We start from the raw sequence: 55,490 nt of genomic DNA on the forward strand, positions 1-55,490 counted from the left end.
GCCTCCTTGAGGTCGAGCGCGGCCGGCAGCTCGTCGTACGACACGTCGACGAGCTCGGCGGCGTCGCGGGCCTCCGCGGCGCTGCGGGCGACCACCACGGCGACGATCTCCCCGGCGAAGGTGACCCGGTCGGCGGGCAGCGGCGGGTGGGCCGGGGTGACCTGGTCGGTCGTGATCGCCCAGGCGTTGATGCACGCGCCCTGGGTCTCCGCGAGGTCGGCACCGGTGAGGACGGCGACCACGTTGGTCGCCTGCGCGGCGGCGCCGGTGTCGATGCTGGTGATCTTCGCGTGCGCGAAGGGGCTGCGCACCATGGCCATGTGCAGCATCCCCGGCAGCGTGATGTTGTCGGTCCAGCGGGTGCGTCCGGTGATCAGGCGCTGGTCCTCCTTGCGCCGGCGCTCCCGACCGATCTCCTTGGCCTCGGTGGGGCGCTCCACGGTGGCGGTCATGCCGTCACCTCCTCGCCCTGCCCGGAGGCGTGCTGCACGGCCCGCACGATGTTGTGGTAGCCGGTGCAGCGGCACAGGTTCCCCTCGAGCCCGAGCCGGATCTCCTCCTCGCTGGGCTTCGGGTTCTCCTGCAGCAGCGCGACGCTCTGCATGATCATCCCCGGCGTGCAGAAGCCGCACTGCAGGCCGTGGCACTCCCGGAAAGCCTCCTGGACCGGGTGCAGCCGGCCGTCGCTGGCCAGGCCCTCGATCGTGGTCACCTCGGCGCCGTCGGCCTGGACGGCGAGCACGTTGCAGGACTTCACGCTGGTGCCGTTGAGGTGGACCGTGCACGCGCCGCAGTTGCTGGTGTCGCAGCCGATGACGGTCCCGGTCTTCCCGAGGCGTTCACGCAGGTACTGCACCAGCAGCATGCGGGGTTCGACGTCGTCGGAGACCGACGCTCCGTCGACTGTGAGGCTGATCCGGGTCATGGACGACTCCCTGGGTCGAGTGGCGCTGTGACGCCGCTCACGCTAGGGCCGCCCGGTTGGCGAATGGTTGGGCCTTTGGTCCCCTCTGTGGCCCGTCAGGCCCGGGCGACGGCGAGCCGGCCCTTGAGGAGGGGTACGGCGGGGTGCGGCCGGTTCCCGAGGGCGGCCAGGCAGACCTCGATCACCTCGGTGTCGTACGGCGCGAGCTCGATGTAGCGGACCACCGCGTCGGGCTGCGGGTCGGCCAGCAGCGCCTCCCGGAGCGCGACCGCGACGTAGTCGGCCAGCTCGCCCAGCGCCGGCGAGTTGGTGCCGGGCAGCAGGTCGCCGCCGTACGCCTCCACCGCGGCCCCGACGTGGCCGCCGCGCAGCAGGCTCAGCACGTGGTCGACGTCGGTGTGGACCGGCATCATCAGCCGGTAGGGGCGCGAGGACAGCTGGCCGCCGAGCGCGGCGCGCAGGTGGCTCACCTCGGCCTTGAGCGTGGACAGGGTGACGGCCTGGTCGCCGTAGACCAGCGCGTGCAGGTGCTCCAGCGACAGGCCCTCGGGGTGCATGGCCAGCAGCGCGAGCACCTCGGTCTGGCGGCGGTTGAGCAGCAGCCGCTGGCCGTCGAGGCGGGTCTCGACGGTGCCGAGGAGGGTCATCACCAGGCCCGGCTCGTCATGGTCGTCGCTGCCGCCGAAGGTCGGGTGGTGCGACGAGCGCGGCATCGCGGTCTCGATCAGCGCCGCCATCACCCGCGCGGTGGCCAGCCCGATCGGGTGGGTGCGGTCCCAGGTCGTGGAGAGGTCGATGACCCCGAGCTTGCGACCGCTGACGGGGTCGTGGACCGGCGCCGCCCAGCACACCCAGTTGTGCACGATCGGCGCATAGTGCTCGGCGCTGAACACCATGGCCGGCGTCGCGAGGCGGTTGGCGAGGTCGAGGGCGTTGGTGCCGACGCTCTGGTCGTCCCAGCGGCCGCCCGGCACGAAGTTGACGGTCTCGGCCTTGCGTCGCATCACCCGGCCCCCGTAGGTCCACAGGATCCGGGTGTCGGCGTCGGTGACGGCCACGACGAGGTCGCCGTCCTCGGCGGTACGCCGCAGCTCGGCCTCCACGCGCTGCACCGCCGTCTGCAGCGGGGAGCCGCGCCAGATCTCCGCGGTCTCGCCCTCGTCGGCGAGCGGCGCCTGGGTGACGTCCGGCGAGATGGCCGCCTCGGACCGGGCCCAGCTGCTCAGGATCTCGGGGCGGACCAGCCGCTCGGCCCCGTCGCCGCGCTCGACGAAGCTGGTCCAGGCGCGCACCGCCTCGACCCTGCGTGAGTGCAGCTCACTGCGCGCCATCGGACCCCCGGTGTCGGACTGTCTCGCCAACCTAACACCGGCGCGGTGACCCCGGTCACAGATGTTCGGGGGGTCAGGCGTCCCGGTGCAGCGAGACCGTGAGCAGGACCGCGCAGTCGGTGAGGGCGGCGAGGTCGTGCCGCTCGGGCGGGATCACCAGGAAGTCGGAGGCGCTCCCCTCCCACGCGTCGTCGGCGGTCGACAGTCGCACCCGGCCCTGGAGCACCTGCAGCGTCGACTCGGCGGGACTCTCGTGCTCGCCGAGGACGTGGCCCTCGGCCAGGGCGACGATCGTCTGCCGCAGGGCGTTCTCCCGGCCCCCGTGCACGGTGACGGCGCTCCGGCCGCTGTGGTGCTCCCTGGCCTCGGCCAGCTTCTCCTCGATGAGCGCGCTCAACGACGTGCCCTGCATGCGTACCTCCTCGGTCCGTCCCGCCAACCTAGCCCGGCCCGGCCGCCCGGGGGAACGGGTCAACCGTCCAGCTGCCGGCGCAGGAACCGCACGGTCCGGACGATCGAGTCCTGCCACCGGGGCACGAAGGCGTGGTGCTCACCCGGATAGACCTCGAGCCGGCTCTCCACGCCGGCCCGGGTCAGCAGCCGCTGCGTCGTCCGCGCCCACCGGAAGGGGCACGACTCGTCGGCGGTCCCGTGGTGCATCAGGACCGGCTCGGTGATCCGGTCGAAGTACGTGCGGGCAGACAGCTCGCGGTAGAACCGCGGCCGCTCCCGCGGCGTACCGAACCGCTCGAAGAGCGCCCGCACCGCCTCGGGCCGGTTCGGCACCGTGAAGTGGCGCAGGTTGTCGAGGTAGCGCGAGCTGACCGACGCGTAGACCACGGCGGCGTCGACCAGCCCGGGCGCCACGACCAGGGCGTTCAGCGTGACCCCGCCGCCCATGGACCGGCCCAGCATGGCCAGCCGGTCGGGGTCGACGTACGGCTCGCGGCGCAACGCGCGGACCGCGTTGATCGCGTCGCGGGTGTACCCGAGCCGGGTCTCCCGGCTGACGTCGCCGGCCGGGTCGGACCCCGCGTGCCCGCGGTAGTCGGTGTGCAGCACGGCGAACCCGGCGCGGGCGAGCCAGTCCTGCTCACGGGCGAGGCCCTGGCCGGTGACGTAGGAGGTCGGGTCGATGTAGCCGTGGTTGAGCACGATCCCGGGGAAGGGTCCCTGCCCGTCGGGCACCAGGAGGATGCCGGAGACGCTCAGCCCATCGCTGCGGTAGGTCACCTCGTGGCGGGTGTAGGCGTCGGTCGTCGCGACCAGTCGCTGCCGCACGATCCGGGTCGGGGCCGGCGTGGCCCGCATCAGCGCGGGCAGGGAGACCGGGTCGTGGACCGGCGGCAGCGCCTGCTCGGGTGGCTGCCCGGTCTGCTGCTCCGGAGCGGTCGTCGGCGCGCGGTCCGGGGAGGCGGGGACGGCGGTGGACGCCCCGGATCCCGGGGCCGCGTCGTCGCTCGCCGGGCCCGAGCAGGCGGCGACCAGGGCCAGGGCGGCGAGCCCCGCCGCCCGGCCGTACGGCGCCCGCCGCATCGCTCAGCCCGTCACCGGTCGCTCGTCGTGGATCCGCCCGGCCGTCTCCGCGAGCGGCCGGCCGGTGCCGCCCCAGCGCCCGGCGATGATCTCCGCGGCGATGCTGATCGCGGTCTCCTCCGGCGTGCGGGCCCCGAGGTCCAGGCCGATCGGGCTGGACAGCCGGGCCACCTCCTTGTCCTCCAGGCCGGCCTCGCGCAGCCGCTCCAGTCGGTCCTCGTGGGTACGCCGCGAGCCCATCGCGCCGACGTAGGCCACCTCCGGCAGCCGCAGCGCCACCTCGAGCAGGGGCACGTCGAACTTGGGGTCGTGGGTGAGCACCGCGAGGACCGTCCGCCCGTCGATCCGGCCGGCGTCGCGCTCGGCCGCGAGGTAGCGGTGCGGCCAGTCGACGACGACCTCGTCGGCCTCCGGGAACCGGCTGTTGGTCGCGAACACGGGCCGGGCGTCGCACACCGTGACGTGGTAGCCGAGGAAGCTGCCGACCCGCGCCACCGCGGCGGCGAAGTCGATCGCGCCGAAGACCAGCATCCGCGGCTTGGGCGCGAACGCCCACACGAAGACCCGCATGCCCTCGCCGCGGCGTTCGCCGTCGGGGCCGTAGGTCAGCGTCGCGTTGTGGCCCGCCGCCAGCAGCCCCAGCGCGTCGTCGTGCACGGCGTCGTCGGCACGCGGCGAGCCCAGGGAACCCGTCCGGGGAGATAGTCCGTCACGTTCTGGCTGGTTTTCGGGCGATTCTCCAGCCAGAACGTGCCGGACTATCTCCTCAGGACGTACGACGAGCCGCCGCCCGAGCCAGGTCGGGTCGGGGTGCTCGATGACGGTGGCGAGCGCGACCGGACGGCCGGCCTCGACGTCGGCGGCGATCTCCTCGAGCTCGGGGAAGGTCTCGCGGTTCACCTTCTCGACGTAGACGTCGAGGATGCCGCCGCAGGTCAGGCCGACCGCGAACGCGGCGTCGTCGGAGACGCCGTACCGCTCCAGGACCGGGGTGCCGGACTCGACCACGGACTGGGCGAGCTCGTAGACCGCGCCCTCCACGCAGCCGCCGGAGACCGAGCCGACGGCAGTCTCGTCGGGGCCGACCAGCATCGAGGCACCCGCCGGCCGCGGCGCGGACTGGAAGGTCGCCACCACGGTGCCGACGCCGATCGTCTCCCCGTTGCGCCACCACTCCATCAGCTCGGACAACACGTCACGCACGGGACACCACCTTCGCCAGCTCTGCATAGGTCGCCAGCGAGTGGCCGGCGATGAAGTCGTCACAGTGCGGCAGGGCCGCGAGCACGCCCTGCTGCACGGGCTCGTAGCCGGCCTTGCCCCGGTGGGGGTTCACCCAGACCACCCGGTGGACGATCCGGTGCAGCCGAGCCATCTGCTCCGCGAGCAGCGAGGGGTCCCCGCGCTCCCAGCCGTCACTGAACACAACGACGACGGCGCCGCGGGCCATTCCGCGCTGGCCCCAGCGGTCGAGGAAGAACCGCAGCGTCTCCCCGAGCCGGGTGCCGCCGGACCAGTCGGGGACGGTCTCCCCCGCCGCGACCAGCGCCCGCTCGGGGTCGCGCAGCCGCATCGCGCGGGTGAGGTGGGTGAGCCGGGTGCCGATCGTGAAGGTCTCCACGACGCCGCCCTTCTCGCGAGCGGCCTGGGTGAAGCGGTGCGCGAGCCGCAGCAACGGGTCGGCGTACCCGCTCATCGAGCCGGACACGTCGACCAGCAGCACCACCCGCCGCGGGCGCACTCCACGCCGGCGCCAGGCGATCTCGGCGGGCTCCCCGAGGCGGCGCAGGCTCGCGCGCAGGGTGCGGGAGGCGTCGACCTCGCCGCGGTGCCAGGACTGGTGCCGGGCGGTACGCCGCATCGGCGGCCGGCAGTGGAGGGTCGCGAACATGCCCGCGAGCCGGGCGCGCTCGGCCGGCGACATGGCCGCGACGTCGCGGTGCCGGAGCACCTCGGCGTCGCTGGCCATCGCGCGGACCACCTCGTCGTCGGACTCCCCCGAGCCCTCGGCGTCGCTCGCCGGCAGCTCGGAGAAGCCCGGGGCCGCGGGCTGCGCGGGCCGGGTCCGGGGCAGCCCGTCGCGCGCGTTGAACCAGGCCTCGAAGACCTGGTCGTAGCGCTCGAGGTCGTCGGGGCCGGCGCACAGGGTCGCCCGGCCCGCCAGGTAGGTCGCCCGCTGGTCGTCGAGGCCGAGCAGCGCCACGGCGGCGAGGAAGCCGTGGGTCCGGTCCTGGGTGACGCCGACCCCGGCCGCTCGCAGCGCCCGGGTGAAGCCGAGAAGGATCTCGTCGCCCGGGTGCCGAAGGCTTCCGGCGGTCGAGCCTGTCGAGACCATCACGCGCGCAGCATCTGATCGAGGGCCTGGCGGACCCGGTCGGCGTCCTCGCGGTACTTGATCAGCGCACCGAGGGTCGCCGACGCGGTCTCGAGGTCGAGCTCGGTGGTGCCGAGGTGGTGCAGCGCCCGGGCCCAGTCCAGGGTCTCCGCGACCCCGGGCGGCTTCTGCAGGTCGTCGCGGGCGCGCAGCTGCTGGACCAGGGTCACGACCTGGCGGCCCAGCGCCTCGGACACCTCCGGCGCGCGGGAGCGCACGATCTCGATCTCCCGCTCGAGGCCGGGGTGCTCGATCCAGTGGTAGAGGCAGCGCCGCTTCAGGGCGTCGTGCAGCTCGCGGGTCCGGTTCGAGGTCAGGATGACGATGGGCGGCTCGGCCGCCTTGACGGTGCCGAGCTCGGGGATCGTCACCTGGTAGGTCGAGAGCACCTCGAGCAGGAACGCCTCGAACTCGTCGTCGGCCCGGTCCACCTCGTCGACCAGCAGGACCGCCGGGCTCTGCTGGAGCGCGGCCAGCACCGGACGCGCCAGCAGGAACCGGGCGTCGTACAGGCTCTTCTCGGCCTCCTCCACGTCGGCGCCCCCGGCGGCCTCGAGGGCCCGCAGGTGCAGGATCTGGCGCGGGAAGTCCCAGTCGTAGAGCGCCTGGGTGGCGTCGATGCCCTCGTAGCACTGCAGCCGCACCAGCGGCAGCTCGAGGCTCTCGGCCAGCGCCTCCGCGAGCGCGGTCTTGCCGGTGCCCGGCTCACCCTCCAGCAGCAGCGGGCGCTGCATCCGCAGCGCGAGGTAGGTGACCGTGGCCAGCGACTCGTCGCACAGGTACCCGGTCTCGCCGAGGTGGGCGGCGACGTCGCGGGTGGACTCCAGCTCCATGCACCGAGGCTACTTCGGGGCGCGTTGGCGACAGGTTGGGCGGTCCGCCTGGGTCGGTCAGGGGGTGTCCCGGTCGTGGCCGGTCGCGAGGTCGCCGCACTCGACGAGGGTGACGGCGCTCCCGGCGAGGTAGTCCCGCGCGCCCCGGTCCCCGGTGGCCGATGCGTTCACGCCGGGCCAGTGCGCCCGCCCGAGCAGGACGGGGTGACCCGGCCTGCCGTCGTACGCCGCTCGCCGCAGCACGCCGTTGTCGACCTCGGCGTCGAGCACCCGCCGCACCACGTCGGCGGAGACGTCGGGGAGGTCGACCAGCGAGACCAGCACCGCCTCGACCCCGGAGCCCAGCGAGCCCAGCCCGGCCCGCAGCGAGGCCCCCATCCCCTCGGCCCAGTCCGGCGCGACGACCACGTCGACGCCGGCCCCGTCGAGCAGCGCCACCGCCTCGTCGGCGGCGGCACCCAGCACCACGGTCACCTGCGGGCAGCCACCCTCGCGCAGCGTCGCGACCCCCCGGAGCAGCCACGGCTCCCCCGACTCGTCACGGACCAGCGCCTTCGGCATGCCCATCCGGCGTCCGGCCCCCGCCGCGAGCAGCAGCCCCTGGATCATCAGGAGGGGAAGGCCTGGGCGTAGAGACCCGCGAGCCGCTGGGACCAGGGGGCGCTGAGCCCGCAGATCGACACCTCGCCGTCGGTGGCCGAGACGAGGTACCGCTTGCCGTCCTCGAACTCCACGGCCTGGATCAGGGCACGCAGGTCAGCCGTCGGGGCCTCGACCTTGACCAGCTCGGTCGCCTCGCCCGCGTAGAAATGCGTCGGCCTCAGCGTGACCAGCCCGCCGGCGATCCCGGTCACGGTGCCGTCGAAGGCGACGGTCTGCCGGGAGATCGTCTCGGCGGTCGGCACCATGCAGCGGGCCTGGTAGGACGCCGGCCCCGGGGCCTGGAGCTCGGTCACGCTCGGCGAGCCACCGGCCGCGGGCACCTTGTCGTTCCCGGAGTCGTGGCGGAGGAGGCCGAACAGCGCGACCCCCGCGATCAGCACGATCGCGGCGGCGGCGACCAGCCACGTGAGCGGGCTCCGGCCGTGGGTGCCGGTCTCGCGGGACTCAGTGGTCAGGACCTCGTCCTCGGTGGAGCTGTTCATCGTGTCCTCCAGGAGTCGCGCGACCCGGGACGGGTCGGCCGGGGGCAGGGAGGCAGCCGGGTCGGCGGCGCGCAGCCGGTCACGGAGCTCGCCATCCTCGTCCCAACCAGCGTCGTCCCGTCCGGCCTCGTGGTCGCTCACGGCTCCCTCCTCTCTCTCGACCCTTCATGTCCGGCGGGCTGCCCGGTCTTTCGCAGCTCGGCGCGCAACTTCTCGCGGGCGCGGTGCAGCCGGATGCCGGCAGCGTTGGGGGTGATGTCCAGGACGGCGGCGATCTCGGCCGGCGTGAGCTGCTCCCAGGCCCACAGGCGCAGCAGCTCGGCGTCGTCGGGCCGCAACGCCGCCATCGCGTCGGTGAGCAGCTCGTCGCCGTGTCCCGGGCCGGCGGTGCTCTCGGCCGGTCGGTCCAGCACCGCGATCTTCGCCGCCACCCGGGCCTGGCGGCGTGCCCCACGCTCGGCGTTCGCCAGGCAGTTGCGCGCCACCCCGTAGGCCCACGGCAGCGGCGCCGCCGGCAGCTCCTCGAGACGCCGCCAGCAGACGAGCAGGGTCTCGGAGAGCACGTCGTCGGCGGTGGCAGGGTCGGTACGCCGCGCCAGGAACCGCCGCAGCGGCTCGATCAGTGCAGGCGCGATCTCCTCGAAGCGGTCCCGGCGGGTGTGCGCGTCCACCGCTCCACCCTCACACATGCCCCCCACCGACCCGTCGCCAGTTCAACCCCCAGAACGCCGGCCCGTCGCTTGTTGTGGCGTGAGGGCATCGACCCGTCGCTCGTTCGGGGCCACGACGTGGCCGTGAGGGCAAGGCCAGAGTTGCCCCGACTGCCCGGTCACCACCCTGGGAGTGCCCCCGACTGCCCGGTCACGGGGCGGCGGACCGGTCCGACAGGAACGTGGGGGTCTCGGCGTGGGCGCGGTCGACCAGCTCCCAGCCGGTCGCGCCCAGGGTGACCACGGAGACCGGGAAGATGCCGAGGTTCTCCCGCTCCACGTGGTCGTCGAGCTCGCGGAACAGCCGCGAGACCCGCGCCTCGAGGTCTGCCGCGTCGACGTCCAGCGCGGCGATCGCGGCGTCGAAGCCGCGGTGCTCCCCCTCCAGCCGGTCCACCTCGTCGACGAACTCGCCGTCGGCGCGCAGCGCGGCGAAGATGCCGTCCTCCTCGCGGCGCACGTGCGCGGCCAGGTGCCGGACCAGGTCGCCGAGCCGGGCGAACGCCCCCTCGCGGTCACTCGCGCCGAGCGCGCGCCGGACCCGGTGGGCCTCGTCGAGCAGGGCGAGGTGCTCGTCCATCAGCTCCGCGATGGGCGGCACGCCCCGGCAGCCGCAGTGCTCACACATGCCGGCGCTCACACATGCCGGCGCTCACACATCGCAGTGCTCGCTCATGTCAGCCGACCCGGTCCCAGCCGCGCCGCGGCCGGTGGCTGCCCAGCTGGACGTCGCGGCTGCGGTAGACGATGTAGGGCCGGGTGAGGTAGCCCAGCGGGGCGCTGAACACGTGCACCAGCCGGGTGAACGGCCACAGCGCGAACAGCGCCATCGCGACCAGCCCGTGCAGCTGGAAGCTCCACGGCGCCTCCGCCATCAGGCCGGGGTGCAGGTCGAAGCGGAAGATCCCGCGGAACCAGATCGAGACGCCCTCGCGGTAGTTGTAGTCGCCGGTGATGTTCGCGGCCACCGTGTTGTAGAGCCCGAGCAGGATGACGGCGGCGAGGAAGACGTACATCGTCTTGTCCATCCGGGTGGTCACCGAGAAGACCGGGCCGACGGTGCGGCGCCGGTAGATCAGGATGGCCATCCCGGCCACCGTCGCGAAGCCGGCCAGGGCCCCGACGGAGACCGCCAGGAAGTGGTACATCCCCTCGGAGACGCCCACCGCCTCGGTCCAGGACTCGGGGATCCCCAGCCCGATCACGTGGCCGAAGAAGACCCCGATGATCCCGAAGTGGAACAGCGGGCTGCCGATCCGCAGCAGCCGGTCCTCGTAGAGCTGCGAGGACCGCGTCGTCCACCCGAACTTGTCGTAGCGGTAGCGCCAGAAGTGCCCGACCACGAAGGCGGTCAGGCAGATGTAGGGGAACACCACCCACAGGAACTGGTCCACGGTCAGGCTCCTCGCACGGTCGGCATCGGGAGGTCGACGGAGGCCCCCCGGTCGGTCAGGGCGGCGTCGAACTGCGGGGTCCCGTAGGGCGTGAGCCCCACTTCCTCCTCGGGTGGGCCCTCCGCGGCCAGGCGGCGTACGGCGTCCCGCTCGTCGCCGCGCAGGGCGGGCAGGGTCGCCGAGACCGACTGGAGCACACCCGCCCACGGGGAGCGCATGTCCACCAGCGACATCCGCAGCAGCTCCAGCCCGGCGCGGTGGTCGAGGAGCAGCTGCCGGCCCTGCTCGGGGTCCACGCACGCGGCGTACTCGAGGACCACGCAGAGGTGGTCCGGGAGCTCTCCCCCGGCCTGCTCGAGGTCGAAGCCGGAGGCGAGGTAGGCCTGCTTGAACCGCAGCAGCGCCACCCCGCGCTTGCGGGTGTCGCCGTGCGCGAAGTAGGTCAGGAAGAGGTTGCACCGGCGGCGCGAGTCGAAGGTGGCGACGTAGTCGGCCTGCAGGTCCGGGAGCGGCGTGGACCCCAGGCGTACGACGACCTGGCGCAGCGGCTCGCCCACCGCGGCCGGGAGCTGGTGCGAGGCCTCCCGCAGCAGGTCCAGGCGCTCCAGCAGCCCCTCGTCGGGGTAGTCGAGCAGCAGCGACGCGGACTGCCAGGCGACCAGCTGCTGCTCCCGCGTCAGCCGGCGGCTCACTGCTCGCCCTCCTGCGGCTCGTCCTTGGGCGGGAACAGCCCGGGCGGGGAGCCCTTGCCGTCCCAGTTGAGCAGGTTGACCCGGGATGCCTTGTCCGTCGGCGAGGCCAGGGTGTCGGCGGTCTGCCGGTCCTGGAGCATCTGGAAGTTCTCCACCGCGAGCGGGGTCTGGCCGCCCGAGCCCTCCCCGAAGATCTCGGGGTTGCCGCCGCCGTACTCGCTGACCGCGCACTCGGTGGCCAGCTCCTCCAGCGAGTGCGCCTGCTCGGCGTGCGCGGGCGGGATCACGTAGCGCTCGTCGTACTTCGCCAGCGCGAGCAGGCGGTACATGTCGTACATGTCCTCCTCGCTCATGCCGACCGCCGCCGGGATCGAGCCGTCGGGCTCCCGGCCGAGGTTGATGTCGCGCATGTAGGAGCGCATCGCCGCCAGCTTCTTCAGCACGCCGTCCACCGGCGCGACGTCGCCGGCGGTGAACAGCTCGGCGAGGTACTCGATGGGGATCCGCAGCGCGTCGATGGCGGCGAACAGGTTGCCGGTGTCCTCGGCGTCCTCGCCGGTCTCCTTGACCACGTCGACCACCGGGGACAGCGGCGGGATGTACCAGACCATCGGCATGGTGCGGTACTCCGGGTGCAGCGGCAGCGCCACCTTGTACTTGTTGATCAGGGCGTGGATCGGCGACCGCTGCGCGGCCACCACCCAGTCCCGCGGGATGCCGGCCCGCTCGGCCTCACGCATCACCTCGGGGTCGTTGGGGTCCAGGAAGACGTCGCGCTGCGCCTCGTAGAGCCCGTGCTCGTCCGGCGTCGACGCGGCGGCGAGCACCTTGTCGGCGTCGTACAGCATCAGGCCGATGTAGCGCAGCCGGCCGACGCAGGTCTCCGAGCAGACCGTGGGCAGCCCGACCTCGATCCGCGGGAAGCAGAACGTGCACTTCTCGGCCTTGCCGGTGCGGTGGTTGAAGTAGACCTTCTTGTAGGGGCAGCCGGACACGCACATCCGCCAGCCCCGGCACCGGTCCTGATCGACGAGGACGATGCCGTCCTCCTCGCGCTTGTAGATCGCGCCGCTCGGGCAGGAGGCCGCGCAGGACGGGTTCAGGCAGTGCTCGCAGATCCGCGGCAGGTAGAACATGAAGGTCTGCTCGAACTCGAACTTCACCTTGTCGGCGATGTTCTTCAGCATCGGGTCGCGGTGGGTGTTGGCCGTGGAGCCGCCGAGGTCGTCGTCCCAGTTGGCCGACCACTCGATCTTCATGTCCTTGCCGGAGATCAGCGACTTCGGCCGGGCGACCGGCGTGTGCTCCTGCGCCGGGGCGTCGGTGAGCGTGGCGTAGTCGTAGGTCCACGGCTCGTAGTACTCGCCGATCGAGGGCAGCTTGGGGTTGGAGAAGATCGTCAGCAGCTTCTTGAACCGGCCACCCGCCTTGAGCTTCAGGCGCCCGCGGCTGTTGAGCTCCCAGCCGCCCTTCCACTTCTCCTGGTCCTCGTAGGTGCGCGGGTAGCCGAGGCCGGGCCGCGTCTCCACGTTGTTGAACCACACGTACTCCGTGCCGGACCGGTTGGTCCACGCCTGCTTGCACGTCACCGAGCAGGTGTGGCAGCCGATGCACTTGTCGAGGTTCATCACCATCGCCATCTGGGCCATGACCTTCACTGGTGACGAACCTCCGACGCCTCGTTGGTCGAGCTTGTCGAGACCATCAGTACTGGACCTCCTGGGAGCGCTTGCGGATGACGGTGACCTCGTCGCGCTGGTTGCCGGTCGGGCCGAGGTAGTTGAACGCGAAGGACAGCTGGGCGTAGCCACCGATCAGGTGGCTGGGCTTGACCAGCAGCCGGGTCAGCGAGTTGTGGATGCCGCCGCGCTTGCCGGACGTCTCCGCGAGCGGTACGTCGATCAGCCGGTCCTGGGCGTGGTACATGTACACCGTCCCCTCGGGCATCCGGTGGGAGACGATCGCGCGGGCGACCACCACGCCGTTGCGGTTCACCGCCTCGATCCAGTCGTTGTCGCGGATCCCGACCTTGGCCGCGTCCCGGTCGCTGATCCAGATGTTCTGGCCGCCGCGCGAGAGCGACAGCATGAACAGGTTGTCCTGGTACTCCGAGTGGATCGACCACTTGTTGTGCGGGGTCAGGTAGCGCACGGTCAGCCCGGCGACCCGCTCCCCGCTGCCGTCTGCCACGTCACCGAGGTCGGGCTCGGCGAACAGCGCGGCCATGTTCAGCGGTGGCCGGTAGACCGGCAGCCCCTCGCCGAGCTCGGTCATCCAGTCGTGGTCGAGGTAGAAGTGCATCCGCCCGGTCAGCGTGTGCCAGGGCTTCTTGCGCTCCACGTTGACCGTGAACGGCGAGTAGCGTCGGCCGCCGGTCTCCGAGCCCGACCACTCCGGCGAGGTGATCACCGGCACCGGCGCCGCCTGGGTGTCGGCGAAGGTGACCTGCTTGCCCTCGTGCTCCTCGGCGAGGTCGGCGAGCTTCGTGCCGGTGCGCTTCTCGAGCGTGCGGAACCCCTGCGCGGCCAGGTGGCCGTTGGTGGTGCCGGACATCGCGAGGATCGCCTCGCAGACGTGCACGTCGCGCCGCAGCGAGGGCCGGCCGTCGGCCACCCCGCCGCGCACGGCGCCGTTCTTGTGCCGGAGGTACTCCACCTGCTTGCCGAGCTCGAAGGTGATGCCCTTGGTGGTGGCGCCGAGGGTGTCCATCAGCGGGCCGAGCGCGTTCATCTTCTCCGACACCGCGGCGTAGTCGCGCTCGACCTCGACCAGCTTCGGCATCGTGACGCCGGGGACCGGCTCGCACTCCCCCGTCTTCCAGTCGCGGACCACGCCGTGCGGGTTGGCCATCGCGTCCGGGGTGTCGTGCATGAGGGGTACGGCGACCACGTCGCGGCGGGTGCCGAGGTGCGTGGCCGCGAGCTCGCTGAACTTCTCCGCGATCGTCTGCCAGGCGTCCCAGTCGGTGCGGGTCTGCCACGGCGGCGCGATCGCGGGGTTGAACGAGTGCACGAACGGATGCATGTCGGTCGTGTTCAGGTCGTGCTTCTCGTACCACGTGGCCGCCGGCAGCACGACGTCGGAGAAGATCGTCGTGCTGGTCTGCCGGAAGTCCAGGGTGAGCAGCAGGTCGAGCTTCCCCTCGGGCGCCTGCTCGTGCCAGGCCACGTCGACCGGCCGCTTGCCCTCGGGGGCCTCGGTCGCGCGCAGCGAGGAGTCGGTCCCGAGCAGGTGCTTGAGGAAGTACTCGTTGCCCTTGGCCGAGGAGCCGAGCAGGTTGGCCCGCCAGATCGAGAGGATCCGCGGGAAGTTCTCCGGGGCGTCCGGGTCCTCGCCCGCGAAGGACAGCGCGCCGGACCTGAGCTGGTCCACGACGTGCTCCCCGACCGGGCGCCCGGCCTCGGCCGCCTCGTCGCACAGCTCGAGCGGGTTGCGGTTGAAGGTCGGGTAGGACGGCATCCAGCCCATCCGTGCGCTCTGGGCGATCACGTCCGCGGTGGACCTGCCCGCGAAATGGCCCTTGCCGGCCCGCTCTCCGTGTCGCAGTGCGGACAGCGTGTCCGCCCCGAACTGGTCGTAGCGGAACTGGTCGGTGTGGAGGTACCAGTAGGCGGTCTGGATCATGTTCCGTGGTGGCCGGTTCCAGTCCAGCGCGTTGGCGATCTGGGTGTAGCCGGTGATCGGCCGGACCTTCTCCTGGCCCACGTAGTGCGCCCAGCCGCCGCCGTTGACGCCCTGGCAGCCGGTCAGCGTGGTGAGGGTCAGGAACGAGCGGTAGATCGTGTCGGAGTGGAACCAGTGGTTGGTGCCCGCACCCATCACGATCATCGAGCGCCCGTGCGAGTCCTCGGCGTTCTGCGCGAACTCCCGCCCGATCCGCGCGGCCGCGGACGCGGGGACGCCGGTGATCTGCTCCTGCCAGGCCGGGGTGTACGGCGCCGAGGCGTCGTCGTACCCGTTGTTCTCGCCCTGGGGCCACTGCCCCGGCAGCCCGTCGCGGCCGACGCCGTACTGGGCGAGGAGCAGGTCGAAGACCGTGGTGACCAGGTGGCCGCCGACCCGGCGGACCGGCACCCCGCGCGGCAGGTCGGCCGCGGCCCCGTCCGGGGTGTCGAAGCGGGGCAGCCGGACGAGCACGCTGTCGGCGGAGGTGTCGATCAGCGAGAGCTTCGGGTCGACGTCGCCGAGCTCGAGGTTCCACCGACCGGCGCCGGTCTCGCCGAACCGGTGGCCCAGGGTGCCGTGCGGGACCACGGGCTCGTCGGTGCGCGCGTCGATGAGGACGGTCTTGAAGGCGGCGTTCTCCTCGTGCTCGTGCGCCGGCAGGTCGGCGGCGGTCAGGAACTTCCCCGCGACGTACGTGGTCTCGACAGGCTCGACCACCGACCCGGTCTCGGTGGTCGAGCCTGTCGAGACCTCCTCGAGCCGGACCAGGTGCGGCAGGTCGGTGTAGCTCTTCACGTAGTCTTGGAAGTACGCCGCCTTCCGGTCGACGAAGAACTCCTTGAGCACCACGTGGCCCATCGCCATCGCGAGCGCGGCGTCGGTGCCGGGCCGCGCCGGCAGCCACTCGTCGGCGAACTTCACGTTGTCGGCGTAGTCGGGCGCCACCGCGATCACCTTCTGGCCGCGGTAGCGCGCCTCGGCCATCCAGTGCGCGTCCGGGGTGCGGGTGACCGGGAGGTTCGAGCCCCACATCACCAGGTAGCCGGCGTTCCACCAGTCGCCGGACTCCGGCACGTCGGTCTGGTCGCCGAACACCTGCGGCGAGGCGACCGGCAGGTCGGCGTACCAGTCGTAGAAGCTCAGCATCGAGCCGCCGATCAGGTTCACGAACCGGGCCCCCGAGGCGTGCGAGACCATCGACATCGCGGGGATCGGCGAGAAGCCGGCGACCCGGTCCGGGCCGTACTTGCGGATCGTGTGCACGTGGGCGGCGGCCACGATCTCGACCGCCTCCTCCCACGTGGCGCGGACCAGGCCGCCCTTGCCGCGCGCGGCCTTGTAGGCCTTGGCGCGCAGGGGGTTCTCGACGATGTGCTCCCACGCGCGCACCGGGTCGCCGTCGTGCTGCGACTTGGCCTCGCGGAACATCTGGAGCAGCACACCGCGCACGTAGGGGTAGCGGACCCGGGTCGGCGAGTACGTGTACCAGGAGAAGGCCGCGCCGCGCGGGCAGCCGCGGGGCTCGTACTCCGGGGAGTCCGGGCCGACCGAGGGGTAGTCGGTCTGCTGGGTCTCCCAGGTGATGATCCCATCCTTGACGTAGACCTTCCACGAGCAGGAGCCGGTGCAGTTCACCCCGTGCGTGGAGCGCACGACCAAGTCATGACTCCACCGGTCCCGGTAGAAGTCGTCGGCGGCGCGGCCGCCGACCTTGGAGAGCGTCCGGAGGTCCCCGGAGACCTGCCCGCGGGTGAAGAAGCGCCTGCTGCGGACCAGGGCATCGCTGAGCGCCCCGTCCATGCCGACACCGTCGCCGCCCGTTGCTCGTACGTCCGTCACTGACACACCTCTCGGTTCGTCGTTAACCTGCCGGAATGCCGCAGCCCCTCGCCGACCGCGTGCGCACCGCCGTCGAGGGCCTCACCCCCGGCTACTTCGCGCTGGTGATGGCCAGCGGCATCCTCTCGGTGGGGATGGAGCTCGAGGGGTACGCCGCGCTGTCCTGGCTGCTGCTGGTCGTCTGCGCCACGGCGTTCGGGGTGCTCCTCGGCCTCAGCCTGTGGCGGTTCGTGGCCTACCGTCGCGCGACCGTCGAGGACTTCCTCGACCCGCGTCGCGCCTTCGGCTTCTTCACCTTCGTCGCGGGCACCAACGTGCTGGGCGTCCGGCTGGGCATGGACGGCCACCACGGCACCACCGCGGCGATGCTGGCGCTGGCCGGCGCCGTCTGGCTGGTGCTCGGGTACGTCGTGCCGTGGACCGCGGTGCTGGGTCCCCAGACCCGCCCGGTGGTCGCCACCGCCAACGGCACGTGGTTCATCTGGGTCGTGGCCAGCGAGTCGGTCGCGGTCGCGGCGGCGAGCATCGAGCCGGTCGTCGCCGATGGACGCCGCGAGCTGGCGCTGCTGGCGGTCGTCTCCTGGTCGGTGGGCGTGTTCCTCTACGCCGCTGCCGGGATCTTCGTCTCGCTGCGCCTGATGCTCTACGACTTCGGCCCCGAGGAGCTGACCCCGCCGTACTGGGTGGCCATGGGCGCGATGGCGATCACGGTCCTGGCCGGCGCCCGCATCGTGGAGATGGCCGACGCCCCCATGGTCGACGCGACGCGCGGCCTGATCGCGGGCCTCGCGGTGGTCTTCTGGGGCTTCGCGACCTGGCTGATCCCGGTCCTGGTCGCCGCGGGCTGATGGCGGCACGTGACCCGCCGGATCCCGCTGCGCTACGAGCCCACGCTCGAGCTGTGGGTGGCCTTCGCGGCCTGGGCGATGGTGCTCGCCGGGATGATCCTCCATGTCACGCGTTCCGTGCTGCTGGGTCCGCGGCCGCGGAGCTGACCCGCTCGTCGTGGGCGCGCTCGGTGTGGCGGACGACGGTGACGGTGAGCAGCAGGGTCAGCGCCGCGGTGACCGAGAGCATCCACAGGCCGATCGCGTAGGAGTCGGTCCGGCCGTAGACGTAGCCCATGATCAGCGGCGGCACGAAGCCTCCGAGCCCACCGGCGGCGCCGACGAGCCCGGTGACGCCACCGACCCGCGAGGGCTCGGTGACCTTGGCGATCAGCGCGAACGTCGCGCCGCTGCCGGCGCCCAGCGCGGCCGCCATCGCGAGGAAGGCGACGGTGCCGATGTGCTCGAGGATCGGGTGGGTGGCCGCCACGCCGGCCCCGACCACCACGACGGCGTACGCCGTGGCCAGCACCGGGATCGGCCCGAGCTTGTCGGAGAGCCAGCCACCGACCGGGCGCATCACCACGGCCACGACCACGAAGCCGGCCATCCGGTTCGCGGCGTCCGCCGGGGTCAGGCCGTAGTCGGTCTTGAGGTAGGCGGGCAGGTAGACCGAGAACGCGACGTACCCGCCGAAGGCGACGGCGTAGAGCAGGCAGGCCTGCCAGGTGATCGGCAGCCGGGCGTTGGCCGAGAGCCGCGCCACCAGCGACGTGGTCGGGGCGGTGCGGCCCGGCGCGTCCCGCATGATCACCCAGGCCAGCACGGCGTACACCGCGAGCGCGGCGGCGGTGATCAGGAAGGGCGCCTTCTCGCCGACGTTCGTGTAGAGCTTCACCGTCGTCAGCGCGCTGATCGCGGTGCCGCCCATGCCGGCGCCGAAGATGCCGACCGCGAGGCCGCGTCGCTCCGGCGGGAACCAGGCGTTGACGAACGGCACCCCGATCGCGAACGCGGTCCCGGAGATGCCGAGGAAGAACCCGCCGACCAGGATCAGGGCGTAGGAGTCCAGCGCGAAGAACGCCAGGAACAGGATCGGGACGATCGTGGCCCCGGAGACGATCGGGAACATCACCCGGCCGCCGAGCTTGTCGGTGAGCGCGCCGACCACGATCCGGCCCAGGGAGCCCACGATGACCGGCACCGCGACCATCAGGGCGACGTCGGACTCGCTGAGGGTGCCGAGCGTGCCCTGCTCGCGGAACAGTGGCCCGAGCGGGCTGATCAGGGCCCACGCCCAGAAGTTCAGGGCGAACCCGATCGTCGCCATCGCCAGCATCAGCCACGGCGAGTGCGTGGCCTGCTCGGCCCGCCGCCCCTCGAGCAACCTGTCGCTCATCGCACGCCTCCGTCCGACAACAAGGTCGTGCCCACCATGGCGCATGTGGCCGTTGTTGCCAATGGGATCTGCATGGTTCAGCCCGCCTTCCGCATCAACCGCAACCGCCAGACGTCGGGACCGCGGTCGAGGTAGTCCACCTCGAAGGCACCCGGGGACCGCTGCTCCAGCTGGCCCAGCAGCGGGAGCGGGTCGTGGGAGACCCGGAGCACGAGGCCCTGGCCGTTGCGCACGCCGTCGAGGGCGCCGAACACGGTGGCGTGCCGGATCGCGTGCGGGATGGCGCGGGCGTCGAGCTCGGGCAGCCCGGCGTCGTCGGCCTCGCCACAGGTGCACTCGTGGCCGCCGCTCCGGTGACCGGCGTCCGGCGCCCCGTGCTCGGCACCACTCGCCCCGCTCGCCCCGCCGCCCAGCAGCTCGTGCATGCCACCGAGCAGGTCGGCCACCGAGACCCCCGGGGCGGCGACCAGGAGCGGCAGGACCTGCTCGTTCTCCTTGGCCAGGTGGACCTCGAAGACGGCCCGGACGGCCCGGCCCAGCCCACTGGCGGCGACCGGCTCGGACGTCGCGGCCAGCTCGTCGACGAGCGCCACGATCGCGCGGTGCTCGGCCAGCATCGCCTCGACGAGCAGCCGGGCCTCCGGCATCTCCGCCGCGGCGGCGTACATCGTGGTCTCCTCGGCCAGGGCGTGCGGGACCAGCTCCTCGCGGCACCAGCGGACGAGGTCGAGCCGGCGCTCCGCGGCCGCCGCCACCTGCCCGCCCCCGGCCGCCGCCGTCAGGCTCTCGACGGCGAGCGTCAACGCGCCCGTCATCTCCGCATGGTGGTGCTCGACTGCCTCGGCGGCTCGGGCGTCGGCCTCGTTCGAGGCGATGACCACGTCGTTCATGTTCGGTTCTCCTCACTGCGCCCCGGTGGGGCCTGTCCCGTGGCCCGTGATGGTGGGCTCGACACCTTTTTACTACAATCGAGACCGTGAAAAATGACAAGGGCCGGATGTCCTCCGTCACATCGCAACCCGGCCCGCGCCCGGGCACCGGCGCACGGCCGCTGTCCGACTCCGCGGCCGCGATCCTCGAGGTGCTGCGCGGTCAGGCCGAGCCGCTGACGCTGGCCGCGCTGGCGCGGCTCATCGGCCTGCACACCAACACCGTGCGCGAGCACCTCGACGTGCTGGTCCGTCGCGGACTGGTGGCGCGACAGCGCGCCGAGCCCGGCGGTCGGGGTCGGCCGGCCTGGCTCTACTCGATCACCGACGCCGAGGTCGAGACCTCGGAGTACGCCGGCCTGGCCGCCGCGCTCGCGGCCGCGATCAGCCGGTCCAGCCCCTCGCCCGCGGCGGACGCCGCGGTCGCCGGCGAGGAGTGGGGGCACGACCTGGCCCAGGCCCGCGGCGCGGCGCCGACCACGCCCGACGCCGCCCGCACCCATGTCGTCGAGCTGCTCGACGACCTCGGCTTCCGGCCCGAGCAGGAGGCGGAGGACCCCGCCACCGTGCGACTCACCCGGTGCCCCCTGCTGGAGGCGGCGCACCGGCACCCCGACGTCGTCTGCGCGGTTCACCTCGGGATCGTGCGCGGCGCCCTGGAGGAGTACGGCGCGGACCCGGCCGCCAGCGAGCTCGAGCCCTTCTCCGAGCCGGGCGCGTGCCGGCTCGTCGTACCGCCGCGGCCGGAGTGACGCATGTGACGCACGTCGCGCGCGTCTTAATTGGTATCTCAGATTCGAATTAATCTACGTTGCTCGTGTGCAGCTCACCGGCTTCACCGACCTGGCGCTCCGCATCGTGATGCGCCTGGCGGTCCTCGAGGACTCGACGTCCACCACGCGCACCGTCTCCGACCAGCTCGAGGTGAAGTACACCCACGCCACCAAGGTGGTGGCCGAGCTGCAGCGGCTCGGTGTCGTCGAGACCCGGCGCGGCCGGGCCGGCGGGCTGCGGCTGCGGGACGACGCCCATTCCCTCTCCGTGGGCCAGCTGGTCCGGAGCCTCGAGGGCCCCGGCGAGGTGGTCCAGTGCGAGGGCCCCGTCCCCTGCCCGCTGCGCGGCGGCTGCCGTCTGCGCGCGGCGCTGCACGACGCCCAGGAGGCGTTCTTCGCGGCGCTGGACCCGCTGACGATCGCGGACCTCACCGCTCCCCCGACCCGGACGATCCTGCTCAACCTCAGCGGTCGCCCCCGAGACTGACCCAGAGATCGATCCCCCTCTCACCCCTGAAGGAGCCACCATGCTGTCCCCCTCGGCCACCGAGGTGGTCCGGGCCACCCTGCCCGTCATCGGCGCCGCCATCGACGAGATCACCCCGGTGTTCTACCGGCGCATGTTCGCCGCCCACCCCGAGCTCGAGCGCGACCTGTTCAACCGCGGGAACCAGGCCCAGGGCGAGCAGCAGCGGGCGCTGGCCGGCGCCATCGCCGCCTACGCGACCCTGCTCGTCACCCCCGGCGGCCCGGACCCGCGCGAGGTGCTGACCCGGATCGCCCACAAGCACGCGTCGCTCGGCATCACCGAGGACCAGTACCCGATCGTGCACGAGCACCTCTTCGCCGCCATCGTCGAGGTCCTCGGCGACGCCGTCACTGCCGAGGTGGCCGCCGCCTGGGACGAGGTCTACTGGCACATGGCCGGCTCGCTCATCTCGATCGAGAAGGAGCTCTACGCCGGGGCCGGCGTGGCCGCCGGCGACGTGTGGCGGACCCTGGTCGTGCGTCGGCGCCTGCAGGAGTCCCCCGACACGGTCTCCTTCGCCCTCGCCTCCCCCGACGGCAGCCCGCTGCCGGAGTCGCGGCCCGGCCAGTACATCTCGGTGGCGGTCCGGCTCCCCGACGGGGCCCAGCAGATCCGCCAGTACAGCCTCACCGGGACGTCCGAGCCGAGCGAGTGGGCGATCTCGGTCAAGGCGGTGCCCGCCCGGCGCGACGACCACGACGGCATCGTGCCCGCCGGCGAGGTGTCCAACTTCCTGCACCACAACGTGTTCGAGGGTGACGAGATCACCGTCTCCGCGCCCTTCGGCGACATGGTGCTCGACGAGGGCGAGGACCCGCTCGTGCTGGTCTCCGCCGGCATCGGCGTCACCCCGATCATCGGCTTCCTGCGCCACCTGCTCAGCAAGGGTTCGGCCCGCGAGGTGCTGGTCGTCCACGCCGACCGCACCCCCGCCAGCCACGCGCACCGCCAGGAGCTCAAGGAGCTGGTCGCCGCGCTCCCCTCCGCGTCGCTGCACCGCTGGTACGAGGACCTCGGCCTGCGCCCGACCCGCGACGTGCTCAACCTCGGCCGGGTCGACCTGGGGTCGGTCGAGATCCCGGCGAACGCGCAGGTCTACCTCTGCGGCCCGCTGCCGTTCATGGAGTCGGCCCGCGAGTCGCTGCTCGCGCGACAGGTCCCCGCCTCCCGCATCCACTACGAGGTCTTCGGGCCGGACAAGTGGCTCGCCACCGCCTGACCGAGCGCCGCCGCTTCAGGGAAAGCCGGCCGACAATGCAGCAGGGCCCCGGTCCGAAGACCGGGGCCCTGCTGTGTGGCTGGGGGTGGGGCAGGACTCAGAAGTCCATGCCGCCCATGCCGCCGGACGGGTCACCCATGGGGGCGGCCTTCTCCGGCTTGTCCGCGACTACGGCCTCGGTGGTGAGGAAGAGCGCCGCGATGGAGGCGGCGTTCTGCAGCGCCGACCGGGTGACCTTGGCGGGGTCGATGATGCCCTCGGCGAGCATGTCGACGTACTCACCGGTGGCCGCGTTCAGGCCGTGGCCCGGGGTCAGGTTGCGCACCTTCTCCGCCACGACGCCGCCCTCGAGGCCGGCGTTGATCGCGATCTGCTTGAGCGGGGCCTCGGTCGCCAGCTTGACGATCTGGGCACCGGTGGCCTCGTCACCCTCGAGCTCGAGCTTGGCGAACGCCTCGGCCGCGGCCTGGACGAGCGCCACGCCACCGCCGGCGACGATGCCCTCCTCGACGGCCGCCTTCGCGTTGCGAACGGCGTCCTCGATGCGGTGCTTGCGCTCCTTGAGCTCGACCTCGGTGGCCGCGCCGACCTTGATCACCGCGACACCGCCGGCCAGCTTGGCCAGGCGCTCCTGCAGCTTCTCGCGGTCGTAGTCGGAGTCCGACTTCTCGATCTCGGCGCGGATCTGGTTGACCCGACCCTCGATCTGGGCGGCGTCGCCGGCGCCCTCGACGATGGTGGTCTCGTCCTTGGTGATGACGACCTTGCGGGCCTGGCCGAGCAGCTCGATGCCGGTCGACTCGAGCTTGAGGCCGACCTCCTCGGAGATGACCTGGCCGCCGGTCAGGATCGCGATGTCCTGCAGCATGGCCTTGCGGCGGTCACCGAAGCCCGGAGCCTTGACGGCGACGGACTTGAAGGTGCCACGGATCTTGTTGACGACCAGCGTGGACAGGGCCTCACCGTCGACGTCCTCGGCGATGATGACCAGCGGCTTGCCGGACTGCATGACCTTCTCGAGCAGCGGCAGCAGGTCCTTGACGTTCGAGACCTTCTGGTTCGCGATCAGGATGTAGGGGTCCTCGAGGACCGTCTCCATACGCTCCGGGTCGGTCACGAAGTACGCCGAGATGTAGCCCTTGTCGAAGCGCATGCCCTCGGTGAGCTCGAGGTCGAGCCCGAAGGTGTTCGACTCCTCGACGGTGATGACGCCTTCCTTGCCGACCTTGTCCATCGCCTCGGCGATGATCTCGCCGACCGTGGTGTCAGCAGCGGAGATCGAGGCCGTCGAAGCGATCTGCTCCTTGGTCTCGACGTCCTTGGCCATCCCGAGCAGCTGCTCGGACACGGCCTCGACGGCCGCCTCGATGCCGCGCTTGAGCCCCATCGGGTTCGCACCCGCGGCGACGTTGCGCAGACCCTCGCGGACCATGGCCTGGGCCAGGACGGTCGCGGTCGTCGTGCCGTCACCGGCGACGTCGTCGGTCTTCTTGGCAACTTCCTTGACGAGCTCGGCCCCGATCTTCTCGTACGGGTCCTCGAGCTCGATCTCCTTGGCGATGCTCACACCATCGTTGGTGATGGTGGGAGCACCCCACTTCTTTTCGAGCACGACGTTGCGGCCCTTGGGGCCGAGGGTCACCTTGACGGCGTCGGCGAGCGTGTTCATGCCACGCTCGAGGCCGCGCCGGGCCTCCTCGTCGAATGCAATCAGCTTCGGCATAACTCCTGCGATCCTTCGCATTGAAGAGTTCGTGGACGGTCCGGCTCGTTGCCCGCGACGGACGATCTGGCTGACCCGGCGGACCCTTCCCGCCGACGCTTCAGACCTCAACTCCCCGGTCCGGTGGTGGCACTCTCATCACGAGAGTGCCAGTGCCATGTTTAGCACTCGCCCGGGGCGAGTGCAAACAGTTGCCACGGGTCCCGGTTCCGGGGCTTTCCCTCGCACCGACGCCGCTCGCGGTCCGGCAGGCCGGGCCCTAGCGTGACAGTCATGCAGCCTCCTCCCGCGCTCCGCACCGCCGTGCCCCTGATCAGCGCCCCGATGGCCGGCCCGGCGGGCGGGCGGCTCGCCCACGCGGTGAGCACGGCCGGCGGCCTCGGGATGATCGGCGTCGCCCCCGACCGTGGCAGCGACTGGATCCGGCGCGAGGCCGCGATCGCCGGGGCCGGCGGCACGGCGTACGGCATCGGGCTGCTGGCCTGGGGCCTCGACCTGGCGCCGGACCACCTGGACACGGTCGTCGAGCTGCGGCCGGCGCTGGTCTCGGTCAGCTTCGGCGAGTACGCCGAGCCGGTGCGGCGGCTGCGCGAGGCCGGGATCCCGACCGCGACGCAGGTCGGCTCACCGGCCGACCTCGACCGTGCCGTGGCGGCCGGCGTCGACGTGATCGTCGCCCGCGGTGGGGAGGGCGGCGGCCACGGGCGCGACCAGATGGCGACCCTGCCGCTGCTCCAGCTGGTGCTCGGGCGGACCGACCTGCCGGTCTACGCCGCGGGCGGGATCCTCGACCACCGGGGGCTGGCCGCGGTCCTCGCCGCCGGTGCGGCCGGCGCCTGGGTCGGCACCGCGTTCCTCGGGTGCGCGGAGGCAGAGGGGACCCCCGCCGCGAAGGCCGCGCTCTTCGCCGCCGAGAAGACCGGCTACGGCCGCGTCTTCGACGTGGCGACGCAGGCGCCGTGGCCGCGGGAGTTCGGCGGGCGGGCCGTGGCCAACGCGTTCTTCGAGGAGTGGCAGGGCCGCGAGGACGACCTCGACGACGCCGCCCGCGACCGGTTCGGCGCGGCGGTCACCGCCGGGGACTTCTCGGTGGCCCACGTGTACGCCGGGCAGGGGGTCGCCGCCCTCACCGGGGAGACCACCGCGGCCGACGTGGTCGCCGGCTTCGCCCGGGCGCTCCCGACGCACCCCGCCTGACAGCCCAGCTGACGAACCGGGCTGACGAACCGGGCTGACGACTCAGCCCGACGCGCGCGCGGCGACGAGGTCGGCGTACGGGCCGGCGTTGCCCGGCAGCACGTCGAGGTAGAGGCCGGGCTCGATCAGCTCCAGCTCGCTGACGACCAGCCGACCGTCGAGCTCCATGAGGTCCACCCGGCCGTAGTCGAGCTCGACCCCGAGCAGCGCCGAGACCTCCCCCATCGCGGCGACGGCGACCGCGGCGGGCTCGTCGGCCAGCGGCACCGGCCTGGAGACCCCGCCGTACTCCTCGTGGACCCGGATCTCGCCCGCGCCCGGCAGCTTGTCGACCTGCGACACCGCGGCCCCGCCGAGCACGAACACCGACGTCTCGCCCCGGGTCCGCACCGACTCGACCAGCGGCTGCACGATCCAGGGACCGGCGGTGAGCCCGCTCAGCCGCTGGTCGTCGGTGCGCTCGGCCTGGACGACGCCGACCCCGCTGGCGCCGGTCCGGGCCTTGACCACCACGGGACCGAAGCGGTCGATGGCCGCGCCGAGGCCGGCCACCAGCGTGCGGTCGTCGAGCAGCGACGTGGGGACGACCGGCACCCGGTCGGCGATGCCGGCGAGGTAGGCCTTGTCGGCGTTCCACGCGAAGACCTCGGCACCGTTGAGCAGCGGGGTGCCCTTCTCCACGGCGCGGGCCCAGTCGAGGAAGTCCGCGCAGCGGCGGTGGTAGTCCCAGGTGGACCGGACGGCGACCAGGTCGGCGGCGGCCCAGTCGACGGCCGGGTCGTCCCAGCACGCCCAGCGCGCGTCCACCCCTCGTGCCGCGAGCTCGGCGACCAGGAGGTCACCGCCCGGCTCGCCCTCGGGGAGCAGGGCGAAGGTGGCCAGCAGGAGGGTCGTCACGCTGCGAGGCTAGGCGGCCGGCAGCGCGCCGGTCCACCGGATTGCCGCCGGGTCACCGCGCCGTGGTCTCGGGAGGCCGGTGCCCGAACGGGACCTGCTCGACCACGCCCAGCGCCGCGAGCACCGAGGGCAGCATCGCCTTGGCCGTGCGCTTGTAGCCGATCGCGCTGGGGTGGAACCGGTCGAGGCTGAACATCTCGTCGGGGTTCGTGATGAAGAACGGCCCGACGACGTGCGCCAGCGAGACCGCGTGCGCGCCGTTGCGCACCGCGGCCGTCTCCTGCGCGCGGGCGAGCTGCCGCGAGGCGCGCGACCCGAGGGCGCGCAGCGGCTGCGGCACCGGACGCAGCGCCCCCAGGTCCGGGCAGGTGCCGACCACCACGGCGGTCCCCCGGTGGCGCAGGGCGACGATGGCCTCCTCGAGGTGGCGCACCGACTCGCCGACCGGCACCCGGTGGGTCACGTCGTTGCCGCCCACGACGATGACGGCCACGTCCGGGCGGTACGCCGGGGGCAGCCCGGCCAGCTGGCCGGCCAGCATCGAGGACTCCGAGCCAACCCGGGCTGCGGTGGTGAGCCGCACGGTGCGCCGCGTCGCCTTGGCCAGCCGCTTGGCCAGCCGGGCGCCGAGCGTCTCCTTGGGCAGGTCGGCCCCGAGGCCGGCCGCGATCGAGTCGCCGAGGAGCAGCAGCTCCAGCGGGTCGCCGTACTTCTTCTTGTAGCGGCCGTCCGCGTCCGGGGCCACCTCGCCGAGCGGCTTGCCGACGACACGCCGGGCGGCGTCGGCCTGGCGGTGCAGGAACTCGCGGGCGCCGTAGCGGAGCCCGCTCCCGGCGAGGCCGAGGCCGGTGGCGGCCGCGGCGAGGAGGAGGGCGCGTTCTCGGGATCGGGTCACCCGGCTGTTCAAGCAGGCGGACCTGAACGGTTGCGGAACGCGACATGTCGATTTCCCCGGCGCCCGTCCGTCATCACGGTGACAGACTCGTCCACGAACGATCGAGAGGAACCACCATGACCGAGTACGTCGTGCTGCTGCCGGGCAACGAGAGCACCTGGGAGGCGGCCACCGAGGAGCAGAAGGCGCAGATGTACGCCCGGCACGGCGAGTTCGCCCGCCTGCTGGCCGAGCGCGGCCACAAGGTCGTGGGCGGCAACGAGCTCACGCACTCGCGCGGGGCCAAGGTCGTCCGGGGCGACCTGGACGCGGTCACCGTCACCGACGGGCCGTACGCCGAGACCGTCGAGCAGCTGACCGGCTACTACCTCGTCGACGCCGACGACCTCGACGACCTGCTCCAGGTGTGCGGCCTGCTGGCCGGCGCCGAGGGCGTCGTCGAGGTGCGCGCCACCGTCGACCACTCCGGGAACGCGTGACCGACGCGCTCTCCGAGGCGCTGCGCGACGAGTGGGGCCGGCTGCTGGCCCTGCTCGTCGCGCAGTTCCGGCGCCTCGACCTGGCCGAGGACGGGCTGGCCGACGCCTTCGAGGCGGCCGCCCGCACCTGGCCCTCGGACGGCGTCCCCGCCAACCCGCCGGCATGGCTGCTCACGACGGCCCGCCGGCGGGTCACCGACCGGCTGCGCACCGAGGCCGTGGCCGCCCGCAAGCTGCCGCTGCTGGCGGTCGAGGCCGACCTGCAGGAGGAGGCGCAACGCGTGATGGCCGAGGCGGGCGAGCAGGTTCGCGACGAGCGGCTGCGGCTGGTGCTCCTGTGCGCGCACCCGTCGCTGCCGCCGGCGTCGGCCGCCGCGCTCACCCTGCGCCTCGTGCTCGGCGTGCCGACCGAGGACGTGGCCCGGCTGTTCCTGGTGAGCACGCCGACCATGGCGGCGCGGCTGACCCGGGCCCGGAAGAAGCTGGCCGGCGAGCGGTTCACCGTCCCTTGCGGGGCGGAGCTGGAGTCCCGGGTCGGCGTGGTCGCGGACGTGGCCTACCTGGCGTTCACGAGCGGCTACGCCCCCGGCTCGGGCGACGACGTGCTCCGCGCCGGGGTCGCGGCCGAGGCGATCCGGCTGGTGCGGGTGCTGCGGTCGCTGCTGCCCGACTCGTTCGCCGGGCGGCCGGAGCTGGACGCGCTGCTGGCGCTGATGCTGGTCCAGCACTCCCGGCGCGACGCGCGGGTGCGGGACGGCCGGCTGGTGCTGCTTCCGGACCAGGATCGGGACGCGTGGCACGGCGAGGAGGCCGTCGAGGCGTTCGACCTGCTGACGCCGCTGGTCGACGCACCGCCCGCGCCGTACCTCCTCCAGGCCCTGATCGCCGCGGAGCACGCGGTCGCGCGCACCGCCGGCGACACCGACTGGCCGCGGATCGCCGCCCGATACCGCGAGCTCGAGGAGCTCACCGGCTCCCCCGTCGTCCGGCTCAACCGGGCGGTCGCCGTCGCCGAGGCGGACGGCCCGCTCGCCGGGCTCGCGCTGCTCGACGGCGTCGTCCTCGCGGGGCACCGGCTCCCGGCGGCCCGGGCCGAGCTGCTGGCGCGCGCCGGTCGCCTCGACGAGGCGCGCACGTCGTACGACGAGGCGATCGGCCGGTCCACGAACCTGGCCGAGAAGGCGCACCTGATCGAGCGGCGCGCGCGGCTGGCCGGCGGGCCGTGACCCGTCAGCGGGCCGGCAGCTCCTCGGCGATGCGCTCGGCGAACTCGCCGGCGCGCGCGAGGTCCTCGGCGTCGGGATGGCCCTTGTTGAGCCCACCCACGATGCGCAGCGGCAGCCACGTGTCGAAGCCACGGCACGAGAACGAGCCCACGACCTCGAATCCCCTGTCCCGGAGCACCGACTCGAGCGAGCGTTGCCAGGGCAGGGACTGGGACCGCCCCATCCCGGAGGTGGTGTATACGAAGGCGCGGGTTCCGCGGACGTGCGGCAGCCGCTCCACGTACTTGCGCAGGCGGGCGTGGTGCGAGCCTCGGAAGATGCCCGAACCGAACCCGACGAGCGGGCGTTCGGACAGCGTGTGGGGATCGACGTCCTCCGGCTCGCGCACGTCGGCTCGCAGGACCTCGGCCATGGCGCGGGCCACCAGCGCCGTGTTTCCCTCCGACACCGACACGCAGAGGATCAGGGGTGGCCGCTCCATGTCGGAAGTCTTCTCTCCCGTGCGGGCCGGGGCAGAGCCGAAGGTCCCCTGCGCGATCAGCCGCCGGCGACCGCCGGGATCACCGAGATCTGGGTCCCGTCGGGCGTGACGGTGTCGAGGTTCTCGAGGAACCGCACGTCGTCGTTGCCGACGTAGACGTTCACGAACCGGCGCAGGCCGCCGCCCTCGTCGAGGATCCGGCCCTTGATGCCGGAGTAGTGCGTGTCCAGGTGGTCCAGCACCTCGGCGAGGGTGCCGCCCTCGGCGGACACCTCCGACTCGCCGCCGGTGTAGGTCCGCAGGATGGTGGGGATCCGGACCGAAACGCTCATGGAGACTCCTCGAGAAAGACTGCGCCGACTCGGCGGCTCTGACAGGAAAACTACGCCGACCGGGCGGTCACGCAAGCCCGGTCGCGGCGAACGCGGCGTACGACGGGTCGATGGTGGCCGCGGGACCCACGGAGCCGGAGACCGCGTCGAGGGTCTTCAGGCCGTGCCCGGTGTTGATGACGACGGTGTCCAGGGTGGGGTCGAGCTGACCGGTCTCGACGAGCTTCTTCAGCACACCGACCGTGGTGCCGCCGGCGGTCTCGGTGAAGATCCCCTCGGTGCGGGCCAGCAGGACGATCGCCTCGCGGACCTCGTCGTCGGTGATGTCCTCGACCGCCCCGCCGGTCTCCCGGCAGATGTCGAGGACGTAGATGCCGTCGGCGGGGTTGCCGATGGCCAGGCTCTTGGCGATGGTGTCCGGCTTGACCGGACGGATCGCTTCGACGCCACCCTTGTAGGCGACCGAGACCGGGGAGCAGCCGGTGGCCTGCGCGCCGTACACCTTGTAGGGCTTGTCCGCTACCAGGCCCAGCCTGATCAGCTCCTGGAAGGCCTTGTGCACCTTGGTCAGCTGCGAGCCGGAGGCGACCGGGATGACGATCTGGTCGGGCAGCCGCCAGCCGAGCTGCTCGGCGATCTCGTAGCCCAGGGTCTTGGAGCCCTCGGCGTAGTAGGGCCGGACGTTGACGTTGACGAACGCCCAGCCGTCCTCCTCGCCCGCGATCTCGGAGGCCAGCCGGTTCACGTCGTCGTAGTTGCCGTCCACGGCGACCAGAGAGTCGGTGTAGACCGCGGAGTTCACCTGCTTGGGCTGCTCGAGGTTGCTCGGGATGAAGACGACGGTCTTGATGCCGGCGCGGGCGCCCGCCGCGGCGACGGCGTTGGCGAGGTTGCCGGTCGAGGGGCAGGCGAAGACCTTGCTGCCGAACTCGCGGGCCGCGCTCAGGGCGCAGGCCACCACGCGGTCCTTGAAGGAGTTGGTGGGGTTGGTCGAGTCGTCCTTGACCCACAGGTTGTCGATGCCCAGCTGGCGGCCGAGGTTGTTCGCCTTGAGCAGCCGGGTGAACCCGGGCTCCATGTTGGGGCTCTCCTCGATGTCGGCCGGGACCGGGAGCAGCGCCTTGTAGCGCCAGATGTTGCGGGGCCCGGCCTCGATCTCCTCGCGGGTCACGGCCGGGAAGTCGTAGGCGATCTCGAGCGGACCGAAGCACTCCGGACACGCGTAGTGGGGCCCGAGGTCGACCTGGTGGCCACACTCGCGGCACGACAGCGCGCGGGCGTTGCCGAAGGCGCCCTCGCGCAGACCGCTGCCCTGAGTGGTACCGGGGATGGATGCCTGCTCGGCGACGACAGCGCTCATGGAAGTCCTCCTCCTCATCTTCCCCGGGCGTCTCTCGCACCGGGCCGGAATTGGCACCGTTTCCGCGACCGCGTCCCTGGGCGGGGCGTGGGGGCTCGCGGCGGTTGCCGGGACTTCACAGGGCCGTTCCCTCAGTCCCTCTCGATGAGCTGGTCAGGACTCTACGGGAGCCGTCTCACGATGCGCACATCGCGTCCGCATGCTGGTCGGGGACGGACCGGGTCGTGTGGCTGAGGGTGCGCCATGGCGCACCCTGGGCCACACAACTCCTCAGGCACGCAGGTCGCGGGCGTCGACGGTGAGCTGGCGGAGCAGGTCGAGGACCCCCTCGGGCCCCTTGACCACGACGTCGGCGCGCGACTCCAGGCTGCTCTCCTCCTCCGAGGAGGCGCAGACCAGCAGCGTCGGCAACCCCTGCTCGCGCAGCGTCGCGACCGCCTCGAACGCCTCGACGTCCCCGAGGTCGTCGCCGGCGAAGAGCAGCGCGCCGGGCTCGAGCTCGCGCACCAGGGTCTCGACGACCACGCCCTTGTGCATGCCGGGCGAGCGGACCTCGATGACGTTGCGGCCCGGCTCCACGGTCAGCTCGTGGCGACGCGCCTGCTCGCGGACCAGCGGCAGCAGCCGCTCGAAGGCGCCCCGGGGGTCCGGGAGGCGGCGGGTGTGCACGGCGACGGCGAGGCCCTTGTCCTCGATGTGGGCGTCGGCTGCGTCGGCCTGCCGCAGGATCCGGGGCAGCTCGCGCAGGAAGGTCGCCAGCCCGTGCGGCGGCCGCGGCGAGATCACCCGCCGGTTGGTGGACGACCAGCGTTCGTTGCCGTACTGCCCGAAGAGGTAGAGCTCCTTGCCGGCGTCACCGATGGCGTTGCCGACCTCCTCGAGGCCGCCGAGCGCGAGCGCCTGCCGGGCGGGCCGGCCGGTGACCACCGCGATCGCCTGCACCTGGGTGGCCAGGTCGACCAGCACGTCGGAGGCGTCGGGGTGGATGTGGGCCTGCGCCGGGTCGTCGACGATCGGCGAGAGGGTCCCGTCGAAGTCGAGCCCGACCACGCACGTCGCCGCGGCCCGCACCAGCGCGGCGTACCGCTGCTCGCCCTCGACCGAGGTGAACTCCATGGGAGACACCCAACCACGAACGACGTACGCCGTGGAGCGGGCGGGTGGGTCGGCCCGCGGGCCGGCCCCGGTGTCAGCCCAGCTCGCCGGTGAGGATGAGCGTGAGCCGGTCGAGCCGCATCGGGTCGACCGCGGGCACCACCCGGTGGACGCCGAGGTCGAGCGCGAGGACCTTCGCGGCGGCCTCGAGCCGCTGCGGGTAGTAGACCGTGGTGGCCGGGACGCTGCCGTACCAGTTGTCGGAGCCGACGACCTGCCAGCCGGCGCCGGAGGCGCGGGAGGCGACCCGGCCGGCGAGGCCGGTGATGCCGGAGTTGTTGTAGACCTCGACGTAGACCTGGCCGCGCTGGACGGCCGGCTTCTTGTGCTTGATCTGCTTCGGCTTGTGCGGCGCGAGGGTGGGCTTCTTGGTGGGCTCCGCGGAGGCGGCCGGCTTCTCGGCCACGGCGACGGTCGTGACCTCGCGCTCGGCGGGCTCACCGCCGCGGGTGGCGACGTAGGCGATCCCGGCCATGGCGACGGCGATGATGCTCAGCATCACCACGGGCGAGGGGAAGACCACGCCGCGCTGGTCCCGGACGCGCACCTCAGACCTCGAAGCCGAGGCGGCGGGCGGAGCGCTGGCGCTGGCGGGCGGCGCGCAGGCGGCGCAGCCGGCGGACCAGCAGCGGGTCGGCCTCGAGGGCCTCGGGCCGGTCGATCAGGGCGTTGAGCACCTGGTAGTAGCGGGTCGAGGACATGTCGAACTTCTCGCGGACCGCCGTCTCCTTGGCCCCGGCGTACTTCCACCACTGGCGCTCGAACTCGAGGATCTCGCGGTCCCGGTCACTGAGACTGGGGGCAGCCTCCTCGTCGTGGCCGTGCAGGGCGTTCGCGGCATCCATGCGCTGTCTCCCCGATGCTGTGATGGTGGTTGGGTGCGAGTCTAGGCGACGAACAACATCGATGTCATTCGTATCGCCGGCGTGCCCGCGGCGAGTCGCGTCGCCCGGAGAAGCCTAGGGTCTGGCGCATGGAGTCCAGCCACCGCCCCGTCAGCTGGGGCATCCTCGCCACCGGCAAGATCGCCCAGACCTTCGCCCGCGACCTCGCCGAGGTCCCCGGCGCCCGGCTCGCCGCGGTCGGCTCCCGGCGCCTCGAGAGCGCCCGCGCCTTCGCCGACCGGTACGGCGCCGAGCAGCCGGATGCCGCCGCGGCGTACGGGTCCTACGAGGAGCTGGTGGCCGACCCCGAGGTCGAGGTGGTCTACATCGCCACCCCGCACGCCCTGCACCTCGAGAACGCGCGGCTGGCCTTCGAGGCCGGCAAGCACGTGCTGTGCGAGAAGCCCCTGACCCTCAACGCCGCCGAGGCCGCGGAGATGGTGGCCCTCGCCCGCCGCCACGACCGGTTCCTGATGGAGGCGATGTGGACCGCCTGCCACCCGGTGGTGCGGCGGCTCGGTGCCGACCTGCGCGCCGGGCGCTTCGGCACCCCGCGGCACTTCCACGCGGAGCTCGGCTTCCGGGTCGAGGCACCACCCGAGGACCGCATGCTCAACCCCCACCTGGGCGCGAGCGCCCTGCTGGACATGGGGATCTACCCGCTCACGCTCGCCCACCTGCTGCTGGGCGAGGCCGAGGCCCTGCACGCGGTGGGCGTCCTGTCCGAGGGCGGCATCGACCTGGACGTGGCCGTGACCGGGCGCTACCCGGGCGGCGCGCTGGCCACCATGAAGGCCTCGATGACCTCCTGGTCCTCGCGGGCCGGGGCGCTGGCCACCGACCTGGGGCGCATCGACCTCGACAACTTCCACCACCCGACGCACGCGACGTTCACGCCGTTCGCCGCGGGCGGCTCGAACGACCGGGACGGCCGCGGCGACCCGGTGCACATCGCGGGCGACGAGCCGGTGCTCGGCCTGGGCTACGGCAACGAGATCGCCGAGGTCGGCCGCTGCCTGCGGGCCGGGCTGCGGGAGAGCCCGCTGGTGCCGCTCGAGCAGACCGTGACCCTGATGCGACAGATGGACGACCTGCGCGGGCAGATCGGGGTGCGCTACCGCGTCGACGAGCGCAACGCTTGACCCGCGTCACCTAGGGTTGGGCCGTGGCTTCCTCTGGCTCCGCCGACCTCGTGATCGTCGCCAACCGGTTGCCCGTCGACCGGGTGACCCTGCCGGACGGGACGCAGGAGTGGCGTCCCTCGCCGGGCGGCCTGGTGAGCGCGCTCGAGCCGATCATGCGTGCCAACGACGGCACCTGGATCGGCTGGCCCGGCGGCACCGACCAGGACCACGAGCCGTTCGACGCCGACGGGATGTCCCTGGTGCCGATGTCGATGACCGCCCAGGAGGTCGAGTACTTCTACGAGGGGTTCGCCAACGCGACCCTCTGGCCGCTCTACCACGACCTGGTCGCCAAGCCGAGCTTCCACCGCGAGTGGTGGGACGCCTACGTCTCGGTCAACCGCCGGTTCGCCGAGCGGGCCGCCGAGGTCGCCTCCGAGGGCGCGACGGTGTGGGTGCACGACTACCAGATGCAGCTGGTCCCGCAGATGCTGCGCGAGCTGCGCCCGGACCTGCGGATCGGCTTCTACCTGCACATCCCGTTCCCGCCGGCCGAGCTGTTCCAGCAGCTGCCCTGGCGGCGCCAGATCCTCGAGGGGCTGCTCGGCGCCGACCTGGTCGGTTTCCAGCTCAGCGGCGGCGCCCAGAACTTCGTCCGGCTGGTGCGCCAGCGGGTCGGCCACAAGACCCACCGGGACCTCGTCTACCTGCCCGACGGCCGCAGCGTGCGGGCCGCCGCGTTCCCGATCTCGATCGACACCGCGGCGTACGAGGACCTGGCCCGCTCCGAGCGCGTCGAGAAGCGTGCGCAGGAGATCCGCGACGTCCTCGGCAACCCGCGCCGGGTGTTCCTCGGCGTGGACCGGCTCGACTACACCAAGGGCATCTACGCACGGCTGCGGGCCTTCAGCGAGCTGATCATCGACGGCCACTTCGACGTCGAGGACGCCGTCTTCGTGCAGGTGGCGACGCCCTCGCGCGAGCAGGTCGAGCAGTACCGCATCCTCCGCGACGAGATCGACCGCCTCGTCGGCCACATCAACGGCGACCTCGGCCGGATCGGCCGCCCGGCGATCCACTACCTGCACGCGTCGTACCCGCGCGAGGAGATGGCGGCGTTCTACCGGGCCGCCGACATCATGGTGGTGACGCCGTTCCGCGACGGCATGAACCTGGTCGCCAAGGAGTACGTCGCCTGCCGCTACGAGGGCGACGGCGCACTGGTGCTCTCGGAGTTCGCCGGCGCGGCCGACGAGCTGCGGCAGGCCTGGCTGATCAACCCCTACGACATCAACGGGATGAAGGCGGCGCTGCTCGAGGCCTACCGGGCCGACGACAAGGAGCGGTCGCGCCGGATGAAGGCGATGCGCAAGACGGTCACGCAGCACGACGTCGCGGCCTGGGCGGACAGCTTCCTGTCCGAGCTGTCCGAGCTGCGGCCCTCGCACGGCAAGAGCGTGCGGCCGGCCAAGCGGTCCTGACGTCTCGACCGACGCCTCTCCACCGGGCTCCTGAACGGGCGCGGGTGTGGCCGAGACGACGTGTGCCTACGCCCTGCGGTCAGGTACTTTTCGCCCATGGATCTGATCCCGAAGCCCGATCAGGTCGTCTCTGCCGCCAGCAACGTGGCCCACAAGGTGTTCTACGGCGGCCTGGCCGATCTCCGTCCGATGCCGCGCACCCTCATCGACGACGGCATGCTGCGTGAGGTCTACCACTACCGCCCCTCCGGGAAGGTCAAGGAGCAGGGCGACCCGGTCCTCCTGGTGACCCCGCTGGCCGCGCCGGCGCTCTGCTACGACCTGCGCCGCGGCTGCTCCCTGGTCGAGCACCTCGTCGGCGAGGGCCGCCCGACGTACCTCGTCGAGTACGGCCAGGTCTCCTTCCGCGACCGCGCCCTCGGCATGGAGCACTGGGTCGACGAGGTGATCCCCGCGGCGATCCGCGAGGTGTCGGCGCACGCCGGTGGCCGGCCCGTGCACGTGGTCGGCTGGAGCCTGGGGGGCATCTTCGCGATGCTCACCGCGGCCGACAGCCCCGAGCTGCCGATCGGCTCGCTGACCGTGGTCGGCTCCCCCGTCGACGTGAAGCAGGTCCCGCTGGTCGCCCCGCTGCGCCCGCTGCTGAACCTCACCGACGGCCGGGGCGGCATCACCCGCACCTACCAGGCCCTGGGCGGCGCCCCGAAGCCGCTGGTGCGCTGGGCCTTCCAGCTCTCGTCGTTCCAGAAGCTCGTGACCAAGCCGGTGGCGGTCGCGACCCACCTCGACGACACCGACTTCCTGGCGCAGCTCGAGGCCGTCGACCGGTTCACCGACAACATGATCGCCTACCCCGGCCGCACCTTCGGCCAGCTCTACCACCGCTTCGTGAAGGGCAACGCGCTCGTCAGCGGCGCCATGGAGCTGGGTGACCGCACCATCTCGCTGGCCGACATCACCGCCCCGGTGCTGGTCTTCGGCGGCGCCACCGACGGCATCGCGCCGGCGCCGGCGGTCAAGGCCGTCGTGCCGCTGCTGAGCGGGGCGAGGGACGTGCGCTTCGAGATCGTCCCGGGCGGCCACCTCGGCATGCTCACCGGCCGCCGCGCGCGCACCAGCACCTGGCAGGTGCTCGACGAGTGGGTCGCGCAGTGGTCCAGCGACGCCGAGGGCGTCCCCACGCCGGCCGCGAAGAAGACGTCGAAGAAGGCGCCGGCCAAGAAGGCCTCGACCAAGAAGGCCCCGGGCAAGAAGGCTTCTGCAGCGAAGAAGGCCCCGGCCAAGAAGACCCCCGCGAAGAAGAAGCCGGCGAAGAAGACCGCCTCCGCGGAGGCGATCGGCGCCAACCCCTCCCGCCGCTACGGCTCCGGCGGCTCCCGCGCCCTCTCCCGCTGATCCCTCGAGGTACCCGCCCGGGGAAAGTGCCCGCCCCCTCCTCAGCGGGGGATGCCGGCGCGGCCCTCGGGGGTGGCGTACCGCTCGAGGTAGGCGGTCACCATGGTGATGCCCTCCTCGATCAGGGCCGGGTCGCCGTCGTCGTCGTTCTCGAAGGCCAGCTGGAAGACCCGGTCGCCCACCTCCACGGCCAGCAGCGCCATGTCCGGGGTGAGGGTCGGGCCGGCGAGGCCGGCGTCGACGGCGAAGGCGTGCAGCATCTCGGCGACGCGGGCGTTGTGCTCGCGGCCGAACCGGTGCACGGCGGCATTGGTGCGGCCGCGCAGGTAGATCTCCACGAAGGCGCGGCGGCGGTGGTAGACCGTCACGAACGCCGTCATCGTGGCCCGCACGACCCCGGCGACCGAGAGCACCTCGAGCGCGCCGAGGTCCTCCACCACCTGGGCGTCCATCTCCTCCATGTCGCGCGCGGCGAGCGCGAGGAGCACGGCGTCCTTGTCGGCGAAGTACTGGTACAGCGAGGCCACGGGCGCGCCGGCGGCCTCGGCGATGTCGCGGGTGGTGAGCGACTCGACCCCGCGCTCGACCACGAGCCGGGCCGCCGCGTCGAGGAGGCCCTCGACGCGGCGCCGGCTGCGCTCCTGCCTCGGGACCCGTCGCTTCGGGGTGGGTTGATGGGTCCGTACCGCAGGCATGCGATCCAGTGTAGGCTGCCAACGCGAAACTGACACAGGTTCACTTTTCTCACGCACCTCGAACGTCGCACCTGGAGACGCCATGACCTCCTCCCCGTTCTCCCGTCGCACCCTGCTGGGCGGCGCCGCGCTCGGCGGCCTCGCGGTCGGCACCGGGACCCTGACCGGGCTGGACAGCGCCGCCGCCTCGTTGCAGGGCGCGCTCCCCCGCCACGTGGACGTGGTGGTAGTCGGCGGCGGCATCTCGGGGCTCGTGGCCGCGCGCCGGGTCGCCCGCCAGGGACGCCGCGTCCTGCTCGTCGAGGCCCGCCACCGGGTCGGCGGCCGGGTCCTCAACCACCGCCTCCGCGAGGGCGCGACCATCGAGTCGGGCGGCGCGTTCATCGGCCCCACCCAGACGCACATCGCTGCCCTGGCCCGCGAGCTCGGCGTACCGACGTTCAAGGAGTACAACACCGGCAACAGCGTCTACATCTCCTCCACCACCGGGCGGATGGAGTACGCCGGCACGGTGCCGCCGGACCCGACGATCCTCCCGGACGCCGCGCGGCTGCTGCAGGAGATCGACAGCTACGCCGCCGAGATCCCGGTCGACGCCCCCTGGACCCACCCCCGCGCCGCGGAGTGGGACCAGATGACCCTGGGCGAGTACATCCGCCGCAACGCGGTCAACGCCGACGGCGTCGAGAACCTGATCCGGTGCTGGACCCAGCCCGGCTTCGGCGCCGACCCCAGCGAGCTGTCGTTCCTCTACGTGCTCTGGTACGTCGCGTGCTCGGGCAACGAGAAGAACCTCGGCACCTTCTCCCGCAACTCCGACACCGAGAACGGAGCCCAGGAGCGGCGGTTCGTCGGAGGCTCCCAGCTGATCCCGCTGCGGCTGGCCGAGCAGCTCGGCGACATCGTGGCGCTCGCCGCCCCGGTGCACCGCATCGAGCAGAAGGACCACCACGCGGTCGTCCACACCGGACGCGGCACGGTCACCGCCAAGCGGGTGATCGTCGCGGCACCGCCGCCGCTGGTGCTGGACATCGACTGGTTCCCGAAGCTGCCCGCGCGACGGTTCGAGCTGCTCCGCCACCTCGACATGGGCCAGCTGATGAAGTGCGACGCGGTCTACGAGCGCCCGTTCTGGCGCGAGGCCGGCCTCAACGGGTTCGGGATCAGCGACTCCGGCGCGGTGCGGGCGGCCTTCGACAACTCCCCCGCGCCCGGCGACCCCGGGGTGCTGCTGGCCTTCGTCGGCGGCAGCACGTGGCGTCGCTACGGCGTGCAGACGAGGGCGAAGCGGCGCCGGGCCGTGCTCGAGGGGTTCGCCGCGATGTTCGGCGAGCAGGCGCTGCACCCGGTCGACTACGTCGAGCACGACTGGACCCACGAGGTCTGGACCCGCGGCGGCCCGGTCGCCAACTACGCACCGGGCACGATGGTGCAGCTCGGGTCCGCGATCCGGCGGCCGTTCGGACGGGTGCACTGGGCCGGCACCGAGACCTCGACGTACTGGACCGGCTACATGGACGGCGCCGTGCGTTCGGGCCAGCGGGCCGCCGTCGAGGTCCTGGAGCGGCTGTGAAGAGGCTCCTCGCCGCGCTGGCCGCGGTCGTGCTGCTCGCACCGGCACCCGCGGGGGCGGCGCCGGCGCGCGAGAAGTGGGACACCCGGGTCTTCGCGCACGTGCAGGCGCCCGGCTACCCGGCGTACGTCTTCAGCCACCGCAACGGACGGGTGTACGCCGGCACCTACACCGACCCGCAGGGCGACCGCCGGCGCTCGCGGGTCTTCGAGTGGTCGCGCGGCGGCGCGCTGCTGCGGTCGTGGACCGTGCCCGGGCAGGATCTCTCGCAGGACCGCGGGGTGCAGGTCGCGAACGCCGACGCCCGCGGCCGCCTGGTGCTGCTGGAGAAGTCGACCGCGACCGTCCGGACGCTGGACGTCCGCACCGGCCGGTTCCGCACCTGGGCCACGCTGCCCGACCTGCCGACGTGTGCGCCCGGCACGACCGGGCCCGACTGCTCGCCGAACGCCGTGGACTACCCGGCCATCCCGAACTACGCGACCTGGGGGCCGGGCGGAGCGCTCTACGTCAGCGACTACGGCCAGGCGGTGATCTGGAAGCTCCCGCGCGGCTCGGTGCAGCCGCGGGTGTGGTTCGCCTCGGCGCAGCTGGACGGCTCGGAGTTCGGGACCGCGGGGCTGGTCTACCGGCCCGGCCGGCGCGACCTGCTGATCACCCAGCAGTCGACCGCGACCGACGGCAGCGTGCCGACCGACGGCAAGCTCTACCGGCTGCCGATCCGGCGCTCCGGCCGGCCGGGACCGCTCTCGACGCTGTGGACCTCCAGCCCCGGTGACCTGCCCGACGGCTTCGGGATCGCCCGGTCCGGGCACGTCTACGTCGCGAACGCCGGCCTCTCCAACCAGCTGGTCGAGCTGGGCGCGGACGGCCACGAGATCGCGCGGTTCCCGGCCGTGCCCGGCACCGGTGAGAACGGCTCGGCGATCCCCTTCGACACCCCTTCGTCGGCGACGTTCCTGGGCACCCGCGTGCTGGTCGCCAACCAGTCCTTCTTCGGCGACACCTCCCACCACGCGGTGCTCGACGTCGCGGTGCGCGAGCGGGCACGGGCGCCGTACCTGCCCTCGAACGCGTTCTGGCGGTGACCGGTCGGGGCGGACCGGCCCACCCACTACGGTGGCCCGCATGAGCGCGCTGGCAGGCCTGGTCGACCGCGGGCTGATGGCCCCCGACTGGGCCGAGGCGCTCGCCCCGGTGGACGAGCGGATCGCGACCATGGGGCAGTTCCTGCGGGCCGAGATCGCGGCCGGGCGCCCCTACCTCCCGGCCGGGGACTGCGTCTTCCGGGCCTTCCGGCGGCCGCTGGCCGACGTCCGGGTGCTGGTGGTCGGCCAGGACCCCTACCCGACCCCCGGGCACCCGATCGGGCTGAGCTTCGCTGTCGACGCGCACGTGCGGCCGATCCCGCGCAGCCTCGCCAACATCTACGCCGAGCTGCGCGACGACCTCGGGATCGAGACCCCCGAGCACGGCGACCTCACGGCGTGGGCCGACCAAGGCGTGATGCTGCTCAACCGGGCCCTGACCGTGCGGCCCGGCGAGGCCGCCTCGCACCGCGGCCGCGGCTGGGAGGAGGTCACCGAGCGCGCCATCCACGCGCTCGCCGGCCGCGGCGGCCCCCTCGTGGCCATCCTCTGGGGACGCGACGCGCAGGGGCTCAAGCCGATGCTCGGGCCGGTCCCGTGGGTCGAGTCGGCGCACCCCTCGCCGCTGTCGGCGCGCCGGGGCTTCTTCGGCTCCCGCCCGTTCAGCCGGGTGAACGGGCTGCTGGTCGAGCAGGGCGGCCGCGAGGTGGACTGGCGCCTTCCGGCCTGAGCGCGTGTCCGGGAGACACGCCCCTGGGGCCGGCCGGGGCGCTACCGTCACGGCGTGAGCAGCGTACGACGCCTCGTGGTCGCGCTGGCCGCGCTCGTCGCGGTCACCGTGTTCGGCACGGTCGGCTACCTGTTCCTCGGCTTCACGCTGCTCGAGGCCGTCTACCAGACCGTCACCACCGTCGCCACGGTCGGCTTCCGCGAGGTGCGGCCGCTGTCGACGGCCGGGATGGTCTTCACGATCGTGCTGATCGTCGTCGGCGTCGGCACCGTCCTCTACAACCTCGGCGTGATCCTCGAGACCGTCACCGAGGGCCAGCTCCGCCAGCACCTGGAAGGGCGACGCATGGACAGGCGCATCGCAGCCCTGCGTGGGCACGTCATCATCTGCGGCTACGGGCGGGTCGGCCGGGCGGCGACCGACTTCCTGACGTCGGCGGGCCACGAGGTCGTGGTCGTCGACACCGACCGCGGCCGGCTCGCCGACCTGCCGCCCGACATCCCGCACCTGGTGGGCGACGTGACCGAGGACCGGGTGCTGCGCCAGTCGGGCCTCGAGCACGCGCGGGCCGTCGTGGTCGCGCTCGACAACGACGCCGACACGGTCTACGCCACGCTCTCGGCGCGGGCGATGCGGCCCGACGTCGTGATCGTGGCGCGCGCCCGCACGACGGACTCCAAGGCCAAGCTGCACCTCGCCGGGGCCACCCGCGCGGTCAACCCGCAACGGATCGGCGGGCGGCGGCTCGCGGTGTTCGCGCTGCAGCCGCACGTGGCGGAGTTCTTCGACGTGGTGATGCACGACGAGAGCATCGACTGGCGCGTCGAGCAGGTGCCGGTCGCCGCGGGCTCCTCGGTGGCCGGCGAGTCGGTCGCGGGGCTGCGGCTGCGGGAGCGGACGGGCGCGCTGCTGCTCGCCGTACGACGCTCGCCCGACGACGTGCTGGAGCCCAACCCGCCCGACGACCTGGTGGTGCCGGCGGGCGCGGTGCTGATCGCGCTCGGCACCCAGGCCGAGCTGGACGCCCTGACCGACCTGGCGCGCTGAGCCGCACACTGGACGGCGCACCTCCGATGGAATAAAGTTTAATCGTCAATCATTGGAGCCAGTGTGAACGCACGCATGCCCGCCCTGTACATCGGCCACGGAGCCCCGCCCCTCCTCGACGACCCCACGTGGTCCGGCCAGCTCGCCGCCTGGGCCGCCGACCTGCCCCGCCCGAAGGCGATCCTCATCGTCAGCGCGCACTGGGAGTCCGCGCCGGTCAGCCTGACCGCCAGCGGGGCGCCGCTGGTCTACGACTTCGGCGGCTTCGACCCGAAGTACTACCGGATGACCTACGCGACGCCGGACGCCACCGCGCTCGCGCAGCGGATCGCCGGCCTGATGCCGCCCTCCGAGCCGGTCCACCAGCACGCCAGCCGCGGCCTCGACCACGGCGCGTGGGTGCCGCTGAAGATCATGTACCCCGCCGGGGACGTCCCGGTGCTCCAGATGTCGCTGCCCACCCACGACCCGGTGCGGCTGATGAAGCTCGGCGAGCGGCTGCGGCCGCTGCGCGACGAGGGCGTGCTCATCATCGGCTCCGGCTTCCTGACCCACGGGCTGCCCTACCTGACCTCGTGGCGCCTCGACGCCGAGGCGCCGGGCTGGTCGAGCGACTTCGACGCCTGGGCCGCCGACGCCCTCGCCCACGGCGACGTCGACGAGCTCGCCAACTACCGCGCGAACGCGCCCGGCATGCCCTACGCCCACCCCACCGTCGAGCACTACACGCCGCTCTTCGTCACCCTCGGTGCCGCCACCGACCCCGAGGAGCCGGGGATCCAGGTGATCGACGGCTTCTGGCTGGGACTGTCGAAGCGGTCGCTGCAGGTTGCGTAGGGGCGGGCACTTTCCCCGGCTGCCCGGGGAAACGGGCACTTGTCAGGCGGCAGACACCCTGACAAGTGCCCGTTTGCCCTGACAACTCGTCCGTCATGCCTCACCGAGGTCGTAGTGCAGCCCGTCGGCCGCGACCCGGGCGCCGAGGGCGGGCACGTGCGGCGTCGTACCTCCGTCGTGGCCGAGGTGCAGGACCGTGCAGTCGTGCAGCAGCACCAGCACGTCGCTGACGATGCGCCGGTGGCAGCGCCACCAAGCGACTCGCTGCACATCACCGCCACGGATGCCTCTGGCCGGCGCCGGACGTCGCCCAGGAGCCGCTGCAGCGCGGCGTCGAAGTCAGCGGTGCGCGCGTACGCCGCGTACGCACGGAAGGCCTGCACCCGCCACCACGGGTCGGCGTCCCGCTCGCCGGCGGGCAGCCGCCGCCGCCCACCGAGCCCGGCGTCCCAGCGGTAGTCGATGCCGGCGGCCGGCAGCCAGCGCTCGACCTCGGCGGTCGCGACGTGCGGGTGGCGACGGCTGCCGGGGAAGCGGCGTACGTCGACGACCAGCCCGACGCCCCCGCCCCGCAGCAGCGCCACGAGCTCGTCCTCCCCGGCCGTACCGTGGCCGAAGGTCAGCACGGTGGCCATCGCCGGACCCTCCCGCTCAACCGCGGCTGATCTCGTCCAGCTCCACGAGGTCGGACTCGGTCGGCTCCCACCGCAGCGCCGCGGCGTTGGCCCGCACCTGCTCTCCTGACGTGGCGCCGGAGATCACCGACGCCACGGCGGGCTGGGCGGCCAGGCCCGCGATCGCGACGTCCAGCACGGACAGGTCCCGCGCCTCGGCGTACTTCTCGACCGCCTCGATCCGGTCCCAGTCGGCGCCCTGCAGCCACTGCGCGCGGGTCGGGTCCAGCTCGGCCCGGGAGCCGGCCGGGGCACCCTGGCCGCGGCGGTACTTGCCGGTGAGCAGGCCGTACTCCAGCGGGAAGTACGGCAGCACGCCGAGGCCGAAGGTCTCGCACGCGGGCACGACCTCCGCCTCGATCGACCGGTCCAACAGCGAGTACCGGTTCTGCACGCTCACGAACCGTTCGAGCCCGGCCGAGCGCGAGGTCCAGTCGGCGTCGGCGACCTGCCAGCCGGCGAAGTTCGAGCAGCCGAGGTAGCCGATCTTGCCCTCGCGGACCAGGTCGGTGAGGGTCGCCAGCGTCTCCTCGATCGGCGTCACCTCGTCGGGCGCGTGCAGCTGGTACAGGTCGATGTGGTCGGTCCGCAGCCGGCGCAGGCTGCCCTCGACCGCGCGCCGGATGTAGCGGCGGGACCCGCGGGCACCGAAGTCGCGGCCGTTCTCGCCGCGCATGTCCATGCCGAACTTCGTGGCCACCACGAACTCGTCCCGCCGACCCTGCAGCGCCTCGCCGAGCAGCGACTCGCTGCCGCCGGGCGGGTTGCCGTACACGTCGGCGGTGTCGAGCAGCGTCACCCCCACGTCCCGCGCCGCGGACAGGATGCCGCGTACGCCGTCGAGGTCGACGCGTCGGCTGAACGCGTTGCAGCCGATCCCGACCGCGCTCACCATCAGGCCCGAGTCACCCAGCGGGCGGTAGGTCATCTCGCTCATGCGGCCGACCCTACGCAGGGCGTGGTCTCGACAAGCTCGACCACCGGACCGAGGAGCTCGACCGCCGGACCGAGGAGCTCGACCGCCGGGTGGTCAGCGGATGCGCGTCCGTCGCATCAGCTTCAGGGAGACCAGCATCTGCCGGACGTAGGCGTCGTAGTCCTGCCCGGGGCGGGCGCCCATCACCTGTTTCTTCAGCACGGCGAGGTTCTGCACGTCGGTGTACTTCAGCAGCCCCTGGTCGCCGTGCCGGGCGCCCACGCCGGACTGCTTGACGCCGCCGGACGGGGTGCCCTTCGAGGCGTACGCCGTGGCGAGCGAGTCGTTGACGTTCACGTTGCCCGACTCGATCCGCTGCGCCACCCCGACGGCCCGGTCCAGGTCGCGGCCCCACACCGAGGCGTTCAGCCCGTAGCCGGTGTCGTTGGCGAGGGCCACCGCCTCGTCGACGGTCCGGTACCGGTGCAGCGCGACCACCGGCCCGAAGGTCTCGCACGAGCCGGCAAGCATCTCCCGGGTCACCCCCTCGAGCACGGTCGGCTCGAAGAACGCCGGCCCGAGGTCCGGCCGCGCCCGGCCCCCGGTCACCACCGTGGCGCCCTTCGCGACCGCGTCCTCGACGTGGGAGGCGACCCGGTCGCGGTGCTCGACCGAGACCAGCGAGCCCAGCTCCGGCCCGAAGTCGTACGACGCGCCCAGGCGCAGCGCCTCGGCCGCGGCGACGAACAACGCCTTGAACTCGTCGTACCGGCTCTCGGCCACGTAGATCCGCTCGATGTGCATGCAGATCTGGCCGGTGTTGCCGAACACCCCGAACAGCGCACCCTGCACGACCTCGTCGAGGTCGGCGTCCTCGAGCACGATCATCGGGTTCTTGCCGCCGAGCTCGAGGCAGCAGCCGATCAGGTTCCGCCCGGCGCGTTCGCCGATGACCCGGCCGGTGGCGGTGGACCCGGTGAACATCACGTAGTTGGCGTGGTCGATCAGGGTCGGCCCGACGTCGGGCCCCTCGCCGCAGACGACCTGGAAGAGCCCCCGGGGCAGGCCCGCCTGCTCCAGCAGCGAGATGCCGTACAGCGGCGACAACGCGGTCTTGTTGTCGGGCTTGAGCACGATGCCGTTGCCGGCCATCAGCGCCGGGATCGCGTCGGACAGCCCGGTGGCGAAGGGGAAGTTCCAGGGGGCGATGATGCCGACGACCCCCTTTGGCTGCCGGATCTCGGTGGAGGAGGAGACCAGCGGCACCGGTCCGCCGCGGCGCTTCGGCGCCAGCAGCTTCGGGGCCCGCTTCAGGTAGTGGCTGATCACCATCGGCGGGTCGCAGGTCTCCTCGATCGCCATCCGCCGGTTCTTGCCGCTCTCGGCCTGGATCAGGTCGGCGGTCGTCCGCGCGTGGTCGACCAGCAGCGTGTGGGCCTTCCTGAAGACCTTGAGCCGCTTCGCGAGCGGCCACCGCGCCCACTCGCGCTGCGCCTCCCGGGCCCGCGCGAACGCCTGCTCGATGTCGGCGGGCGTCGACTGCGGCAGCTCGACGAGGACCTCGCCGGTGTAGACCTCGGTCAGCTTCCAGGTGCCGCCGCTGGTCGAGGGGACCCGGGCGACGAGGCCCTGCAGGAAGTCGTCGGTGAGCGACGCGGGCCGCCCGGGCGAGTGGGGGGTGCGGGTCATGAGAGCACCAGCTCCGCCGCCTTGTCGCCGATCATGATCGAGGGCGCGTTGGTGTTGCCGCCGGTGATCGACGGCATGATCGAGGCGTCGGCGACCCGGAGCCCCTCGACCCCGCGGACCCGCAGGTCCGGCCCCACCACGGCGCGCTCGTCCACCCCCATCCGGCAGGTCCCGACCCCGTGGTAGACCGACGTGGCCCGGTTCAGGATCTCCCGGCGCAGGCCCGCCCCGGTGAGGTGGCTGCCGGGATGGATCTCCTCCTTGACGTGGCCGCCCATCGCCGCGCCGTTCATGATCTCCCGGACCATCTCCGAGCCCTCCGCGAGCACCTCGAGGTCGGCCGGCTCCGCGAGGTAGTTGAAGTCGATGAGCGGCGAGGCCCCCGGGTCCGTCGAGGCCAGCCGGAGGGTGCCGCGGCTCTTCGGGTAGATCAGCGTGGACAGCAGCGTGATCGAGGGCCGCGGGTCGACGTCGTGCCGGACCGGGGCGTCCTGGTTCGGCGAGACGTAGGCCCACGGCAGCAGGTGGAGCTGCAGGTCGGGTACGTCGGTCGCCTGCGAGGTCCGCACGAACCCCACCGACTCGAAGACCGAGTTGGCCAGGAACGAGTCCCCGCGCGTCACCTCCTTCAGGACGCCCTTGGCGAAGAAGAACGCGTTGCCCCGCATCGTCGACGAGGTGGCGTGGAAGGTCAGCGCGTGGAAGAGGTGGTCGTGCAGGTTGTCGCCGACCGGGAGGTCCGCCACGACGTCGATGCCGTGCCCGCGCAGGTGCTCGGCGTGGCCGATGCCGGAGAGCATCAGCAGCTGGGGCGAGCCGACGAAGCCCGCGGCGAGGACCACCTCCCGCGCGGCGCGCACGACCCGGCGCGACCCGTCCCGGTCCTGCACCTCGACGCCGGTGGCCCGGCCGTTCTCGATCACCACCCGGGTCGCGAGCACCCGGGTCTGCAGGTCGAGCGCCGGGAGCTCCTGGTGGTGGAGGTAGCCGCGGGAGGCGCTGTACCGCAGCCCGTCGGCGGCGTTCTGCTGCATCCGGGCGATGCCCTCCTGCGACTCGGCGTTGTAGTCGTCGAGGACCTTCACGCCGAGGGTGTCGGCGGTCGCCTGGATGAAGTGGAGGGTGCCCTCCTGGGGGGTCCGGTTGCGGGTGATCCTGATCGGCCCGCCGGCCCCGCGGTAGGCGCTCTCGCCGTCCTCGAAGTCCTCCATCCGCTTGTACACGGCGTTGACCTCGTCGGCCGACCAGCCGGTGCTGCCCTCGGCCGCCCAGGCGTCGTAGTTGGCGCGGTTGCCGCGCACGTAGACCATGCCGTTGATCGAGCTCGAGCCGCCGACCACCTTGCCGCGCGGCACCGGCATCCGCCGGTCGAGGAGGTGCTGCTGCGGCGTGGAGCGGTAGCCCCAGTCGACGGTCCGCTTGATCCGGGGCTCGGCGTGCATCGGGCCGATCATCCCGGGCTTCTTCACCAGGAACCGGTGGTCGTGCTTGCCCGCCTCCAGCAGGATCACGCTCCGGCCCGCCATCGCCAGCCGGCCGGCCAGCGCGGCCCCGGCGCTGCCGGAACCCACCACGACGTACTCGGCCTCGGACCTGGGCGGCGCAGACCTCACCATGGCGGCAACTGTAACGCGTTCTAGTTTGCCCGTACAGGTCGTCCACCGCGAGGATCGGCGCGTGAAGATCCTGTCCATCCAGTCCTCGGTGGCCTACGGCCACGTCGGCAACTCCGCCGCGGTGTTCCCCCTGCAGCGGCTCGGGCACGAGGTGTGGCCCGTCCTGACCGTGCACTTCTCCAACCACACCGGGTACGGCGAGTGGCGCGGCCCGCTGCTCGCGCCGGACGACGTCCGGGACGTGATCGCCGGGATCGGCGACCGCGGGGTGCTCGGCGAGGCCGACGCGGTGCTGTCCGGCTACCAGGGCGACCCGGCGGTCGGCTCGGTCATCCTGGACGCGGTCGCGCGGGTCAAGGAGCTCAACCCCGACGCGGTCTACTGCTGCGACCCGGTGATGGGCGACGTGGGCCGCGGCATGTTCGTGCGGCCGGGGATCCCGGAGTTCATGCGGGACACGGTGGTGCCGCGGGCCGACATCGTCACCCCCAACCACTTCGAGCTCGACTTCCTCGCCGGCCGGCCCACGACCACGCTCGACGAGGTGCTGGCGGCGGTCGACGAGGTGCGCGCCCGCGGGCCGCGCGACGTGCTCGTGACGAGCGTGCTGCACGCCGACGTGCCGGAGGGCGCCCTGGACCTGGTGGCCGTCTCCGACGCGGGCGCCTGGGCGGTGACCACGCCCCTGCTGCCGATCACCCCGAACGGCTGCGGCGACGTGACCGCCGCGCTCTACCTGGCGCACCTGCGGACCAGCGGCTCCCCCGAGGCCGCGCTGGCCAGCACCGCCTCGTCGGTGTTCGCGGTGCTCGAGGCGACGATCGCCGCCGGCACGCGCGAGATCCAGCTGGTCGCCGCCCAGGCCGCGCTGGCCGAGCCGCCGATGACCTTCGAGGTGCGCCAGCTGCGCTGAGCCTCCGCACCCGGCGGTGCTCGCATCCAGCGGTGCGTCAGCCACCGACGTCTCGACGGAAGAGGTGGCTGAGGCACCGCCCACCCGGGTCCTTGGCCCCGGGTCCGACCGGCGACGCCTCCCTAGCGTGGAGGCGTGAAGACCCTGATCCGCGCGGTCGCCCCGGTCGTCGCGCTCGTCCTGGCACTGGCCGGCTGCAGCAGCTCCGGCTCCTCGAGCAGCAGCGACGGCCACAACGACGCGGACGTCGAGTTCGCCAGCGAGATGGTGCCCCACCACGAGCAGGCGCTGCGCATGGTCGCGATGACCCGGGGCCGGGACCTGAGCCCGCAGCTCGAGGGCCTCACCCAGCAGATCAGGGCCGCCCAGGCCCCCGAGATCCGGACCATGGAGGGCTGGCTCGACGACTGGGGCGAGGAGGCCGACGACGACGGCCACATGATGGACGGCGACGGCGGGATGATGAACGGCAGCGGCGGCATGATGGGCGGCCAGGGCGGCTGGCGCTGGATGACCGGCCGCGACTTCCACCGGCTCGGCGGCGCCCCCGCGCAGGCCTTCGAGGACATGTGGCTGCGGATGATGATCCGCCACCACCAGGGCGCCGTCGCGATGTCGAGGGACGAGGTCGAGCACGGCGAGTTCCCGGCCTCGATCGCCCTCGCCCAGCACATCGAGGACAGCCAGCAGGCCGAGATCGAGCAGATGCGGCGGATGCTGGCCGACTGACCCTGGATCCACGCTGAGCCGACGCGCCCGCAGCGAACCCGCGTCCCGCCCGAGCTGGTCTGCACGTGCAGGTGGCGGACGGGACGCGCCCCTGCGGAGTACCTTGGGAGTCGTGGAGTCCCTCGGCTGGCGCCCAGGGTGGGATGGGCACCTGTTGCTGTTCTACAGCGAGGAGTCGCAGCGACACGCCGGTGTCGCGGCGTGGGTGCGTCGCGGGCTGGAGCTGGGATCCAAGATCCTCTACACCCAACCCGAGGGTGATCCCCCGGACCGGTCACTGCCCGGGCTGCTCCAGGACGAGCCGGACGCCCTCGAGGCCATGGAGCGCGGCCAGATCCAGGTCGTCCCTGCCGACCCGTCGACGTACGACCCCGTCTTCATCGAGGCCGTCGTCGACGGTGCGTTGTCCGACGGCTACCCGTCCGTGCGGTGGTCCGGAGACGCGTCCACGGCCTGGGGCGTAATCCCCCGCAGTCGGCACGAGCTCGTCGAGCAGGCGACCGACGAGCTGTGCACGTCGCGCCCGCTGTCGGTGCTGTGCCAGTACTCGGCTCTCGAGTGCAGCGATGCGATCGGCCCTCTCAGCCAGTCACACGGCGGGGGGTTGCGGGAGCAGCGGTTCCAGGCAGCACCGGTGGAGGGTGGCCTGGCGGTGGCCGGCGAGCTCGACGCCACGAACCAGAGGACCCTGAGCTCCCTGCTCACGACGGCGACAGCAGCGGCCGAACGCGACCCGTTCGTCGTCGACCTCAGCTGGGTGGACTTCCTCGACCTGCCGGGTGCCCGGGCAGTGTTGCTCGGGACCCTCGACCACCGAAGCAGCGGGGGCCGGGTGCGGCTGCAGGCCCCGCAACCACATGTCGCGCAGCTCCTCCGCCTGCTCGGCATCGACCGAGCAGAAGGAATCCAGTGGGGAGAGACACGATGAGGACGTCTCATCACTCGGCCTACCGCCACGGCCTGTTGGTCCATGACACCGACGAGGAGCTCATCGAGGGCACCCGGACATTCGTCGCCCGGGGTCTCGCGTCGGGCGCCGACGTGCTGGTCCACGGCCCCAGCGAACGAGTGGACCTGATGCGTGAGGTGCTCGGCTCGCATCCCCGGCTCGGCTACGGCTTCGACGAGGAGCTCTACCAGGCGCCCATGCGCACCTTGTTCGGCTACCAGCACACGCTCGCCGAGCGGTCGGAGCCCAGGGAGCTCTGGGTGACCGGAACGGTCCCGCTCGGCCTCGACGCCACCCAGCAGGCCGCCTGGCACCGGTACGAGTCCGCGGTGGACGAGGCTCTCGGCACCTACCCGTTCGCGGCACTGTGCACCTACGACACCCGCCACCGCCCCGCCTCGGTGATCGCGGCCGCCCTGGCCACCCACCGCACCGTCAACGTCGATCTCACCGACCGGGAGAACCCGCAGTACGTCGAGCCGGCGGCGTTCCTCGCCGCCCCGCTGGCGCTGCGGCCCGAGGCGCCGGCCACCCCTCCGTCCTCGTCCACGGTGATCCACGACTTCGATCACCTGTCGGCTGCCCGCGACCTGGTGAGAGCCGACGCGTACCAGAACAGCGCCGTGGCGCCGCAGACCATCGAGCAGCTCCGCGTCGCGGTCAGCGAGGCCGTCACGAACGGCCTCCTCCATGGATGCCCTCCGGTGCGGGTGACCCTGTGGACGGATGTGGCGAGCCTGACCTGCCTGGTCGAGGACTCCGGCCCCGGGCACCTCGATCCGATGACCGGCTTCCGACATCCCGAACGAGCGAGCTCCATGGGGTTGTGGGTCGCACGTCAGCTGGTGGACGACCTGATGATCCGCAGCTCGCCCTCCGGTGGCTGCAGCGTGCTCCTCACCGTGACGGACCAGCCGCTCTGACAGGTGCGGTGACCATCGGAGCCGGTGACAGGAGTCGAACCCGCGACATCCTCTTTACAAGAGAGGCGCTCTACCAACTGAGCTACACCGGCATCGCCGCGCACCCGTTCGCGGCGAGGACACATGCTAGCCGCCGGGTCGTGTGCCCCAGAACGCGCCAGGGCGCGTTCTCAGGCACACGACCCTTGGAGGCTCAGGAACCCGTCCAGCGACCGGCGGATGCCCGCGGCGTCGAGGCCGTGCGCGGCGACGTGGTCGGCGGGGGTGCCGTAGCGGCGCAGCTCGGTGCGAGCGACGCCGAGCGCCAGGAGCCGGTGGGGTACGGCGCGGAGCGCGTCCGCGACCACGTGCGCGGAGGTGCCGGCCAGCCACGGCTCGACGAGCACCACCTCCGGGGAGCCGAGCGCCTCACGCAGCCCGCGCCCGTCGAACGGGCGCACCGTGCTCGCGTAGAGCACGGTCACGTCCAGCCCCTCGGTCGCGGCCAGCACGTCGTCGAGCACCGGCCCGAGCGCGACCACGGTCGCCCCGGCCCCACGGCGTACGACGTGGAAGCGGCCGGGCGTGTGCGGGAAGGACGGTGTGTTGGTCTGCTCGACCACCCGGACGTAGTGCAGCCCGGAGCCGGCGACCGTGGCGCGGAGGACGGCGTCGACCTCCTGGGACGTCCCGGGCGCGTGGATGGAGACGCCGGGCAGGGTGTCCACCAGCGCCACGTCGCCGGGCACCTGGTGGGTCCGGCCGCCGCCGGCGATGTCGAAGGAGCCGCCGGAGCCGACGAGCACGCCCCCGACGTCCTGGTGGCCGAACCCCAGCTTGACCTGCTCGAAGGCGCGCTCGACGAGGAAGGAGCCGAAGGTGTGGACGATCGGCCGCAGCCCGGTCAGCGCCATCCCGGCGCCGACGTCGACCAGCAGCTGCTCGCGGATCCCGACGTTGACGACCCGGTCCGGGTTCCGGCGCTCGACCTCGCCGAAGAACTGCCCGGAGATCTCGGCGTAGACCAGCGCGACCGAGAGGTCGGACTCGACCAGGTCGGCGGCGGTACGGGCGAACTGGACCCGGCTCGAGACGGTCATCACTTCTCCTCCACGACGGCGACGACCACGTTGGGCCGGCAGAGCTCACGATGGGACAGGGCCTTCTCGAGGACCTCGTGGTCGCGGCCGTCGACGGTGACGGCGTGCCACCCCTCGACCGCGAAGCGCCGCTCGATGCGGCCCGGCACTGCGTACGACGAGGAGCCGTTGTCGATCACCACGACCGTGATCGCCTCCAGCCCGAGCGCCGCGGCGAGCTCGATCGCCTCGTGGTTGCTGCCCTCGTCGAGCTCGGCGTCGCCGACCAGCACCACGACCCGCGAGCCGATGCCCTGGGCACGCAGCCCGAGCGCCGTGCCCACCGCCAGCGGCAGCCCGTGCCCCAGCGACCCCGAGGAGATCTCGACCCCGGGCACGAGGTTGCGGTCCGGGTGGTGCCCCAGCGGCGAGTCGTACGACGCCCAGCCGGCCAGCCACTCCTCGGGGAAGAACCCGCGCGAGCAGAGGACCGCGTAGTAGGCCATCGGCCCGTGCCCCTTGGAGAGCAGGAACCGATCCCGGTGGTCGTCGCCGGCGGTCTCGGGGCCGACGTCGAGGACCCGCTCGTAGAGGACGCGGAGCACGTCCAGGGTCGACGTCGCGGCGGCCGAGTGCTTCTCGTCCCCGGTCATCAGGCTCATCAGTCGCTCGATGCTGCTCATGACCACGATGGTGGAACTTGAAGTTCGCTTGAAGTCAAGCAATGCTCGGTCCTGTGACACAGCTGACCATCGGACAGCTCGCCGAGCGCGCCGGGGTGGCGACCTCGGCGATCCGGTTCTACGAGTCCCGGGGGCTCATCCACGCGGTGCGGACGACCGGCAACCAGCGCCGGTTCGAACAGGCCACGCTGCGCCGGATCGCGTTCATCCGGACCGCCCAGCGGGTCGGGCTCAGCCTCGACGAGGTGGCCGCCGCGCTGTCGACGCTGCCGGAGAACCGCACCCCCACCAAGGCGGACTGGTCCCGGCTCAGCCGCGCCTGGCGGCCCCGGCTCGACGAGCAGATCGAGCGGCTCGAGCGGCTCCGCGACAAGCTCGACGGCTGCATCGGCTGCGGCTGCCTGAGCCTGCGGACCTGCGCGCTGAACAACCCCGACGACGAGGTGGCCCCGCGCGGCCCGGGTGCGGTCTTCCTCGAGCCCGGCTGAGCCCGAGGTCTACGCTGCTGGGCATGGCGCTGCGGATCGTCGCCAGCAGGCCGGACCCGGCGGTCGTGACGCTGCCGTGGTCCTCGCCGCTGGAGGACTGGACCAACGAGTACGTCGTGCCGCTGCCCCGCGGCCTGTCCCGGCACGTCGTACGCATCGTGCGGCTGCGGGAGCGGACCTACGCGGTCAAGGAGACCGAGGAGGAGATCGCCTTCCGGGAGTACCGCCTGCTGCGCGACCTCCAGCGGATGGGGCTGCCCGCGGTGGTGCCGCAGGGCGTGGTGACCGGGCGGACCGACGGGGACGGCGAGGTGCTCCCGGCGGCGCTGCTGACCCAGCACCTGCAGTTCTCGCTGCCCTACCGCAGCCTGTTCAGCCACGGGCTCACCGCGGACAACCTGCCGTCCCTGGTGGACGCGCTGGTCGTGCTGCTGGTCCGGCTGCACCTGGCCGACTTCTTCTGGGGCGACGTGTCGCTGTCCAACGTGCTGTTCCGGCGCGACGCCGGCGGCTTCGCGGCGTACCTCGTGGACGCGGAGACCGGCGAGCTGAAGTCGAGCCTCTCGGACAACATGCGCGAGTACGACCTCACCGTCGCCACCGAGAACGTCTTCGCCGAGCTGCTGGACCTCCAGGCGTCGGAGTCCCTGACCGACGAGGTGCAGGCACACGAGATCATCGAGATGCTGGCCGGTCGCTACCACGCGCTGTGGGACGAGCTGACCGCCGAGGAGCAGTTCTCCGCCGACGAGATGTGGCGGATCGAGCAGCGCATCGAACGCCTCAACGACCTCGGCTTCGACGTCGACGAGCTCGACATCATCACCGACTTCGACGGCGACGAGATCCGCATCCAGCCCAAGGTCGTCGAGCTCGGCCACCACCGTCGCGAGCTGCAGGCGCTGACCGGCCTGAACGTCGAGGACGCGCAGGCCCGGCGGCTGCTCAACGACATCGCGGCGTTCACCGCGACCCTCGACCTCGGCCGCGAGGACCGGCAGCTGGTCGCGAACCGGTGGCTGAACCAGGTCTACGAGCCGATCATCCACCTGGTCCCGTCCGAGGGCCGCGGGAAGCTCGAGCCGGCCGAGATCTTCCACGAGATCCTGGTGCACCGGTGGTACCTCTCCGAGCGCGCCGGGCACGAGATCGGCATCTTCGAGACCGCCCGGGACTACATCGACAGCGTGCTGCTCACCAAGCCCGACGAGGCGGTCGCGGCCAGCGAGTGACCCGCCGAGTCGGCGCAAGCTCCGCCGCAAGACACCTCGAGTCGGCGCAAGCTCCGCCGCAAAACACCTCGAGTCGGCGCAAGCTCCGCCGAGCTTGCGCCGACTCGAGCCAAATTTCGGCGGACTTTGCGCCGACTCGACCTACTTCAGCAGGTCGCGGCCGATGACCATCCGCTGGATCTGGTTGGTGCCCTCGAAGATCTGGGTGACCTTGGCGTCGCGGAAGAGCCGCTCGACGGGGTAGTCGCGGGTGTAGCCGTTGCCGCCGAGCACCTGCACGGCGTCGGTGGTCACCCGCATCGCGGCGTCGGTGGCGGTCAGCTTGGCGATCGACGCCTGCCGGGAGAACGGCCGGCCGGCGTCCTTGAGCCGGGCGGCGTGGAGGTACGTCGCCCGGGCGCGCTCGACGTCGGCGGCCATGTCCGCGAGCAGGAACTGCAGCCCCTGCTGGTGCCCGATCGGCTTGCCGAACTGCTCGCGCTCCCCGGCGTACGCGACCGCGTGCGCCAGCGCCGCCTGGGCGATGCCGGTGGCGACCGCGGCGATCCCGAGCCGGCCGGCGTCGAGGGCGGAGAGCGCCACCCGCATGCCCCCGCCCTCCTCGCCGATCAGCTGCGCGGCCGGCAGCCGCGCACCCTCGAAGATCACCTGGGTGGTGACGTCGCAGGCCAGGCCCATCTTCTTCTCGGGCGCGCCGAAGCTCATGCCCGCGGTGTCGGCCGGCACCACGAACGCGGAGAGACCGCGCTTGGCGTCCTCGGAGGTGCGGGCGAACAGGATGTAGTAGTCGGCGCACGAGCCGTTGCTGATCCACTGCTTGGTGCCGTTGACGACGTACCCGTCGCCGTCCCCGGCCGCGCGGGTGCGGATCCCGGACACGTCCGAGCCGGCCTGCGGCTC

Annotated in this window: 56 protein-coding genes, 1 tRNA gene, 3 pseudogenes and 1 riboswitch (2 of these 61 cut by a window edge); of the genes and pseudogenes, 22 read left to right on the top strand and 38 right to left on the bottom strand. The window is 72.5% G+C overall.

The features are described 5' to 3' along the window. From ABD268_RS01855 to ABD268_RS01930, 16 genes are all read right to left on the bottom strand, one after another. On the bottom strand, positions 1–452 hold the 5' portion of the coding sequence (locus ABD268_RS01855; protein ID WP_344146707.1) for a xanthine dehydrogenase family protein molybdopterin-binding subunit. It extends 2,038 nt beyond the left edge of the window; the window shows 452 of its 2,490 coding nt (coding positions 1–452); the start codon lies at positions 450–452; the stop codon falls past the left edge of the window. Beyond that, complete coding sequence (locus ABD268_RS01860; protein ID WP_344146710.1) at positions 449–925, bottom strand: (2Fe-2S)-binding protein; 477 nt, start codon at positions 923–925, stop codon at positions 449–451. Before ABD268_RS01860 ends, ABD268_RS01855 begins: the two co-directional genes overlap by 4 nt. A gap of 95 nt (positions 926–1,020) precedes the next feature. Beyond that, positions 1,021–2,217, bottom strand: a complete 1,197-nt coding sequence (locus ABD268_RS01865) for a transcriptional regulator (protein ID WP_344146713.1) — start codon at positions 2,215–2,217, stop codon at positions 1,021–1,023. Between the two features lie 112 nt (positions 2,218–2,329). Further along, complete coding sequence (locus ABD268_RS01870) at positions 2,330–2,668, bottom strand: cupin domain-containing protein (RefSeq protein WP_344146716.1); 339 nt, start codon at positions 2,666–2,668, stop codon at positions 2,330–2,332. Between the two features lie 59 nt (positions 2,669–2,727). Continuing rightward, a complete protein-coding gene (locus tag ABD268_RS01875; RefSeq protein WP_344146719.1) occupies positions 2,728–3,792 on the bottom strand; it encodes an alpha/beta hydrolase family protein in 1,065 nt (354 codons plus the stop codon). Positions 3,793–3,795: 3 nt separating this feature from the next. Further along, complete coding sequence (locus ABD268_RS01880) at positions 3,796–4,995, bottom strand: XdhC family protein (RefSeq protein WP_344146722.1); 1,200 nt, start codon at positions 4,993–4,995, stop codon at positions 3,796–3,798. Continuing rightward, positions 4,988–6,127: a vWA domain-containing protein gene (locus tag ABD268_RS01885; protein ID WP_344147938.1), complete on the bottom strand. Its 1,140-nt coding sequence runs from the start codon at positions 6,125–6,127 to the stop codon at positions 4,988–4,990. The genes ABD268_RS01880 and ABD268_RS01885 overlap by 8 nt, the downstream gene beginning before the upstream one ends. Next, a complete protein-coding gene (locus ABD268_RS01890; RefSeq protein WP_344146725.1) occupies positions 6,127–6,999 on the bottom strand; it encodes an AAA family ATPase in 873 nt (290 codons plus the stop codon). The genes ABD268_RS01885 and ABD268_RS01890 overlap by 1 nt, the downstream gene beginning before the upstream one ends. Before the next feature lie 57 nt (positions 7,000–7,056). Further along, positions 7,057–7,608: a nucleotidyltransferase family protein gene (locus ABD268_RS01895; RefSeq protein ID WP_344146728.1), complete on the bottom strand. Its 552-nt coding sequence runs from the start codon at positions 7,606–7,608 to the stop codon at positions 7,057–7,059. After that, a complete protein-coding gene (locus tag ABD268_RS01900; RefSeq protein ID WP_344146731.1) occupies positions 7,608–8,285 on the bottom strand; it encodes a hypothetical protein in 678 nt (225 codons plus the stop codon). The genes ABD268_RS01895 and ABD268_RS01900 overlap by 1 nt, the downstream gene beginning before the upstream one ends. After that, positions 8,282–8,815, bottom strand: a complete 534-nt coding sequence (locus tag ABD268_RS01905; protein ID WP_344146734.1) for an RNA polymerase sigma factor — start codon at positions 8,813–8,815, stop codon at positions 8,282–8,284. The genes ABD268_RS01900 and ABD268_RS01905 overlap by 4 nt, the downstream gene beginning before the upstream one ends. A 190-nt stretch (positions 8,816–9,005) precedes the next feature. Beyond that, the gene (locus tag ABD268_RS01910) at positions 9,006–9,482 is read right to left on the bottom strand and encodes a hemerythrin domain-containing protein (protein ID WP_344146737.1); all 477 of its coding nucleotides are present in this window, start codon (positions 9,480–9,482) and stop codon (positions 9,006–9,008) included. A 49-nt stretch (positions 9,483–9,531) separates the two neighbouring features. Continuing rightward, positions 9,532–10,248, bottom strand: a complete 717-nt coding sequence (gene narI / locus ABD268_RS01915) for a respiratory nitrate reductase subunit gamma (RefSeq protein ID WP_344146740.1) — start codon at positions 10,246–10,248, stop codon at positions 9,532–9,534. A 2-nt stretch (positions 10,249–10,250) separates the two neighbouring features. Further along, a complete protein-coding gene (narJ, locus tag ABD268_RS01920) occupies positions 10,251–10,940 on the bottom strand; it encodes a nitrate reductase molybdenum cofactor assembly chaperone (protein WP_344146743.1) in 690 nt (229 codons plus the stop codon). Continuing rightward, positions 10,937–12,598 carry a nitrate reductase subunit beta gene (gene narH, locus ABD268_RS01925; RefSeq protein ID WP_344146746.1) on the bottom strand — a complete coding sequence of 554 codons (1,662 nt, stop codon included), beginning with the start codon at positions 12,596–12,598 and terminating at the stop codon, positions 10,937–10,939. The genes narJ and narH overlap by 4 nt, the downstream gene beginning before the upstream one ends. Before the next feature lie 46 nt (positions 12,599–12,644). Continuing rightward, positions 12,645–16,406 carry a nitrate reductase subunit alpha gene (locus ABD268_RS01930; RefSeq protein WP_344147941.1) on the bottom strand — a complete coding sequence of 1,254 codons (3,762 nt, stop codon included), beginning with the start codon at positions 16,404–16,406 and terminating at the stop codon, positions 12,645–12,647. 74 nt (positions 16,407–16,480) lie between these two features. Between ABD268_RS01930 and ABD268_RS01935 the strand changes: the two genes are divergently transcribed. Then, a complete protein-coding gene (locus ABD268_RS01935; RefSeq protein WP_344146749.1) occupies positions 16,481–17,293 on the top strand; it encodes a tellurite resistance/C4-dicarboxylate transporter family protein in 813 nt (270 codons plus the stop codon). Positions 17,294–17,302: 9 nt separating this feature from the next. Beyond that, positions 17,303–17,440 carry a hypothetical protein gene (locus tag ABD268_RS01940; protein ID WP_344146752.1) on the top strand — a complete coding sequence of 46 codons (138 nt, stop codon included), beginning with the start codon at positions 17,303–17,305 and terminating at the stop codon, positions 17,438–17,440. Here ABD268_RS01940 and ABD268_RS01945 read toward each other — a convergent pair. From ABD268_RS01945 to ABD268_RS01955, 3 genes and pseudogenes are all read right to left on the bottom strand, one after another. Further along, positions 17,400–18,671 carry an MFS transporter gene (locus ABD268_RS01945; protein WP_344146755.1) on the bottom strand — a complete coding sequence of 424 codons (1,272 nt, stop codon included), beginning with the start codon at positions 18,669–18,671 and terminating at the stop codon, positions 17,400–17,402. The two genes, ABD268_RS01940 and ABD268_RS01945, sit on opposite strands and share 41 nt — an antisense overlap. 77 nt (positions 18,672–18,748) lie before the next feature. Next, positions 18,749–19,012 (bottom strand): annotated as a pseudogene (locus ABD268_RS01950) (DUF2249 domain-containing protein); the annotation flags it as partial. Positions 19,013–19,150: 138 nt separating this feature from the next. Continuing rightward, positions 19,151–19,561, bottom strand: a pseudogene (locus ABD268_RS01955) (hemerythrin domain-containing protein); the annotation flags it as partial. 107 nt (positions 19,562–19,668) lie between these two features. Here ABD268_RS01955 and ABD268_RS01960 point away from each other — a divergent pair. From ABD268_RS01960 to ABD268_RS01970, 3 genes are all read left to right on the top strand, one after another. Beyond that, entirely contained in the window at positions 19,669–20,352 is a 684-nt protein-coding gene (locus ABD268_RS01960) for a helix-turn-helix transcriptional regulator (protein ID WP_344146758.1), read from the top strand. Positions 20,353–20,419: 67 nt separating this feature from the next. Then, positions 20,420–20,860 (top strand): RrF2 family transcriptional regulator, encoded by a 441-nt coding sequence (locus tag ABD268_RS01965; RefSeq protein WP_344146761.1) that lies wholly within the window; start codon positions 20,420–20,422, stop codon positions 20,858–20,860. 40 nt (positions 20,861–20,900) lie between these two features. Continuing rightward, on the top strand, positions 20,901–22,121 hold the full coding sequence (locus ABD268_RS01970) for a globin domain-containing protein (protein ID WP_344146763.1): 1,221 nt from the start codon (positions 20,901–20,903) through the stop codon (positions 22,119–22,121). Positions 22,122–22,218: 97 nt separating this feature from the next. Here ABD268_RS01970 and groL read toward each other — a convergent pair whose 3' ends face one another. Continuing rightward, complete coding sequence (gene groL, locus ABD268_RS01975; RefSeq protein WP_344146765.1) at positions 22,219–23,844, bottom strand: chaperonin GroEL; 1,626 nt, start codon at positions 23,842–23,844, stop codon at positions 22,219–22,221. Positions 23,845–24,117: 273 nt separating this feature from the next. On the opposite strand from groL, the gene ABD268_RS01980 reads away from it, so the two are divergent. Beyond that, positions 24,118–25,041, top strand: coding sequence for an NAD(P)H-dependent flavin oxidoreductase (locus tag ABD268_RS01980; protein WP_344146767.1), 924 nt, complete (start codon positions 24,118–24,120; stop codon positions 25,039–25,041). 42 nt (positions 25,042–25,083) lie between these two features. On the opposite strand, the gene ABD268_RS01985 is transcribed toward ABD268_RS01980, so the two are convergent. Next, positions 25,084–25,938 (bottom strand): ATP-grasp domain-containing protein, encoded by an 855-nt coding sequence (locus tag ABD268_RS01985; RefSeq protein ID WP_344146770.1) that lies wholly within the window; start codon positions 25,936–25,938, stop codon positions 25,084–25,086. Positions 25,939–25,990: 52 nt separating this feature from the next. Then, the gene (locus ABD268_RS01990; RefSeq protein ID WP_344146773.1) at positions 25,991–26,833 is read right to left on the bottom strand and encodes an SGNH/GDSL hydrolase family protein; all 843 of its coding nucleotides are present in this window, start codon (positions 26,831–26,833) and stop codon (positions 25,991–25,993) included. 116 nt (positions 26,834–26,949) lie between these two features. Here ABD268_RS01990 and ABD268_RS01995 point away from each other — a divergent pair, with 116 nt between their 5' ends. After that, entirely contained in the window at positions 26,950–27,312 is a 363-nt protein-coding gene (locus ABD268_RS01995) for a YciI family protein (protein ID WP_344146776.1), read from the top strand. Further along, the gene (locus tag ABD268_RS02000; protein WP_344146780.1) at positions 27,309–28,538 is read left to right on the top strand and encodes an RNA polymerase sigma factor; all 1,230 of its coding nucleotides are present in this window, start codon (positions 27,309–27,311) and stop codon (positions 28,536–28,538) included. The genes ABD268_RS01995 and ABD268_RS02000 overlap by 4 nt, the downstream gene beginning before the upstream one ends. 4 nt (positions 28,539–28,542) lie before the next feature. Here ABD268_RS02000 and ABD268_RS02005 read toward each other — a convergent pair whose 3' ends face one another. The 6 genes from ABD268_RS02005 to napA all read right to left on the bottom strand — a co-directional run bounded on the left by ABD268_RS02005 (position 28,543) and on the right by napA (position 32,711). After that, positions 28,543–29,019, bottom strand: a complete 477-nt coding sequence (locus ABD268_RS02005; RefSeq protein WP_344146783.1) for a flavodoxin family protein — start codon at positions 29,017–29,019, stop codon at positions 28,543–28,545. 56 nt (positions 29,020–29,075) lie between these two features. Continuing rightward, entirely contained in the window at positions 29,076–29,351 is a 276-nt protein-coding gene (locus tag ABD268_RS02010; protein ID WP_344146786.1) for a MoaD/ThiS family protein, read from the bottom strand. Between the two features lie 67 nt (positions 29,352–29,418). Next, a complete protein-coding gene (thrC, locus tag ABD268_RS02015) occupies positions 29,419–30,711 on the bottom strand; it encodes a threonine synthase (RefSeq protein WP_344146789.1) in 1,293 nt (430 codons plus the stop codon). Positions 30,712–30,722: 11 nt separating this feature from the next. Continuing rightward, a riboswitch (SAM riboswitch) is annotated at positions 30,723–30,862 on the bottom strand. 119 nt (positions 30,863–30,981) lie between these two features. Continuing rightward, positions 30,982–31,827, bottom strand: coding sequence for a trehalose-phosphatase (otsB, locus tag ABD268_RS02020; RefSeq protein ID WP_344146792.1), 846 nt, complete (start codon positions 31,825–31,827; stop codon positions 30,982–30,984). Positions 31,828–31,900: 73 nt separating this feature from the next. After that, positions 31,901–32,413 (bottom strand): LytR C-terminal domain-containing protein, encoded by a 513-nt coding sequence (locus ABD268_RS02025; protein ID WP_344146795.1) that lies wholly within the window; start codon positions 32,411–32,413, stop codon positions 31,901–31,903. A gap of 1 nt (position 32,414) precedes the next feature. Further along, entirely contained in the window at positions 32,415–32,711 is a 297-nt protein-coding gene (napA, locus tag ABD268_RS02030) for a nucleoid-associated protein NapA (protein ID WP_344146798.1), read from the bottom strand. A 128-nt stretch (positions 32,712–32,839) separates the two neighbouring features. Here napA and ABD268_RS02035 point away from each other — a divergent pair, with 128 nt between their 5' ends. The 3 genes from ABD268_RS02035 to ABD268_RS02045 all read left to right on the top strand — a co-directional run bounded on the left by ABD268_RS02035 (position 32,840) and on the right by ABD268_RS02045 (position 36,750). After that, positions 32,840–33,892: a Gfo/Idh/MocA family protein gene (locus ABD268_RS02035; protein WP_344146801.1), complete on the top strand. Its 1,053-nt coding sequence runs from the start codon at positions 32,840–32,842 to the stop codon at positions 33,890–33,892. Positions 33,893–33,915: 23 nt separating this feature from the next. Beyond that, positions 33,916–35,355 carry an alpha,alpha-trehalose-phosphate synthase (UDP-forming) gene (locus ABD268_RS02040; RefSeq protein WP_344146804.1) on the top strand — a complete coding sequence of 480 codons (1,440 nt, stop codon included), beginning with the start codon at positions 33,916–33,918 and terminating at the stop codon, positions 35,353–35,355. A gap of 96 nt (positions 35,356–35,451) precedes the next feature. Further along, positions 35,452–36,750, top strand: coding sequence for an alpha/beta fold hydrolase (locus tag ABD268_RS02045; RefSeq protein ID WP_344146807.1), 1,299 nt, complete (start codon positions 35,452–35,454; stop codon positions 36,748–36,750). A 41-nt stretch (positions 36,751–36,791) separates the two neighbouring features. Here the strand turns inward: ABD268_RS02045 and ABD268_RS02050 are convergent, their stop codons facing one another. Then, positions 36,792–37,445: a TetR/AcrR family transcriptional regulator gene (locus tag ABD268_RS02050; RefSeq protein WP_344146810.1), complete on the bottom strand. Its 654-nt coding sequence runs from the start codon at positions 37,443–37,445 to the stop codon at positions 36,792–36,794. A gap of 82 nt (positions 37,446–37,527) precedes the next feature. Between ABD268_RS02050 and ABD268_RS02055 the strand changes: the two genes are divergently transcribed. From ABD268_RS02055 to ABD268_RS02075, 5 genes are all read left to right on the top strand, one after another. Next, positions 37,528–39,018, top strand: coding sequence for a flavin monoamine oxidase family protein (locus tag ABD268_RS02055; protein ID WP_344146813.1), 1,491 nt, complete (start codon positions 37,528–37,530; stop codon positions 39,016–39,018). Then, positions 39,015–40,106 (top strand): SMP-30/gluconolactonase/LRE family protein, encoded by a 1,092-nt coding sequence (locus tag ABD268_RS02060; protein WP_344146815.1) that lies wholly within the window; start codon positions 39,015–39,017, stop codon positions 40,104–40,106. Before ABD268_RS02055 ends, ABD268_RS02060 begins: the two co-directional genes overlap by 4 nt. 40 nt (positions 40,107–40,146) lie before the next feature. Then, entirely contained in the window at positions 40,147–40,836 is a 690-nt protein-coding gene (locus ABD268_RS02065) for a uracil-DNA glycosylase (protein WP_344146818.1), read from the top strand. A 54-nt stretch (positions 40,837–40,890) separates the two neighbouring features. Continuing rightward, a complete protein-coding gene (locus ABD268_RS02070) occupies positions 40,891–41,883 on the top strand; it encodes a potassium channel family protein (RefSeq protein ID WP_344146821.1) in 993 nt (330 codons plus the stop codon). A 75-nt stretch (positions 41,884–41,958) separates the two neighbouring features. Beyond that, positions 41,959–42,720 carry a dioxygenase family protein gene (locus ABD268_RS02075; RefSeq protein WP_344146824.1) on the top strand — a complete coding sequence of 254 codons (762 nt, stop codon included), beginning with the start codon at positions 41,959–41,961 and terminating at the stop codon, positions 42,718–42,720. Between the two features lie 93 nt (positions 42,721–42,813). On the opposite strand, the gene ABD268_RS02080 is transcribed toward ABD268_RS02075, so the two are convergent. The 5 genes and pseudogenes from ABD268_RS02080 to ABD268_RS02095 all read right to left on the bottom strand — a co-directional run bounded on the left by ABD268_RS02080 (position 42,814) and on the right by ABD268_RS02095 (position 47,615). Beyond that, positions 42,814–42,990 carry a hypothetical protein gene (locus ABD268_RS02080; protein WP_344146827.1) on the bottom strand — a complete coding sequence of 59 codons (177 nt, stop codon included), beginning with the start codon at positions 42,988–42,990 and terminating at the stop codon, positions 42,814–42,816. A gap of 47 nt (positions 42,991–43,037) precedes the next feature. Continuing rightward, positions 43,038–43,355: pseudogene (locus tag ABD268_RS22790) on the bottom strand (DUF488 family protein); the annotation flags it as partial. A gap of 16 nt (positions 43,356–43,371) precedes the next feature. Beyond that, positions 43,372–44,331: an aldo/keto reductase gene (locus ABD268_RS02085; RefSeq protein WP_344146830.1), complete on the bottom strand. Its 960-nt coding sequence runs from the start codon at positions 44,329–44,331 to the stop codon at positions 43,372–43,374. Positions 44,332–44,424: 93 nt separating this feature from the next. Next, a complete protein-coding gene (locus tag ABD268_RS02090) occupies positions 44,425–45,999 on the bottom strand; it encodes a succinic semialdehyde dehydrogenase (protein WP_344146833.1) in 1,575 nt (524 codons plus the stop codon). Then, positions 45,996–47,615, bottom strand: coding sequence for a GMC family oxidoreductase (locus tag ABD268_RS02095; protein WP_344146836.1), 1,620 nt, complete (start codon positions 47,613–47,615; stop codon positions 45,996–45,998). Before ABD268_RS02095 ends, ABD268_RS02090 begins: the two co-directional genes overlap by 4 nt. Positions 47,616–47,676: 61 nt before the next feature. Here ABD268_RS02095 and pdxY point away from each other — a divergent pair, with 61 nt between their 5' ends. The 4 genes from pdxY to ABD268_RS02115 all read left to right on the top strand — a co-directional run bounded on the left by pdxY (position 47,677) and on the right by ABD268_RS02115 (position 51,129). Further along, positions 47,677–48,528, top strand: coding sequence for a pyridoxal kinase PdxY (pdxY, locus tag ABD268_RS02100; RefSeq protein WP_344146839.1), 852 nt, complete (start codon positions 47,677–47,679; stop codon positions 48,526–48,528). Positions 48,529–48,663: 135 nt separating this feature from the next. Continuing rightward, positions 48,664–49,257: a DUF305 domain-containing protein gene (locus ABD268_RS02105; RefSeq protein WP_344146842.1), complete on the top strand. Its 594-nt coding sequence runs from the start codon at positions 48,664–48,666 to the stop codon at positions 49,255–49,257. Between the two features lie 154 nt (positions 49,258–49,411). Continuing rightward, on the top strand, positions 49,412–50,185 hold the full coding sequence (locus ABD268_RS02110; RefSeq protein ID WP_344146845.1) for an MEDS domain-containing protein: 774 nt from the start codon (positions 49,412–49,414) through the stop codon (positions 50,183–50,185). Continuing rightward, positions 50,182–51,129: an MEDS domain-containing protein gene (locus ABD268_RS02115; protein WP_344146847.1), complete on the top strand. Its 948-nt coding sequence runs from the start codon at positions 50,182–50,184 to the stop codon at positions 51,127–51,129. Before ABD268_RS02110 ends, ABD268_RS02115 begins: the two co-directional genes overlap by 4 nt. Positions 51,130–51,148: 19 nt before the next feature. On the opposite strand, the gene ABD268_RS02120 is transcribed toward ABD268_RS02115, so the two are convergent. The 3 genes from ABD268_RS02120 to ABD268_RS02130 all read right to left on the bottom strand — a co-directional run bounded on the left by ABD268_RS02120 (position 51,149) and on the right by ABD268_RS02130 (position 52,870). Next, positions 51,149–51,221, bottom strand: a tRNA-Thr gene (locus tag ABD268_RS02120). Between the two features lie 78 nt (positions 51,222–51,299). Continuing rightward, positions 51,300–52,208, bottom strand: coding sequence for a transketolase family protein (locus ABD268_RS02125; protein WP_344146849.1), 909 nt, complete (start codon positions 52,206–52,208; stop codon positions 51,300–51,302). Continuing rightward, positions 52,208–52,870, bottom strand: a complete 663-nt coding sequence (locus ABD268_RS02130; RefSeq protein WP_344146850.1) for a thiamine pyrophosphate-dependent enzyme — start codon at positions 52,868–52,870, stop codon at positions 52,208–52,210. The genes ABD268_RS02125 and ABD268_RS02130 overlap by 1 nt, the downstream gene beginning before the upstream one ends. 53 nt (positions 52,871–52,923) lie before the next feature. On the opposite strand from ABD268_RS02130, the gene soxR reads away from it, so the two are divergent. Together soxR and ABD268_RS02140 are read left to right on the top strand one after the other, a co-directional pair. Further along, positions 52,924–53,358, top strand: coding sequence for a redox-sensitive transcriptional activator SoxR (gene soxR, locus ABD268_RS02135; RefSeq protein WP_344146853.1), 435 nt, complete (start codon positions 52,924–52,926; stop codon positions 53,356–53,358). Between the two features lie 23 nt (positions 53,359–53,381). Beyond that, a complete protein-coding gene (locus ABD268_RS02140) occupies positions 53,382–54,590 on the top strand; it encodes a DUF4032 domain-containing protein (protein ID WP_344146856.1) in 1,209 nt (402 codons plus the stop codon). Positions 54,591–54,731: 141 nt separating this feature from the next. Here the strand turns inward: ABD268_RS02140 and ABD268_RS02145 are convergent, their stop codons facing one another. Further along, a protein-coding gene (locus ABD268_RS02145; protein ID WP_344146859.1) for an acyl-CoA dehydrogenase family protein crosses the window boundary here: on the bottom strand, positions 54,732–55,490 show its 3' portion. Its footprint extends 390 nt past the window's final position; the window shows 759 of its 1,149 coding nt (coding positions 391–1,149); its start codon lies beyond the right edge, outside the window — the gene reads right to left on this strand; it ends in the stop codon at positions 54,732–54,734.

The organism is Nocardioides koreensis (genome assembly GCF_039531775.1).
In the GTDB taxonomy this organism is placed as follows: domain Bacteria; phylum Actinomycetota; class Actinomycetes; order Propionibacteriales; family Nocardioidaceae; genus Nocardioides; species Nocardioides koreensis.

Bases quoted from the DNA above. Each gene is read 5' to 3' on its own strand.
- ABD268_RS01860 (WP_344146710.1), bottom strand. From the start codon at position 925: ATGACCCGGATCAGCCTCACAGTCGACGGAGCGTCGGTCTCCGACGAC.
- ABD268_RS01870 (WP_344146716.1), bottom strand. From the start codon at position 2,668: ATGCAGGGCACGTCGTTGAGCGCGCTCATCGAGGAGAAGCTGGCCGAG.
- ABD268_RS01875 (WP_344146719.1), bottom strand. From the start codon at position 3,792: ATGCGGCGGGCGCCGTACGGCCGGGCGGCGGGGCTCGCCGCCCTGGCC.
- ABD268_RS01885 (WP_344147938.1), bottom strand. From the start codon at position 6,127: ATGGTCTCGACAGGCTCGACCGCCGGAAGCCTTCGGCACCCGGGCGAC.
- ABD268_RS01890 (WP_344146725.1), bottom strand. From the start codon at position 6,999: ATGGAGCTGGAGTCCACCCGCGACGTCGCCGCCCACCTCGGCGAGACC.
- ABD268_RS01895 (WP_344146728.1), bottom strand. From the start codon at position 7,608: ATGATCCAGGGGCTGCTGCTCGCGGCGGGGGCCGGACGCCGGATGGGC.
- ABD268_RS01910 (WP_344146737.1), bottom strand. From the start codon at position 9,482: ATGTGTGAGCACTGCGGCTGCCGGGGCGTGCCGCCCATCGCGGAGCTG.
- ABD268_RS01930 (WP_344147941.1), bottom strand. From the start codon at position 16,406: ATGGACGGGGCGCTCAGCGATGCCCTGGTCCGCAGCAGGCGCTTCTTC.
- ABD268_RS01935 (WP_344146749.1), top strand. From the start codon at position 16,481: ATGCCGCAGCCCCTCGCCGACCGCGTGCGCACCGCCGTCGAGGGCCTC.
- ABD268_RS01945 (WP_344146755.1), bottom strand. From the start codon at position 18,671: ATGAGCGACAGGTTGCTCGAGGGGCGGCGGGCCGAGCAGGCCACGCAC.
- ABD268_RS01960 (WP_344146758.1), top strand. From the start codon at position 19,669: ATGTCCTCCGTCACATCGCAACCCGGCCCGCGCCCGGGCACCGGCGCA.
- ABD268_RS01970 (WP_344146763.1), top strand. From the start codon at position 20,901: ATGCTGTCCCCCTCGGCCACCGAGGTGGTCCGGGCCACCCTGCCCGTC.
- groL (WP_344146765.1), bottom strand. From the start codon at position 23,844: ATGCCGAAGCTGATTGCATTCGACGAGGAGGCCCGGCGCGGCCTCGAG.
- ABD268_RS01980 (WP_344146767.1), top strand. From the start codon at position 24,118: ATGCAGCCTCCTCCCGCGCTCCGCACCGCCGTGCCCCTGATCAGCGCC.
- ABD268_RS01995 (WP_344146776.1), top strand. From the start codon at position 26,950: ATGACCGAGTACGTCGTGCTGCTGCCGGGCAACGAGAGCACCTGGGAG.
- ABD268_RS02005 (WP_344146783.1), bottom strand. From the start codon at position 29,019: ATGGAGCGGCCACCCCTGATCCTCTGCGTGTCGGTGTCGGAGGGAAAC.
- ABD268_RS02010 (WP_344146786.1), bottom strand. From the start codon at position 29,351: ATGAGCGTTTCGGTCCGGATCCCCACCATCCTGCGGACCTACACCGGC.
- thrC (WP_344146789.1), bottom strand. From the start codon at position 30,711: ATGAGCGCTGTCGTCGCCGAGCAGGCATCCATCCCCGGTACCACTCAG.
- otsB (WP_344146792.1), bottom strand. From the start codon at position 31,827: ATGGAGTTCACCTCGGTCGAGGGCGAGCAGCGGTACGCCGCGCTGGTG.
- napA (WP_344146798.1), bottom strand. From the start codon at position 32,711: ATGGATGCCGCGAACGCCCTGCACGGCCACGACGAGGAGGCTGCCCCC.
- ABD268_RS02035 (WP_344146801.1), top strand. From the start codon at position 32,840: ATGGAGTCCAGCCACCGCCCCGTCAGCTGGGGCATCCTCGCCACCGGC.
- ABD268_RS02045 (WP_344146807.1), top strand. From the start codon at position 35,452: ATGGATCTGATCCCGAAGCCCGATCAGGTCGTCTCTGCCGCCAGCAAC.
- ABD268_RS02050 (WP_344146810.1), bottom strand. From the start codon at position 37,445: ATGCCTGCGGTACGGACCCATCAACCCACCCCGAAGCGACGGGTCCCG.
- ABD268_RS02055 (WP_344146813.1), top strand. From the start codon at position 37,528: ATGACCTCCTCCCCGTTCTCCCGTCGCACCCTGCTGGGCGGCGCCGCG.
- ABD268_RS02065 (WP_344146818.1), top strand. From the start codon at position 40,147: ATGAGCGCGCTGGCAGGCCTGGTCGACCGCGGGCTGATGGCCCCCGAC.
- ABD268_RS02075 (WP_344146824.1), top strand. From the start codon at position 41,959: ATGCCCGCCCTGTACATCGGCCACGGAGCCCCGCCCCTCCTCGACGAC.
- ABD268_RS02085 (WP_344146830.1), bottom strand. From the start codon at position 44,331: ATGAGCGAGATGACCTACCGCCCGCTGGGTGACTCGGGCCTGATGGTG.
- ABD268_RS02090 (WP_344146833.1), bottom strand. From the start codon at position 45,999: ATGACCCGCACCCCCCACTCGCCCGGGCGGCCCGCGTCGCTCACCGAC.
- ABD268_RS02095 (WP_344146836.1), bottom strand. From the start codon at position 47,615: ATGGTGAGGTCTGCGCCGCCCAGGTCCGAGGCCGAGTACGTCGTGGTG.
- ABD268_RS02115 (WP_344146847.1), top strand. From the start codon at position 50,182: ATGAGGACGTCTCATCACTCGGCCTACCGCCACGGCCTGTTGGTCCAT.
- ABD268_RS02125 (WP_344146849.1), bottom strand. From the start codon at position 52,208: ATGACCGTCTCGAGCCGGGTCCAGTTCGCCCGTACCGCCGCCGACCTG.
- ABD268_RS02130 (WP_344146850.1), bottom strand. From the start codon at position 52,870: ATGAGCAGCATCGAGCGACTGATGAGCCTGATGACCGGGGACGAGAAG.
- ABD268_RS02140 (WP_344146856.1), top strand. From the start codon at position 53,382: ATGGCGCTGCGGATCGTCGCCAGCAGGCCGGACCCGGCGGTCGTGACG.